Source organism: Streptomyces sp. NPDC044002 (assembly GCF_056434525.1).
This window is the reverse complement of record NZ_JBWKEZ010000015.1, coordinates 1-56,029: the sequence shown is the minus strand read 5'-3', so window position 1 is coordinate 56,029 and position 56,029 is coordinate 1. Positions and strand designations below refer to the sequence as shown.

At 71.4% G+C, this 56,029-nt stretch carries 52 protein-coding genes and 7 pseudogenes (1 of these 59 cut by a window edge); 30 read left to right on the top strand and 29 right to left on the bottom strand.

All coding sequences use genetic code 11. The annotated features are described in order from the left end of the window. Positions 1-1,033: the 5' portion of a sensor histidine kinase gene (locus tag AC07A6_RS14155; protein WP_478777264.1), read on the bottom strand. 95 nt of this gene lie to the left of the window's left edge; 1,033 of the gene's 1,128 nt are visible here — the first part of the coding sequence; it begins with the start codon at positions 1,031-1,033; the stop codon falls past the left edge of the window. A gap of 197 nt (positions 1,034-1,230) precedes the next feature. Here AC07A6_RS14155 and AC07A6_RS14150 point away from each other — a divergent pair, with 197 nt between their 5' ends. Next, positions 1,231-1,671 (top strand): DUF6223 family protein, encoded by a 441-nt coding sequence (locus tag AC07A6_RS14150; protein ID WP_362459788.1) that lies wholly within the window; start codon positions 1,231-1,233, stop codon positions 1,669-1,671. 32 nt (positions 1,672-1,703) lie between these two features. On the opposite strand, the gene AC07A6_RS14145 is transcribed toward AC07A6_RS14150, so the two are convergent. Continuing rightward, complete coding sequence (locus AC07A6_RS14145; protein ID WP_478777263.1) at positions 1,704-2,456, bottom strand: hypothetical protein; 753 nt, start codon at positions 2,454-2,456, stop codon at positions 1,704-1,706. Between the two features lie 123 nt (positions 2,457-2,579). Next, complete coding sequence (locus AC07A6_RS14140; RefSeq protein WP_478777262.1) at positions 2,580-3,221, bottom strand: carbonic anhydrase; 642 nt, start codon at positions 3,219-3,221, stop codon at positions 2,580-2,582. Positions 3,222-3,545: 324 nt separating this feature from the next. Between AC07A6_RS14140 and AC07A6_RS14135 the strand changes: the two genes are divergently transcribed. Continuing rightward, a complete protein-coding gene (locus tag AC07A6_RS14135; RefSeq protein WP_478777261.1) occupies positions 3,546-4,193 on the top strand; it encodes a GNAT family N-acetyltransferase in 648 nt (215 codons plus the stop codon). Between the two features lie 947 nt (positions 4,194-5,140). Here AC07A6_RS14135 and AC07A6_RS14130 read toward each other — a convergent pair. Next, entirely contained in the window at positions 5,141-5,665 is a 525-nt protein-coding gene (locus AC07A6_RS14130) for an AAA family ATPase (RefSeq protein WP_478777260.1), read from the bottom strand. 354 nt (positions 5,666-6,019) lie between these two features. On the opposite strand from AC07A6_RS14130, the gene AC07A6_RS14125 reads away from it, so the two are divergent. Further along, positions 6,020-6,886, top strand: a complete 867-nt coding sequence (locus AC07A6_RS14125) for a 2OG-Fe(II) oxygenase (RefSeq protein WP_478777259.1) — start codon at positions 6,020-6,022, stop codon at positions 6,884-6,886. Positions 6,887-6,936: 50 nt separating this feature from the next. Here the strand turns inward: AC07A6_RS14125 and AC07A6_RS14120 are convergent. Further along, positions 6,937-7,158: pseudogene (locus tag AC07A6_RS14120) on the bottom strand (transposase); the annotation flags it as partial. A 154-nt stretch (positions 7,159-7,312) separates the two neighbouring features. Here AC07A6_RS14120 and AC07A6_RS14115 point away from each other — a divergent pair. Continuing rightward, positions 7,313-7,915, top strand: coding sequence for a hypothetical protein (locus AC07A6_RS14115; RefSeq protein WP_478777258.1), 603 nt, complete (start codon positions 7,313-7,315; stop codon positions 7,913-7,915). Between the two features lie 60 nt (positions 7,916-7,975). Here the strand turns inward: AC07A6_RS14115 and AC07A6_RS14110 are convergent. The 4 genes and pseudogenes from AC07A6_RS14110 to AC07A6_RS14095 all read right to left on the bottom strand — a co-directional run. Continuing rightward, a pseudogene (locus AC07A6_RS14110) lies at positions 7,976-8,177 on the bottom strand (transposase); the annotation flags it as partial. A gap of 290 nt (positions 8,178-8,467) precedes the next feature. Next, positions 8,468-9,565: a SagB/ThcOx family dehydrogenase gene (locus AC07A6_RS14105; RefSeq protein WP_478777257.1), complete on the bottom strand. Its 1,098-nt coding sequence runs from the start codon at positions 9,563-9,565 to the stop codon at positions 8,468-8,470. A 79-nt stretch (positions 9,566-9,644) separates the two neighbouring features. Next, on the bottom strand, positions 9,645-10,274 hold the full coding sequence (locus AC07A6_RS14100; RefSeq protein WP_478777256.1) for a hypothetical protein: 630 nt from the start codon (positions 10,272-10,274) through the stop codon (positions 9,645-9,647). A 120-nt stretch (positions 10,275-10,394) separates the two neighbouring features. Beyond that, the gene (locus AC07A6_RS14095) at positions 10,395-10,763 is read right to left on the bottom strand and encodes a hypothetical protein (RefSeq protein WP_478777255.1); all 369 of its coding nucleotides are present in this window, start codon (positions 10,761-10,763) and stop codon (positions 10,395-10,397) included. A 421-nt stretch (positions 10,764-11,184) separates the two neighbouring features. Between AC07A6_RS14095 and AC07A6_RS14090 the strand changes: the two are divergent. Then, positions 11,185-11,874 (top strand): annotated as a pseudogene (locus tag AC07A6_RS14090) (ATP-binding cassette domain-containing protein); the annotation flags it as partial. A gap of 638 nt (positions 11,875-12,512) precedes the next feature. Here the strand turns inward: AC07A6_RS14090 and AC07A6_RS14085 are convergent. From AC07A6_RS14085 to AC07A6_RS14075, 3 genes are all read right to left on the bottom strand, one after another. Beyond that, positions 12,513-13,253, bottom strand: a complete 741-nt coding sequence (locus AC07A6_RS14085; protein WP_478777254.1) for a dienelactone hydrolase family protein — start codon at positions 13,251-13,253, stop codon at positions 12,513-12,515. A gap of 1,362 nt (positions 13,254-14,615) precedes the next feature. Further along, positions 14,616-14,867, bottom strand: coding sequence for a hypothetical protein (locus AC07A6_RS14080; RefSeq protein WP_478777253.1), 252 nt, complete (start codon positions 14,865-14,867; stop codon positions 14,616-14,618). Positions 14,868-15,137: 270 nt separating this feature from the next. After that, a complete protein-coding gene (locus tag AC07A6_RS14075; protein WP_478777252.1) occupies positions 15,138-15,716 on the bottom strand; it encodes a TetR/AcrR family transcriptional regulator in 579 nt (192 codons plus the stop codon). 118 nt (positions 15,717-15,834) lie between these two features. Here AC07A6_RS14075 and AC07A6_RS14070 point away from each other — a divergent pair, with 118 nt between their 5' ends. Further along, positions 15,835-16,761, top strand: a complete 927-nt coding sequence (locus AC07A6_RS14070; protein ID WP_478777251.1) for an NmrA/HSCARG family protein — start codon at positions 15,835-15,837, stop codon at positions 16,759-16,761. A gap of 494 nt (positions 16,762-17,255) precedes the next feature. On the opposite strand, the gene AC07A6_RS14065 is transcribed toward AC07A6_RS14070, so the two are convergent. From AC07A6_RS14065 to AC07A6_RS14055, 3 genes are all read right to left on the bottom strand, one after another. Continuing rightward, a complete protein-coding gene (locus AC07A6_RS14065) occupies positions 17,256-18,578 on the bottom strand; it encodes a hypothetical protein (RefSeq protein ID WP_478777250.1) in 1,323 nt (440 codons plus the stop codon). 233 nt (positions 18,579-18,811) lie between these two features. Further along, positions 18,812-20,482, bottom strand: coding sequence for a serine/threonine-protein kinase (locus tag AC07A6_RS14060; protein WP_478777249.1), 1,671 nt, complete (start codon positions 20,480-20,482; stop codon positions 18,812-18,814). Between the two features lie 60 nt (positions 20,483-20,542). Beyond that, positions 20,543-20,833, bottom strand: a complete 291-nt coding sequence (locus AC07A6_RS14055; RefSeq protein WP_478777248.1) for an EthD family reductase — start codon at positions 20,831-20,833, stop codon at positions 20,543-20,545. A 251-nt stretch (positions 20,834-21,084) separates the two neighbouring features. Here AC07A6_RS14055 and AC07A6_RS14050 point away from each other — a divergent pair, with 251 nt between their 5' ends. Then, a complete protein-coding gene (locus tag AC07A6_RS14050; protein WP_478777247.1) occupies positions 21,085-21,378 on the top strand; it encodes a winged helix-turn-helix transcriptional regulator in 294 nt (97 codons plus the stop codon). Positions 21,379-21,421: 43 nt separating this feature from the next. Here the strand turns inward: AC07A6_RS14050 and AC07A6_RS14045 are convergent, their stop codons facing one another. Continuing rightward, positions 21,422-22,027: a caspase family protein gene (locus tag AC07A6_RS14045; RefSeq protein ID WP_478777246.1), complete on the bottom strand. Its 606-nt coding sequence runs from the start codon at positions 22,025-22,027 to the stop codon at positions 21,422-21,424. A gap of 64 nt (positions 22,028-22,091) precedes the next feature. On the opposite strand from AC07A6_RS14045, the gene AC07A6_RS14040 reads away from it, so the two are divergent. After that, complete coding sequence (locus AC07A6_RS14040) at positions 22,092-22,328, top strand: hypothetical protein (protein ID WP_478777245.1); 237 nt, start codon at positions 22,092-22,094, stop codon at positions 22,326-22,328. 511 nt (positions 22,329-22,839) lie between these two features. Here the strand turns inward: AC07A6_RS14040 and AC07A6_RS14035 are convergent. Both AC07A6_RS14035 and AC07A6_RS14030 read right to left on the bottom strand, forming a co-directional pair. Continuing rightward, complete coding sequence (locus AC07A6_RS14035) at positions 22,840-23,442, bottom strand: HD domain-containing protein (RefSeq protein WP_478777244.1); 603 nt, start codon at positions 23,440-23,442, stop codon at positions 22,840-22,842. Positions 23,443-23,603: 161 nt separating this feature from the next. After that, positions 23,604-23,783 carry a hypothetical protein gene (locus tag AC07A6_RS14030; protein ID WP_478777243.1) on the bottom strand — a complete coding sequence of 60 codons (180 nt, stop codon included), beginning with the start codon at positions 23,781-23,783 and terminating at the stop codon, positions 23,604-23,606. 135 nt (positions 23,784-23,918) lie between these two features. On the opposite strand from AC07A6_RS14030, the gene AC07A6_RS14025 reads away from it, so the two are divergent. Together AC07A6_RS14025 and AC07A6_RS14020 are read left to right on the top strand one after the other, a co-directional pair. Beyond that, positions 23,919-24,464 carry an LOG family protein gene (locus AC07A6_RS14025; protein WP_478777242.1) on the top strand — a complete coding sequence of 182 codons (546 nt, stop codon included), beginning with the start codon at positions 23,919-23,921 and terminating at the stop codon, positions 24,462-24,464. 4 nt (positions 24,465-24,468) lie between these two features. Then, positions 24,469-26,241 (top strand): hydroxysqualene dehydroxylase, encoded by a 1,773-nt coding sequence (locus AC07A6_RS14020; RefSeq protein WP_478777241.1) that lies wholly within the window; start codon positions 24,469-24,471, stop codon positions 26,239-26,241. On the opposite strand, the gene AC07A6_RS14015 is transcribed toward AC07A6_RS14020, so the two are convergent. After that, positions 26,242-27,342 carry a polyprenyl synthetase family protein gene (locus AC07A6_RS14015; protein WP_478777240.1) on the bottom strand — a complete coding sequence of 367 codons (1,101 nt, stop codon included), beginning with the start codon at positions 27,340-27,342 and terminating at the stop codon, positions 26,242-26,244. A gap of 408 nt (positions 27,343-27,750) precedes the next feature. Then, positions 27,751-27,933 carry a heavy-metal-associated domain-containing protein gene (locus tag AC07A6_RS14010; protein ID WP_478777239.1) on the bottom strand — a complete coding sequence of 61 codons (183 nt, stop codon included), beginning with the start codon at positions 27,931-27,933 and terminating at the stop codon, positions 27,751-27,753. 720 nt (positions 27,934-28,653) lie between these two features. Here AC07A6_RS14010 and AC07A6_RS14005 point away from each other — a divergent pair. Beyond that, a pseudogene (locus tag AC07A6_RS14005) lies at positions 28,654-28,848 on the top strand (hypothetical protein); the annotation flags it as partial. Positions 28,849-28,979: 131 nt separating this feature from the next. Continuing rightward, entirely contained in the window at positions 28,980-29,291 is a 312-nt protein-coding gene (locus tag AC07A6_RS14000) for a hypothetical protein (RefSeq protein ID WP_478777238.1), read from the top strand. Between the two features lie 156 nt (positions 29,292-29,447). On the opposite strand, the gene yczR is transcribed toward AC07A6_RS14000, so the two are convergent. Next, positions 29,448-30,866: a MocR-like transcription factor YczR gene (yczR, locus tag AC07A6_RS13995; protein ID WP_478777237.1), complete on the bottom strand. Its 1,419-nt coding sequence runs from the start codon at positions 30,864-30,866 to the stop codon at positions 29,448-29,450. Between the two features lie 113 nt (positions 30,867-30,979). Between yczR and yczE the strand changes: the two genes are divergently transcribed. The 6 genes from yczE to AC07A6_RS13965 all read left to right on the top strand — a co-directional run bounded on the left by yczE (position 30,980) and on the right by AC07A6_RS13965 (position 37,276). Beyond that, positions 30,980-31,813 carry a membrane protein YczE gene (yczE, locus tag AC07A6_RS13990; RefSeq protein WP_478777236.1) on the top strand — a complete coding sequence of 278 codons (834 nt, stop codon included), beginning with the start codon at positions 30,980-30,982 and terminating at the stop codon, positions 31,811-31,813. Between the two features lie 696 nt (positions 31,814-32,509). Beyond that, entirely contained in the window at positions 32,510-32,812 is a 303-nt protein-coding gene (locus AC07A6_RS13985) for a hypothetical protein (protein ID WP_362459720.1), read from the top strand. 625 nt (positions 32,813-33,437) lie between these two features. Continuing rightward, complete coding sequence (locus tag AC07A6_RS13980; protein WP_478777235.1) at positions 33,438-34,961, top strand: hypothetical protein; 1,524 nt, start codon at positions 33,438-33,440, stop codon at positions 34,959-34,961. Between the two features lie 423 nt (positions 34,962-35,384). Next, positions 35,385-35,924, top strand: coding sequence for a hypothetical protein (locus tag AC07A6_RS13975; RefSeq protein WP_362459714.1), 540 nt, complete (start codon positions 35,385-35,387; stop codon positions 35,922-35,924). Between the two features lie 256 nt (positions 35,925-36,180). Then, positions 36,181-36,468 carry a hypothetical protein gene (locus tag AC07A6_RS13970; RefSeq protein ID WP_386271108.1) on the top strand — a complete coding sequence of 96 codons (288 nt, stop codon included), beginning with the start codon at positions 36,181-36,183 and terminating at the stop codon, positions 36,466-36,468. Between the two features lie 175 nt (positions 36,469-36,643). After that, positions 36,644-37,276 carry a response regulator transcription factor gene (locus tag AC07A6_RS13965; RefSeq protein WP_478777234.1) on the top strand — a complete coding sequence of 211 codons (633 nt, stop codon included), beginning with the start codon at positions 36,644-36,646 and terminating at the stop codon, positions 37,274-37,276. A 952-nt stretch (positions 37,277-38,228) separates the two neighbouring features. Here the strand turns inward: AC07A6_RS13965 and AC07A6_RS13960 are convergent. Continuing rightward, positions 38,229-42,026 carry an NACHT and WD repeat domain-containing protein gene (locus AC07A6_RS13960; RefSeq protein WP_478777233.1) on the bottom strand — a complete coding sequence of 1,266 codons (3,798 nt, stop codon included), beginning with the start codon at positions 42,024-42,026 and terminating at the stop codon, positions 38,229-38,231. 216 nt (positions 42,027-42,242) lie between these two features. On the opposite strand from AC07A6_RS13960, the gene AC07A6_RS13955 reads away from it, so the two are divergent. Continuing rightward, positions 42,243-42,782, top strand: coding sequence for a hypothetical protein (locus AC07A6_RS13955; protein ID WP_478777232.1), 540 nt, complete (start codon positions 42,243-42,245; stop codon positions 42,780-42,782). On the opposite strand, the gene AC07A6_RS13950 is transcribed toward AC07A6_RS13955, so the two are convergent. Together AC07A6_RS13950 and AC07A6_RS13945 are read right to left on the bottom strand one after the other, a co-directional pair. Further along, positions 42,757-43,092, bottom strand: coding sequence for a hypothetical protein (locus AC07A6_RS13950; protein WP_478777231.1), 336 nt, complete (start codon positions 43,090-43,092; stop codon positions 42,757-42,759). The genes AC07A6_RS13955 and AC07A6_RS13950 overlap by 26 nt on opposite strands. A 1,082-nt stretch (positions 43,093-44,174) precedes the next feature. Then, positions 44,175-44,501, bottom strand: coding sequence for a hypothetical protein (locus AC07A6_RS13945; protein WP_478777230.1), 327 nt, complete (start codon positions 44,499-44,501; stop codon positions 44,175-44,177). Positions 44,502-44,663: 162 nt separating this feature from the next. Here AC07A6_RS13945 and AC07A6_RS13940 point away from each other — a divergent pair, with 162 nt between their 5' ends. Then, on the top strand, positions 44,664-44,870 hold the full coding sequence (locus AC07A6_RS13940) for a hypothetical protein (RefSeq protein WP_478777229.1): 207 nt from the start codon (positions 44,664-44,666) through the stop codon (positions 44,868-44,870). 73 nt (positions 44,871-44,943) lie between these two features. On the opposite strand, the gene AC07A6_RS13935 is transcribed toward AC07A6_RS13940, so the two are convergent. Then, the gene (locus AC07A6_RS13935) at positions 44,944-45,273 is read right to left on the bottom strand and encodes a hypothetical protein (RefSeq protein ID WP_478777228.1); all 330 of its coding nucleotides are present in this window, start codon (positions 45,271-45,273) and stop codon (positions 44,944-44,946) included. A 624-nt stretch (positions 45,274-45,897) separates the two neighbouring features. On the opposite strand from AC07A6_RS13935, the gene AC07A6_RS13930 reads away from it, so the two are divergent. Next, complete coding sequence (locus AC07A6_RS13930; protein WP_478777227.1) at positions 45,898-46,731, top strand: hypothetical protein; 834 nt, start codon at positions 45,898-45,900, stop codon at positions 46,729-46,731. A gap of 580 nt (positions 46,732-47,311) precedes the next feature. Here AC07A6_RS13930 and AC07A6_RS13925 read toward each other — a convergent pair. Further along, the gene (locus tag AC07A6_RS13925; protein ID WP_478777226.1) at positions 47,312-47,446 is read right to left on the bottom strand and encodes a hypothetical protein; all 135 of its coding nucleotides are present in this window, start codon (positions 47,444-47,446) and stop codon (positions 47,312-47,314) included. 269 nt (positions 47,447-47,715) lie between these two features. Here AC07A6_RS13925 and AC07A6_RS13920 point away from each other — a divergent pair, with 269 nt between their 5' ends. The 7 genes from AC07A6_RS13920 to AC07A6_RS13890 all read left to right on the top strand — a co-directional run bounded on the left by AC07A6_RS13920 (position 47,716) and on the right by AC07A6_RS13890 (position 53,508). Further along, positions 47,716-48,582 carry a hypothetical protein gene (locus AC07A6_RS13920; protein ID WP_478777225.1) on the top strand — a complete coding sequence of 289 codons (867 nt, stop codon included), beginning with the start codon at positions 47,716-47,718 and terminating at the stop codon, positions 48,580-48,582. Positions 48,583-48,834: 252 nt separating this feature from the next. Continuing rightward, positions 48,835-49,185 (top strand): hypothetical protein, encoded by a 351-nt coding sequence (locus AC07A6_RS13915; protein WP_478777224.1) that lies wholly within the window; start codon positions 48,835-48,837, stop codon positions 49,183-49,185. A 155-nt stretch (positions 49,186-49,340) separates the two neighbouring features. After that, complete coding sequence (locus tag AC07A6_RS13910) at positions 49,341-49,874, top strand: GNAT family N-acetyltransferase (protein ID WP_478777223.1); 534 nt, start codon at positions 49,341-49,343, stop codon at positions 49,872-49,874. 435 nt (positions 49,875-50,309) lie between these two features. Next, entirely contained in the window at positions 50,310-50,600 is a 291-nt protein-coding gene (locus tag AC07A6_RS13905; RefSeq protein WP_478777222.1) for a hypothetical protein, read from the top strand. Positions 50,601-50,784: 184 nt separating this feature from the next. Then, positions 50,785-51,855, top strand: coding sequence for a hypothetical protein (locus AC07A6_RS13900; protein WP_478777221.1), 1,071 nt, complete (start codon positions 50,785-50,787; stop codon positions 51,853-51,855). 777 nt (positions 51,856-52,632) lie between these two features. Next, positions 52,633-52,812, top strand: a complete 180-nt coding sequence (locus AC07A6_RS13895; protein ID WP_478777220.1) for a hypothetical protein — start codon at positions 52,633-52,635, stop codon at positions 52,810-52,812. A gap of 255 nt (positions 52,813-53,067) precedes the next feature. Then, complete coding sequence (locus AC07A6_RS13890; RefSeq protein ID WP_478777219.1) at positions 53,068-53,508, top strand: hypothetical protein; 441 nt, start codon at positions 53,068-53,070, stop codon at positions 53,506-53,508. A 449-nt stretch (positions 53,509-53,957) separates the two neighbouring features. Here the strand turns inward: AC07A6_RS13890 and AC07A6_RS13885 are convergent, their stop codons facing one another. Then, positions 53,958-54,341 carry an Imm51 family immunity protein gene (locus AC07A6_RS13885; protein ID WP_478777218.1) on the bottom strand — a complete coding sequence of 128 codons (384 nt, stop codon included), beginning with the start codon at positions 54,339-54,341 and terminating at the stop codon, positions 53,958-53,960. Between the two features lie 46 nt (positions 54,342-54,387). Further along, positions 54,388-54,657, bottom strand: a pseudogene (locus AC07A6_RS13880) (ATP-binding protein); the annotation flags it as partial. Between the two features lie 20 nt (positions 54,658-54,677). Between AC07A6_RS13880 and AC07A6_RS13875 the strand changes: the two are divergent. Further along, a pseudogene (locus AC07A6_RS13875) lies at positions 54,678-54,944 on the top strand (ATP-binding protein); the annotation flags it as partial. Between the two features lie 72 nt (positions 54,945-55,016). Here AC07A6_RS13875 and AC07A6_RS13870 read toward each other — a convergent pair. Then, positions 55,017-55,367, bottom strand: coding sequence for a hypothetical protein (locus tag AC07A6_RS13870; protein ID WP_478777217.1), 351 nt, complete (start codon positions 55,365-55,367; stop codon positions 55,017-55,019). A 178-nt stretch (positions 55,368-55,545) separates the two neighbouring features. Between AC07A6_RS13870 and AC07A6_RS13865 the strand changes: the two are divergent. After that, positions 55,546-55,854, top strand: a pseudogene (locus AC07A6_RS13865) (transposase); the annotation flags it as partial. Positions 55,855-56,029 lie beyond the last annotated feature (175 nt).

The following is a 56,029-nucleotide window of genomic DNA, read 5'->3' as shown; positions in this document are numbered from 1 at the left end:
GTTCCCTCATCCCGAGCAGTCCCATGCCGGGGACCAGGTCGGTGCCGGGCACGGCCTTGCCGTCGTCATCGACCCGGAGGGCGACGGCGTCCGGGCGGTAGTCGATGCGGACCGACGCCCTGGTCGCGTCCGCGTGGCGGGCGATGTTGGTGAGCGACTCCTGGACGATCCGGTAGACGGTACGGCCCACCGCGGCCGGGACGTCGTGCCGTCGCCCCTCGATCGTCAGCGTGGCCCGCAAACCCGTCCCGCCGGCCCGCTCCACCAGTTCCGGCAGGTGGTCGAGACCGTGCGGCGGAGTCGTGCCGTCGTCGCGCAGGGCCTCCAGGGTCGCGCGCAGCTCCCGGGCCGCCTCCCGGCCGGCCTCCCGGATCGCCAGCAGGGCCTCGGGCACGTCTTCGCCGCGCTTGCGGGCGACGTGGACGGCCACCTCGGACTGCACCTTGATGACCGAGATCTGGTGGGTGAGGGAATCGTGCAGCTCCCGCGCGATGTGCAGCCGCTCCTCGTCGGCCCGGCGCCGCGCGGTCTCCTCCCGGGTGCGCTCGGCCTCGTCCGCGCGCCGTTCGGCCTGCCGCAGGGCCTCACCGGCCGCCCCGGCCGCGACCAGCCAGGCGATCTCCAGGGCCCCCCGGGCCCGCGCGAACGCCTCGCCCGTGTCTTGCAGGCCCGAGGCCAGGGCCGCGAGCGGCAGCGCGGCGAGCACGGCCACGCTCACGACCACGGTGACGACGCGGTGTCCGGCCCGCACGGCCGCGTACACCGCGAACAGGAACGCGACGGCGGCCACGTCGAACCCCGCCGCCTGGTACCCCACCGCGCACAGCCCGGTGACCGCCAGCACGGCGACCGGAGCCCGGCGGCCGGCCGCCAGCACCAGGCCGCCGACCCCCAGCAGCGCGTAGCCGAGCAGGTCCAGGCCCGTGGCGGAGTGCTGCCCGGACACCCCGGTGACCAGGAGCGCCCCCGCCACACCCCCGGCGACCAGCCAGTCCCTGACACCGGCCCGGACACGGAACCATCGATTGCCCATGCGCGCACCGTATCCGGGGGCCGCCGCGTGCGGATCCCGCTCAGGGACGAGCGGCCGGCTACCACGGACGCAGTAGCCCCGCGGCGCCTGCCGCGTCCGCGGTAGCGCGAAGTGCCTGCGATTGCCGGACGACCTGCGGCAGTCCCCGCCGACATGCTCAGGGCACACCCAGTCGTGGAACCACAAGGAGCACCCGGATGCCCACTCGCCGCCTGATCGCCACAGCCACAACCACAGCCACGGCCGCAGCCGCCGTCATCGCGGGCATCGGGCTCGCCGCACCGGCGGCCGCGCACACCGCAGCCCAGTCGGCCGCCGAAACCGTCTACGGCCCGACCTTCGACCGCATCTGGGCCAGCGCGGCCGCGCTGCTCGCACTGGCCGCCGTGGTCGTCGGCAGGCTGGCCCTGACCCGTTCCGCCCGCCGCAGCGGCACCGGCGACGGGCGAAGGGAGGCCATCACGGCCCTGGCGGCCGGGCCGATCACCCTCGTCAACGGCGGCCTGGTCCTGGCCACCGCCGACGGCGGCCCCGGCACCGGCAACGGGGTGGTCGCCGGCGCCGCGGCCCTGGTACTGGGTCTGGCCGCCACGATCCTCGGCGGCCTGGCCCGGGCCCGCTCCCGCCGCACCGGCTGACCGCATCGGCTCGTCCCAGTACCGGCCGGCCGTCAGGGGAGGCTGCGCAGCCGCTGAATCTGACGGGCCATGAGCTCGGCCGGAAACTCCATGGTTTCCGCCGAGGGGGACGGCTCCAGCTGGAACTGGGCGATCACGGAGCCGATCCGCACCACCGCGACCCTGCGGATGGTGCGGATCTCCGGTACTTCGGGGTTGATGTCGCTGACGTCCGTCAAGAGCGTCAGGGTGTACGCCAAGGCCTCGTCCCCCTGGGCGGGAGCCTGCACCGCGGTGAGGGTGGCGCGGGTACCGGTGCCGTTGCCGCTGTAGACGTCGCGCCAGTGGAATTCGCGGCAGCCCTGCACGGCCTTGCGCAGCCGGTCGAACTCGCCGGCAGCCGCCGTCGGGCCGGGGTGGGCCGTGAGCGTGGTGGCTCCGGTCCAGTCCAGGTTCTCCTTGCTGTGGAAGGTCTGGACCACTGTCGCGGGCTGTGGCCCGTCCCGGTACGGGTCGGTGAGCGTGACGCAGTGGGGATCGCCGGCGGACGCGAGGGCGTGCCCCGGGTCGGGTTCGTACACCTTCTTCTCGGCGGAGCCGGCGGGCCCGATCTCCTCGTCCGGCAGGGCGGCCGCGAGCAGCTCCCGGGCGTCGACCGGGCGGGCCGCGGGCGAGCCCGGACGCGCTTCCGCTGCCGCGCGACCGTCCGGCCCCGTCGGCCCGGCGGCAGCGCAGCCCGAGGCCAGGGCCGCCACCAGCAGCAGCCCCCCGACCGCCGCGCCCCGTCTGCCGTCTGCGCTGTTCATGGTTCCCCCAGGTGGATCAGTTGCGCCCCGGATGCTACTCGGGCCCGCCGCACGCAGATCGCCAGGCCCTCCCGGGCGGCGACCTGAGCAGCCTGACCGCGAGCCGCGAGCCGCGAGCCGGCGTCACACGACGGCGTCCTCGGGCACCTCCAGCCCGCGGGCGGTGACCACGCGGGCCGTTCCGTCGGCCAGCCGGTACGACAGGCCCACCACGGCGGCCTGACCGTCCTCGACCGCCTGCGCCAGCGCGCGCGAGCGGTCCAGCAGCAGGTCCACGGTGTGCCGTATGTGCTCGGCGATGAAATCGGCGTCCTCGGTGTGCCCGGCCGCGCGGGCGGACAGCACGCTGGGAGTGACCCGCTCGATCACGTCCCGGACGTAGCCGCCCGCCGCGGTGCCGTCCTCGACGGCGGAGCGGGTGGCCGCGACCGCGCCGCACGCGTCGTGGCCGAGGACCACGACCAGCGGGGCGCCGAGCACGCTCACCCCGTACTCGATGCTGCCCAGCACCTCCGGCCCCTGGACGTGTCCGGCGGTACGGACCACGAACAGGTCGCCCAGCCCGCGGTCGAAGATGATCTCGGCGGCCAGGCGGGAGTCGGAGCAGCCGAAGAGCACCGCGAACGGGTTCTGCGCGGGCACGACCTCGGTACGGCGCGCGGCGTCCTGGTTCGGGTGCTCCGTCGAACCGGCGACGAACCGCCGGTTGCCGGCCAGCAGCGTGTCGAAGGCTTCACGAGGGGCAAGGGCCTGGGTGTCGTTCATGCGCACAGACTAGGGCCGTGCCCGGGCCACGGCTCCCTCAGGCCGGACCACGGGCGAGGGCACCGGCTGAGGTCCGCCCCACGGACTCTTCGTCCGCTCCTCACCCCGGCCCTCCGAGGTCCGTCAGACCCCACTGCTCGCGGAGCCGGCGGCGCTCACCGGGCTCCGGCAGCCCCGCCGGGCGTCGCGGGGCGGATGTCTTGACCGGCGTACGGGAGGTGACATACAGATCCGACAATCGGCCCCCCGCTGCAGTGACGTGCCCGTCGGCCAGTTCATCCGAACGGCGGCACCGCCCCGGGCGGCCGTTGCGATCATGTGGGCATGCCTGAAGCCATTCCCCTGTCCGGTCGTCTGGTGCGCCTGGAACCCATGTCACCGGCCCACACCGAGGGTCTGCTGACCGCAGCCACCGAGAACCGTGCCACGTACGGGTACACCTATGTCCCGGCCGACCGCGCGGCCGTCGACCGCTACATCGAACGCGCCCGTCTGGACGGCGAGTCCGGCCTCGCGGTCACCTATGTCCTCGTACGCGCGGACGACGGCCGGGTGGCGGGCACGAGCCGGCTCCGGGACCTGGAGTACTGGCACGCCGGGGTGTGGCCGCCGCGTCCGGGCCACGTCAACCCGGGCGGGATCCCGGACGCCGGGCAGATCGGCTCGACTTGGCTCGCGCCGTGGGCGCAGCGCACTGGCATCAACCTGGAGGCGAAGTCCCTCCTGCTGTCGCTGGCGTTCGAGGAGTGGGGCGTGCACCGGATATCGCTGCACGCCGACGCCCGCAACGAACGCTCCCGCGACGCGATCGCGGCCCTGGGCGCGGCGTTCGAAGGCGTGCGCCGGGCCCACTTCCTGGCCGCCGACGGCGGAATACGCGACTCCGCGCTGTACTCGATCGTGCGCGCGGACTGGCCCCGGGTGAAGGAAGGCCTGGCCGGCCGCCTCGCCCGGCACGCACCCGTGGACTGACCGGGTGTCCGGCAGCGGTCGCGGGTGGCGGCGCCGTCCGCAGCACCACGATCCGCGGCGGCATTCCGATCCTCAACGCGGTCGGCTCCCGGCACCCGGCACCCGGCGGGCGTGGCGGACGGGGCAGGAAGCCGCTCGTGCGCGCCTGGGAGTCGGCGTATCCGGGGCGGCCGGCCATATGGGCCTCCAGCAGGCGTCTGCCGCTGCCCTTGACGAGCAGGGACAGCGACGGCACGCTCTCCGAACGCGCGAACCCGGCCGGGATCCATGGCGCCCCTGCCCCACGATCGGCCGGGTTGCACCCTTGCCCGACCCCACTCGCCCCATATCTTCAACAGATTGTTGAAGAGAGAGGGCGCGGCATTGGGCGTCACCACCAGCACGGCAGCGCGGCTGGCGGGCGGCGGCCCGGCGCTGCAACGCCGCGAACGCCAAAGGGTCCGCCTCCACATCCCAGACGACCAGCTCGCCGTCCGCGTGCTTCAGTGTGCGGCGTGGATGGTCAGGCCCGCAGTGTCCGGGTAGTCCGCACGGTGATCCTCGGCAACGGCACCGTGGTCATCGCGGAGCGCACGGTCCGGGCCTACCGCCGCCGCACGGGTTGACACCTGCCGCCGGACCTTGCCGCCGAGGACCGGACGGGCTGTCAGCGGACCAGCTTCCGGCACTGGAGCGCGGGCGTGAATCCGTCGGGCGCCTGCAGCACCCGTATGGAGGTGCTGATCGCCGAGGCGGTCCAGGCACCGGAGGCCGGTCCGGGCTGCACGCTGAGGGGCGGCCTGTGGCCGATCAGGATCCGTCACAGTGGCCGTAGAACGTGATGACGTACTGGAGGCCGAGCGCCCCTTCAGCACTCCCGCTGAAGGGGTGAGCCGAAGAAGCGCGGCAGTTGTCACACAGGCAGTCTTGTTGTCACCCGCGAGGTGCGGCGCCGGAAGGTCGTCCTCTCAACCATTGATGGCCTCTGCGATCTGTTGGGCGGCCTGCGCGGGGGTGAGGTGCGTGGTGTCGACGACCTCGGCCTCGGCGTGCAGCCACGTGCGGGCCGCCTCGGCGTAGGGCTCAAGGTACTGGAGCCGGAACGGCGAGTCGGGGCCGAGCACGGTGTCGCCCGCGATGCGCGCGCGGAGGGTGTCCAGGTCGGCATGTAGAACGAAGTGCCGGACCGGAATACCGTGCTCGGCAAGTCCCGAGCTGATCTCGCGCCAGTACCGCTCCACGAGGATGGTCATGGGCATCACCAGGGTTCCGCCGGTGTAGTCGAGGACGCGTCGGGCGGTCTCGACCACGAGCGGTCGCCATGGCGGCCAGTGCTGGAAGTTGTCCGTCGCGGGCAATCCCGGCCTGATGTCCATGAGTGTCTCGCCGACCTTCTCGGCGTCGAACACCCGTGAGTCCGGGATCAGCTGCTGGACGAGCGCGCTGGTCGTCGTCTTGCCCACGCCGTGCGTGCCGTTGAGCCATACGATCATGGACTTGGACGCTAGCCCCTTGCGGGCCGCGGGGACAGGCAGAGTGGAAGCCCCGGGGCGTTCGCCGCGGAGGCGGTCCGCGCCGTTGTGTGGTTGGGGTGTGCTTCGTGACGGCTGTGGTGCGGCGTGAGGTTTACGAAGAGCGGACGGTGGCGGCGTGGCGGTGGACGGCGGTGGCCAGGCTGCCCCCACCCTCCGGCCCCTTCCGCCGCGTTGGGTGCGTCCGGCTTGCTTTGCGGGTTCACCCCGGCCTAATATCGTCATTGTGACGATAACCGCTCAGCGGTCCCGCTCCCTGCGGGCGTTGACTCCGGGTGCCTCGAGTCCCTCCACGGATTCAACGCGCGCAGGTACGTGGCCGGCAGTCCCGCCATTCGCCTCAATGTGCTGCCTGCGGGCGTTCCAGGCGGCTGGCGCCACGGCCATGGTCACGGCCACGGCGGCATCGACGATGACCTCAAGACGGAGAAAGTGAGCATGTTCGAAATGCCGGTAAATCCCTTCGAGCTCTCCGAAGAAGCGGTGAGCCGAATATCTGCCGATGACTCATGGGCCCCGACCGAGTCGGAGATCCCTCACGTCGATGCCAGAGTGATTCGCCAATTCCTCACCCCGGCTGAAGTGGAGGTATTCGCGGCCGAACTGGCTGCCCAGCGCTTCGTGCCGGTGGGTCTAGACGGCGTTGCCGCCAACTACGCGGAGGGAGATCCGGTCGGCCATCTCCGTGCCACGGCTGAATCCAAAACCTTGGCTGCGGAGTTCTACCGCAGGCTGCGGACATTTCTGTCGTTTGAAGTGGGACCGGACGATCCGACGGATTCAGACGGAAGGCCCTGGAAGCCGACGGCCGTCAATCCGCGTATGCGCTTCATCACGTACGAACGCGACGGACTTCTTGTCCCGCACTACGATTCGCCCTACTTCGCCCCCGACGGACGGCGAACTCTCCTGACGGTGGTCGTCTACCTGTCGTATGAGGCAGTGGGCGGAGAAACGCGGTTCATCGCCGACAAGCAGAACGATCTTCCCTTTGTGCAACGCGACTTCTCGGACTGGCCCCGGCTCGCGAAGCCTGAGGAAATATTGAGCTCTCATCGCCCCGAACCGGGCGATGCGCTCCTCTTCTGGCATCGGACGCTTCACGACTCGGCGCCGCTTCTTGAGGGCACGAAAACAATCCTCAGAACCGACGTGCTCTACGAGCCCATAGATGTCCCGTGAGCCACAGCAAGAGGTCTGTCAATCGAACGGCGTAACGGGGGGCCTTGGGGTTACTGACGGGCTGCGGAGAGGCGGCCGTCGAAGGTGACGTCGAACGATTTCAGGGTGGCGGTCTCGTTCGGGAAGCGGCCGCGGGCCTCGACCGCCCGCCGGATCCTCGCGTTCACCGATTCGATCGCGTTAGTAGTGCAGACGATGCGGCGGATTTCGGTGTCGAGCCGCAGGAATGCGGTGAACTCCTCCCAGGTGCTCTCCCACAACTTCGGCGCCGCGTCCTCGGTCGGGGCTCGTGGAGATCGTCTGGCGGGAGACTTCGGCGCCATGGACCTCGGCGCCCGAGGACGTCTCCTGTGGATCACGCTGTTGGGTGGATCAGCGCAGCGCGCGGACCGCGGGGCTGTCGGAGCTGTGTGGCAGTCTGCGTCCGTGGAAGAGCTCATAGGAACGCAGAAGCCGGTGCGCAGGATCCTCGAGCCGGCGGAGGCAATAGCCGTGCTCGAAGGCGCTGTTCCCGGGCTGGCGGCACTACGCCGGCAGGAGCCTGCCGCCTTCGACTGGCGGGCGGTCGAGGAAGAGGCCGGAAGAACTCTGCCGTCCGACTTCAAGGCGCTCGCCGAGTGGTACCCCGCCTTCGACCTGGACGACTTCCTGGGCGTCATGCTTCCTTGGCCCGGAGAGGAAGCCGAGGAAGCCGACCGCGCCGAGGCCAAGGGCACGCCCTCGCAGAGGTGGAACTTCGACTACCCGGCCGACCTGCGTCCCCCGGAGCTCGTCTCGACGAGCCTGATGCAGTGGGGCGACTCGCAGGAGGGCGACCACTTCTTCTGGAGCGTGCTCGGCGACGATCCGGAGAACTGGCCGGTCACCGTCTGCTCTCGCAACGGCCCCTGGTGGCACTACCAGGGCGGCATGGTCCAGTTTCTGGCGGAGTTCTGTGACGGAACCCTGGAGCCGTGGGCGCTCCCTCGGGTCAAGCCCGAGATCACAGGCTGGGCCGTCGCGGGAGGAGGGTGGCGGCAGACGACCTGAGCCCGACTCTTTCCGAATGCGCTGGGCGGTACCAACCAGACAAGATCCGGAAGAGCCGGAGGAGACAGCCCAGACCTCGGCCAGGTGGGTCTGGACCTCGCCGGTGGTCAGGCCTTTCGCGGACAGGGAGATGACCATCTCGTCGACACCGGTCAGGCGCCTCTGCCGCTTCTTGACGATCTTCGGCTCGAAGGAGCCTTCCCGGTCCGCGGGGCACGGATAGCTCCACCGGGCCGACGTCCGTGAGCACGGCCTTCGCGCGGGAGACCAGCTCGTCGATCAGCCGGTCGTCCACCGCCTTCGACGGCTGCGGCTCGGCGCCGGACCGGGGCCGTGGGGTGGAGCGAGGTGCACTCGGCGGCCGTGGCGGGAACGCCGGCCGCGGCGGCGGATATGACACCGGAGCAGCGAAGACCCCGCCCACCGCCGGCGGAACCGAAGGCGTCACCGTCACCTGGGCGGCCGACGACCCCAGGGGCCACCGCGAGCCAGCCAGCGCCCGGTGCCCCGGCCCCCCGGCCACCCCCGCCGCGGTCGGCCGGTGTTGTGCGCTCAGGTGCCGGAGAGGCGGAAGGGCTTGAGCCCGGCGGGCCGGGCATCCTCGCCGCGGGGGTGGCCGGCGGCCAGGGCGTAGAGGGCGGAGCAGGCGGCCGGATCGAGTGCGAGGCGGGTTTCGACGGCGGTGTCGTCGAACGCGGCGGTCTGGAAGGGGCCCAGGCCCAGCGCGGTGGCGGCGAGGGCGAAGGTCTGGCCGAGGTGGCCTGCGTTGAGGAGGCTGACCCGGTAGGCCCGGGGGTGGCGGTACTTGACCCGCATGCGTTCCCACACTGCCACGAGGAAGATCAGGAAGGCGGCTTCCGCCGTGCCCTCCTGGTCCGCGCACAGCTGTGCCGCTTCCGCATGGGTGAAGCCCTCGGCGATCAGCTCGAGGCTGTGTTCGCGGGCGTTGTAGTGGTACAGGCCGGGAGCGACGTGTTCCACGTTGGGCACGGCGAGGTAGGCCTCGATCTCCTGGCGGGAGCCCCCGGCCGGGCTGGTGCGCCGCATCAGCGCACCGTACTCGTGCCCGTCGATGAAGTCGGCGGGCCCGAAGGTGACCGCGAGCAGCGCCGCCAGGTCCGTCAGGGACACGGCCCGGTCGGTGAAGGAACGGTGGGTGCGCCGCTGGTAGAGGGCCGTCTCCAGCGGGACGCGCAACGCGGGGGCCGGCCCCCGGGGCAGCAGGATCCGCTCCGCCCGGGGGTACTCGGTGAACAGCGCGGGCCGGCCTGCTCCGGTCAGGTGTTGGCGCAGCTCCGGGGTCGCCGGTTCGAAAGGGGCGTCGCGGGTGCCGTAGTGGAAGAACGCCGCCTCCGGCGCCCACGCACTCCAGCTCTCGGCGACGTGCTCGTCCTGACGGGCGTCGTCGCTGCCCTCGGCCACCAGCAGCCCCACGTCGCAAAGGGTGTGGACCGCCTTCTCCACTGTGCCCGAGGTGAGGTGGTCGAGGGTGTCGGCGGCTTCCTGCGGGCTCGTCCAGGTCTCGAACGCGCTCAGGATTTCCGCCGACCCCGGGTGCAGGGAGACGGGCGCGCCGCGTACGTAGGCGTGGACGACGAACGATCCCTGGTGCCAGTAGCACGTCATGGCCCGCAGCCGCCGCAGCCGCATCTCATCCCCTTCACACCCTGCACGCCCATACGGGTCCGTCGGTTGGTGGGGCCGGCTCGGCGCCGGCCCCTTGAGCTCGCTACTTGCGGCCGTAGCCGCTGGTTCGGCGTTCGTCCCTCTTGACGGGGACCGGCTTGAGGTCGATCTCTCGCATGCTCTCTCCTTGCGCCGGGTGAGTGCGGACACCTCGATTCCTTCCCGTCAGCCGCCCCCGTAGGCTCCGCCCGCACACGATGACCGGATACCGCATCCTCCTGCGCGGCGGGAGCCGGGGCCGGCCGAGCGGGACGCCGGCACCTGGCAGGCCCCGGACCGGGGAGTCCGGGGCGTCGGCTGACAACTCTCCGGGCGCGCCCGACGCGTCCGTGCCGGGCGAGGCGTGGGTGGCCGACCGGTACCGCACGGGCCCGCGCCAACGGCGGGGGTCCCGGTGGCACGGCCTGCCCTCGGTCCGGACCCGTACGTGGCGCCCGCCGCCGTACCGGAGGCTGCCCGGCCGGGTCCAGTGGAAGCCGAGCATGCCGGGCAGGTAGCGGTGTTCGTCGTCGGTCAGCAGGATCGGCATGCCGCCGGTGCCTGTGCGGCACAGCGCGGTGCAGAGCACGTGGCAGGTGTCCGTCCCGCCGTACCCGTCGCGGGACATCGTGCCGACGGCCGGTGCGTCGCGCTGCCCCAGGGGTTCGACGTCCGCGCACTGGTAGCCGAGCACGGCGCGCGGGGCGCCGGCCTGGCCGGCGGGCCGTCGGTCACTTCCCCAGCCTCAAGGGCAGTCGGCTGTCGGCTCATCAGAGCGAAACGTGACCCGCCACTCGTCTACCCGTCTACCCGTCTACTCGTCGGAAGTCGCAGGCTCTGGGTCAGGCACGGTCTGGCCAACGTCAGACGGCCAACTGGGACGGAGGTGTTCGACACAGGCTGCGAAGTCGTTGCGCCGATACCGAGAGTCGCACGGCATCAGCCGGATCTGTTGGCGACTGTCAGCCCACCAGATCTCGAAATCGGCAACCGTGCCTTCTGATGGCCAGTCCTCGATCTCGCCCGGCAGCCACAGTACGTCGACAAACCCTCCGACGCTCAGGCCGATGTCAACGAAGATTCCGATCGCCCCGGGCCGGGGAACGTGCACCACAGTGCCCTCGAAGACCTGTCCGAAGCGCAGGGCCCGCCGGATCCGAGCCCACTCGGCATCTGTCACCACGGACGGATCATCGCACCGCCGTCCGAATGCTGAGTAGCCGGGGGACTCAATGGCAACTGCCCGCTGCTGCGCTCGCCTTCGCGCGGGCGACCGACCCGGCCGAAAAACGGGGTGGCACCGTCGCGCGGTCGATGCGTACCGTGATGAACGGCCCTGTTGTCGCCGATTGAGGTGGATCTTGCGCATCTGAGGTACGTGCCCCCGCTGACAGCACCGTGTCACCGCCTGTGCTGTCCTGCCACGCTCGGCTCTGCCGACGGTGGTGGTGCGGACGTGTCCTCTGCGCCTTCCCGGCCCCCTCGGCGGCCGGTCCGACCTCGTAGACATCGCGCCCCACTCCCGCCTCCCGTCGCGCACCGAGCACACACCCCCCTCACGCCGTGTCACCACAGGTGACCGATCGCTCTCGGTAGGCGACCACATGACCGCAACCCTCACCGTCAAGAACCTCGCCGCAGGCCACGGCGACCTCCCCCTGTTCACCGGCCTCGACCTCGTCGTGGCCCCGGGAGAGGTGATCGGGCTCGTCGGCGCCAACGGGGCGGGGAAGTCCACCCTGCTCCGCGTCCTCGCCGGACTCGACCAGCCGGAAGAAGGCCACACCCGTACGGCCCCGGCCGGCGCGACCATCGGATACCTGCCCCAGGAACCGGACCGGCGCGCAGGCGAGAGCCTCTCCGGCTTCCTCGCGCGCCGTACCGGTGTCACCGCGGCCCAGCACGCCCTGGACACCGCCTCCCACGCCCTGGCCGACGGCGCCGCCGGAGCGGAAGAGGCCTACGCCACGAGCCTGGAGCGCTGGCTCGTCCTGGGCGGGGCGGACCTGGACGAACGCGCCGAACACGTCGCCGGCACGCTCGGCCTCGGCATCCGCCTGGACCAGCCCATGACGTCGCTGTCCGGCGGCCAGTCCGCCCGCGCCCAGCTCGCCTCGCTGCTGCTGTCGCGCTACGACGTCTTCCTCCTGGACGAGCCCACCAACCACCTCGACCTCCCGGCCATCGAACAACTCGAGTCCGCCCTCGACTCCTACGACGGCACCCTGCTGCTCGTCTCCCACGACCGCCGGCTCCTCACGGCCGTACGCGTCACCCGCCGCCTACACCTGGAGGACGGCCGGATCACCGACGCCCTGGAGTAGCGCGAAGCCTCCGCCGAGCTGATCCGCTCCAGCCCGAGCCGGTGTGTGGCGGCCGTCGGCCCGGCTATCGGCCTCACACCGATGGCCACGGTGGCGCGGACCGAGAAGTCTGAGCTGTCACTGGTCAGCTGGGCGGGGATGGCGACCTCCCGGCCGTCGTCGGCCACCGTCACCCCGTCGTCCTTCAAAATCTGCTCGAACCCGGGCCCTCCATCGCGTGCCCTCTTTGCACGACCTCGGTGAGCGCGCGCAGCTTGTCCTCACAGGTAGCGGGCTGAGGCTCGGACGAGCCGGGTGTCGCTGGTCAGTGAAACTGGGCAGTTTTACCGATTGCCGACACCGCCCCCGCCCCGCCACCGCAGCAAGTGACGATTCACCAGACGCGGCAGGACCCAACCCAACTGTCCTGTCCCAGCGAAGGTTGAGCGGTTCTCATCGAAAATTGAGCGGGCCGGCAAGGGCGGGGCGGACAGGTCGACCCGCAGGGGGCGCCCACTGGGCGTCCCGGCATGCGACAGGCCCCGCCATGAGGCGGGGCCTGTTGCCTCGATGAGCAAGCATCCTGGCCGACAGCACCTACCGTCTGCGGCGGGCCTGACGGCCCGGTTTCAGTTCAGATGCCGGGTGAAGAACTGGGCCGCGGCGTCCCCGGCGTGCTGAGGGACGCCGGTGTGCCCGCCCATGTTTGCGTGCAGGGTCTTCTCCTTGGTGCCGAAGGCGTCGAACAGGTCCAGGGCCGCCTGCCGGTCGTTGCCTTCGTCGTCCCACTGCAGCAGGACGTGCAGCGGAATGGTGACCTGGCGGGCCTCCTCGAACGTGGCGCGCGGTACGAAGCTCCCGGCGAACAGAACGGCGGCCGAGATGCGCGGCTCGACCACCGCAAGGCGGACACCGATGGAGATCACGCCCCCGGAGTACCCGACCGGGCCGCCGATCCCGGGCAGTGCGAGGAGGGCGTCCAGGGCGGCCTGCCATTCCGGGACCGCCTTGTCGACCAGCGGGAGGATGAGGGCGTCGATGATCTCGTTGCCGACCGGCTTGCCGGCCTCCATCGCCCGGTGGAGGTCGGCGAGGGCTTGCTCGGCGGCGGGCAGGCGGGGCCGGTCGCCGCTTCCGGGGAGCTCGATGGTGGCCGTGGCGAAGCCGTCCGCCGCGGAGTGCCGGGCCCGGGCCGCCAGTCGGGGGTACGTCTTGCGCAGCCCGATGGGAGGGGGGCTGAGCAGGATCAGTGGCGCCGGAGCGGATGGGGATGCCGATGCGGGCGTCCACAGGATGCCGGGGATCTCACCGAGGGTGAATTCGCGTTCGAGGACGCCGTCGTCGAGGCGTTGCTCAGAAGTGAAGTGCATGGTCGTGCCTTTCGGGAGGCTCAGAGACGGCGCTCCCGGGCGACGACCTATCGCCCGACCGTGACCCCGGAGGGGAGCACCCATGTCGATACTGCGTTCACGGGTACCACCTCCTCGTTCTCTCGCACGGCCTCCGGAAAGGTAGCAGCGGTCGCCGTGGTCCGCCAACGGGTTTTCGCGCAGGCCCCTTGGCCGTCCCCGCGACCTGTCCGCCCCGCCCTGGTCAGCCCGCTCAACCTTCGATGAGAACCCCTCAGAGTGATTTGCAGCAGTGTTGGGTTGGCGGGGTTCGGGCACCATGGGTCGACAGTTTGTGCTGGGCCGTGTGAGCATGTGGGCATGACGATCACTGCCCGAAAGGGTTATGCCGCGTAGGCGGCCGGGCGCGTTGCGCGCCCCTCACCCGCGGCTCTTTGCTTTGGGCCGCCCTTACCGGATCGACCGCTTGTCAGTGCGGACGTCCGCTGCCGTTCACAGGCTTGAGAGACGGGCCGATGCCGAAGGTGTGTGGCCAGGGTGCGTCGAAGTGGCCCTGCACTGGTATCGACGGTTCTTGGCCCAGCCCGGCCGGTATCTAGATGTCTCGTACGCGGTGTGTCCGTGTCCTTCAGACAGGCTCGAGGACGTCACTGAGGCGAGAGACCTGCTTGAGAAGGTCCTGCCCCTCCTTCCCGCGCCTGCACGTCAGGAACTTGGGGACACGATCACGCGCCTGGACGCGGACCTGTGGCGAAGGACCCTGCCTGACCCCTTCGCCTATCGCGATTTCCGTAGGAGGGGCGGCTGGTGGCACTACAGGCTGCGAGGAGATCGCGGGTTCGGTTGAGGTGCATCATTCAGGAGTCCGTGACCAGCCTCCGGCGACAGCCTCTCGGGCGACCTCCCGGCAGCTGCTGGTTGGAATCGGCCGGTCCCCCGGTCGTTCGTCGGTTCGTTGTGCACTGCGGGCAACCGCACAAGGGGGAGGACGTGATGGAAGGTACGTTCGGTGTGCCTTCAGGGCAGGGGCAGAGCATGCGCTGGTAGCTCGGGGGGTCGGGGTGGGCGAGCTGGTTGTGGTCGGTGGGGGACCTGGAACTTCGGGTTGATGCCTCGCATGTGGGTCCTGAGGTGGTGGCCGACTTCATGGATGGTGTTCATGGCCTCCTGGGCCGGACGGGCCAAGAGCTCCTCGAATCGTGGCGCGTTCCGTCGACCCGGGCAGTGTGGGGGTCCGTACCACGATGGAGTCATGGACTCGACAACGATCACGACGGCGCAGCGGTCCGCCGCGCTCACGGCGAGGCGGGCAATACCGGGCTGAGTCTCAGGAGCGGGGCGGGGCGGGGCGGGGCTGGGCGGGGTGGGCGTTGAGGCGGGGCGTCAGGCTTGTTCGCTGTCTCCGTAGTCGCCGTTCCATCCCTGACCGTTGGTGAGGATTACGCATGCGCTGCATCCGCCGGAGATGATGCGGGGCGGTGGGGTGAGCTCTGCGGGGGTGGGTGCGGCGGCTGTGAGGGCGTCTCCGGCGCACACGACGGGGCAGCCGTGTGCGGGAGTCTTGGGGGGCAGGCCCGCCAGGGCGGCGGTCAGGAGCAGCGTGGCCGCGGCAGCGGCGCGTCCGATCAGGTTCATGCCACTGATCGTCGCAGCAGCTGCCGGCGGACGGACATGCTTCCCGGGAAGTGGCCGGACCGCCCGGGGTGAAGGCGTCCTCGGAATCCGGGAGCGGACCCTGGCGTGCAGCGGGTGAAGTGGCGTTTTCGCCGTCAACGCGGGCCGCGTGCCGGTGAAGTGCCCGCCGGGGGTTGTCGATTGGGCGGCGGAGGCGGCAGGGGCGGCCTGCTCTCCGTGCATCGAATGATCTTGCTCGGGCGGCAGGGGAACGTCTGTGGGAGCCCCGGCTCAGCGCGCGCGTACGCCGTCGATGGCGATCGCGAGCAGCAGGTCGGCCTCGGCCGGGCCGTCGATGTCCTGCTCGGTGGCCAGCGCGATGGCGCCGACGAGTTTCAGCAGCTGGGTGATGGTGATCCCGGGGCGTACGGCGTCTGCCTCCCGGGCGCGTGCCAGGAGGGTGTCTCCTGCGTTGGTGATCATGTCGTGGCAGGTCTCACCCAGTGCCGGGTCCGCGTCGCGCATCAGGGACGCCCCCAGTCCGCGGTTGGCCACGGCATGTGCGGCGACGGCGCGAAGCCAGGTGGACAGGGCGTTGCCCGGGTCGGGTTCGGCGAGCAGATCGCCGGCCTTCGCGCACAGGACCTCCACCCGGCCCTTGAAGACCGCCTCCAGGAGCGCCTGCCGGGAGGGGAAGTGGCGGTGCAGGGTGGCCGAGCCGACCCCGGCGCGGCGGGCGACCTCTTCCAGGGAGGCATCGGCGCCGTGCTCGGAGATCAGGGCTCCGGCGGCGGCCACGATCTTCTCGACGTTGCGGCGGGCGTCGGCGCGCATCGGCCGGCGCGGCGGGGTGGCGGCGTCGGTGGGCACGGGCACTCCTGACGGCTTGATAAGTGGGGTGGTCCTCCATATCGTAGCGAACAAGAAACGGGGGCCCACCCCACTTATGCGGCGGGCCCCCTTCCGCACGGACACGATGAGGAAGCACGTGGAACTGACGCAGAAGACCGTCGTGGTGGCGGGAGCGACCGGCATGCAGGGCAGGGCAGTGACGCATCACCTGCTCCGCGACGGCTGGCAGGTGCGCGCACTGACGCGCGACCCGCACGGAGCTCAGGCCATGGCGCTGGCGCAGGCGGGAGCGCAGGTGGTGCGGGCGCGGATGGAGGACGTCGACTCCCTGACCGCCGCGGCCGAGGGCGCCTGGGGCCTGTTCAGTGTCCAGCCCACCGTCGGCTCGCCCGGTACCGCGCCGGACTTCGCCGCCGAGGACGAGGTCCGCTGGGGCGTGAACGTCGCCGAGGCCGCACACGCCGCCGGCATCGGACACTTCGTCTTCACCTCGGTCGCCGAAGCGGACCGGCACCTCGAGGAGAAGCTGCCGGTGAACCTGGTCAGCAAGTGGCACATCGAGCAGCACATCGCCGCCCTCGGCCTGCCCGCGACGATCCTGAGGCCGGTTTCGTTCATGGAGAACTTCACCGGCGCATACGCGCTGCGGAACGGAAACCTGTCCACGGGCCTCGCGCCGGAAGTCCCGCAGCAGATCATGGCCGTCGACGATGTGGGCGCCGTCGCCGCGCTGGCGTTCTCCCGGCCGACGGAGTGGATCGGCCGGGAGGTCACGCTGGCGGGCGACGAACTCACGCCGGTCCAGATCGCCGAGGCCATCGGCAGGGCGCTCGGCAGACCGCTGCCCTACGTGCAGATCCCGATCGAGGCGATCCGGTCCCTGAGCGAAGACTTCGCCTACGCCAACGAGTGGCTCAACACCCTCGGCTACCGCGCGGACATCCCCGCCACCCGCACCATCCACCCCGCCGCCATGGACTTCGGCACCTGGCTGGAGCGCACCGGCGCGTCCCGGATCGCCGCCTTCCTCGACTCCGTGCGCACCGCAGGGCAGGACGCGTGAGCGCCCGCCCCCACGGCCCCGGACGCATCGGGGTCTGGGCCGGGGGGACTCGCTCAGGGCCTTGGTGAAGGAGCCGAGCATCGGGCGCAGGCGGTCTTTGCCGAGCGGGACAAGGCCGTCGGTGTGGGCACCGCCCCGTCACGGTGATGCAGCGGTGCAGGTCGGCCCGTCTGGCGTCGGTGACCATGCGGTGGCAGGCGTCGCCGAAGGCGGCTTGTCGTAGTGCCGGCCCCACTGGGGGTTCGGAGCTCTTGGGGCAGCCGGCGACGACGAGTCCGCCGTTCCAGTGGTCGGGCAGTCGGACGACGAACTGGCCGTCGTGCTTCCAGCCGTGGTCGACGTTCGTGTTGGTGGTGGGGACGTCGGGGAAGCTGCGGGGACCGTGCGTGTGCACGGACATCCGAGGAGGCCCCATGCCCTGGCTGCGGGGTGCAGGCGGGAGACCCCGCCCTCACCCTTGAAGGCAGGCCGTCGCGCGAGCTGTGCGTCAGGGATCAGAAGCGGTGGACCGGGGCGGTGCCGTCCGTCCAGTGCCAGTTGACGGGCGCGTGCTGCCGCTTCAGCGCGTTGCGCCCGGGGCCGTAGCCCTTCAGGGCGGCCCGCACCGCGTCCTCCAGACCGCCGAGGTCCTCCGGCACCGGCACCCGGAGCAGCAGGTGCTGCTTCTGGTGCACGAGGAGCAGCTCGCCGGCGGGGGAGCAGCCCATCAGGAGGAAGTGGGTGAGCGCCTTGAACGGCGCGTCCGCGGTGGGGATCCGAGAACGCATCTGCCCCTCGGCGTTCCACGCGTACAGGCCGTAACGGTTCAGATGGAAGGCCCGCGCTCGGTACGGATCGCCGACGACCCTCCAGTAGAACCCGGTGAACGGGCTGTCCTCGTACGGGTGCATTCCGTCAAGCTTCCCGCGTCGCGTGCCCTGCCCGTCGAGCAGCAGGAACGAGAACACCTGGCCGCGGCTGCCCGACCGGTAGGTCTTCCCGAAGACGGGGACGACGAACAGGTCGTCGCCCATCGCCGCAGGGCGGCCCATGCTGCAGCCCGTGTAGTCGTAGCGGGTCCGGTCGTCCGTGGACACCATCTCGGTGAGTGAAGGGGAGGGCCGGTTCGTCCCGACGACGGGGGCGCCGTCGTAGACGACGTGCGGGTACCGGTCGGCCTCCGTCTGGCGGTCGGATCGCGCGTCGTGCGTCGCGATGGCCCGCAGGGTGGCCTTCGATCCGGGGCCGAGCGTGCTGCCCGGCTCGGAGAGCGCGACGAGGTTGGGCACCTGCCCGGCCCAGTTGCTCACCCCGTACTCGGCCACCGCGCACAGCAGCCGGCCGGACGGCGTGACGTCGACCGACATGGCGTACGGATCGCCCGCCCGTTCCTTCTCATCCTCCCAGCCCCAGGGCGACTGCCAGGACTCCACGAGCCGGCTCAGGTCGGCGGAGAACAGGTGGGTGTTCCCCGGCTTGGAACTGACCGCCACCATCCCGTCCGGGAGGACGGCCAGGTTGAATTCCGATCCCCGAGCGAGCCCGTTCGGGACGTTGCCCCGTGTGCTCCCGCCGTACAGGGCCGTGGCGGTGGGGGTCCCGTCCGGGCCGTACCGGGTGATCACGTGGTACGTGAAGTCCATCTGGAGAGGGTCGCCGGACGCGGTGCCCCGAGCCCGGTAGCGAACCGCCCCGGACAGCGCGTACGTCTCTCCGGCCGCGTTCGCGGCGACGTCGTACGTCGTGAACGCCCACCCCTCGGAGTGCTTGGCGGTCAGGTCGACGCGGTGCTCGCCCACGACGGCGGCGGGCAGGGTCAGGGGAAGGAGCGCATTCATGATCACCATCCTCCTCCGGGCCACTGACAGCGGTACGGAGGGGTGCGACGCCGGCGTCGGGACGGTACTGATCTCCCGGGCGCACTGATGACGACGGGTGGCCTTGCCGCATGCCGCCGGCGGTTCTGCCAGGCGGTTCGCGGTTTTCAGGGCCGGGTGGAGCACCGGTCCCGGCCCTGCGGCGAGTACGGCGCATGTGCTCATGGCCCTCCTCGCCCGTACCCCGAGTACGGCTAGCGTCGGCGGTGGCGGCTGATCTCCCCCGCGTCGTGGCGACGGCCGGCCGCCCGGAGCCGGTCCGCCAGGCCGTCCAGGGTGCCGGGGAACCGGTGCCGTGCAGCCGCCCGGACGATCTCCTCGCGCAGCGGGCCCCGTCCGAGGCCGTCCAGGTCCCCGAGGACCTGGACGAAGTCGTCGGTCATCCGCTTGGCGCAGAACTGGATGACAGCGGCCGCATCGGCGTCGGGGGAGACGTACGGAACGTCGCGCGCTGCCCGCAGGGTGTCGACCAGGGAGGCCACGTCCGCAGCGGGGCGGCGCTGGCCGCCGGCGACGAGCAGGGTACGGGCCTCGTCAGTCTGTCCGAGGGCGCGCAGCCGCGACAGCATCCCCGGCACGTCGCGTATTTGGAGCCGGGCTCCCGCGCCGAGCAGGAGCTCCCGGACGTCACCGCCCGCGTCCCTGGTGGCCTGGAGCTGGTCGAGGAAGGCCGTTCCTCCGGGACTCAGGCGGCTCCCGGGTCCCGACAGTACTGCCCCGTCCAGGGCCGCCGCCGCGGCCGCGGCGAGGTCCGGGACCGGGTTCAGGACCGGGACGGCACCCGGACCCATGGGCGGTGCGTCCGCGGTGGGGGTGTTGCCCAGGGTGTCCCTGCCCGGTGGCGGGGACGGGGGCCCCGGCGGCGTCCGGGCCGGATCCGCACCCGCATCCCGTGTCGCCGCGGTGTCCTCGGCGGGGCTCTGGGCCGGCGGCGACGGGTGGACCGGCTCCGTCACCGCTGTCGGGAGGGCCACCGACACCGCCGGGGGGAGCCAGTCGAGTTCCGTCAGGATCCGGGTGGCCGCGACCCCGTCCCCCGGGGGAGCGGTGGCGGAGTCCGTGTCTCCCAGGGCTGCGGCCAGCTCCGCCATCACCTCCGGCACCCCGGGGCGCTCTCGGGGGTCCTTGGCGAGGCAGCGCCGGATCACCTCCAGGTCCGGCGGCAGTCCCGTGAGGTCGGGCTCCTCGTGCACCGTGCGGTAGTGGACGGCGACGGGCGTTCCCGTGCCGAACGGAGCCGACCCGGTGGCCGCGTACGCCAGAACCGCCCCGAGGGCGAAGACGTCGGACGCGGGCTGGGCCCGCAGGCCCTTGATCTGCTCGGGCGACATGTAGCCGGCCGTCCCGATCCGCGTCCCTTCCTGCGTCACGGTGCTCAGGTCGGCGGCGATGGAGATGCCGAAGTCGATGACCCGCGGCCCGTCGGCCGCGAGAAGGATGTTGGAGGGCTTCAGGTCGCGGTGGACGAGGCCGGCGCGGTGGATCGCCTCCAGGGCCTCCGTCAGGCCCACCCCCAGTGCGAGCACCGACCGCTGCGGCCACGCCCCGTGCGTGTGCACGGCCTCTTGGAGGGAGGTTCCGTCGACGTAGGCCGTGGCCAGCCACGCGGGTGTGCCGTCCGGATCGGCGTCCACCACCGCCGCCGTGAAGAAGCCCGTCACGCGGCGGGCCGCGTCGACTTCCCGGGCGAACCGCAGCCGGAACTGCGGACTTTCGGCCAGCTCCGCCCGCACCACCTTGATCGCCAGTGCCCGGCCGCTCGTCGACCGGCCCAGGTAGACCCGCCCCATGCCTCCCGACCCGAGCCGGGCGACGACGCGGTACCTGCCCAGCTGCTTCGGATCCCCGGGTTCCAGCTCCTGCACGGCAGCCTCCTCGGTCCGCGAAGACTCCCCCCGGAGCCTCCCCCTGTCATTGATTAAACGTCAGAACCGGCCGAACCGGGAGGAGTCGTGCGGTGACCAGTTGGCGAGGCCCCGGCGGATCGCGGCCGGAGGCGACGCCAGCGCCGCGTCCATGGCGGCGGCGTCGGCGAAGTCGGCTTCGAAGACCGCGAAGTACGGCGCTTCTCCCTCGGTCGCCGCGACGTCGAAGCTGTAGCGCCACGCAAGAGGGCCGGGCCACTCCTTGACCAGCGCAAGGTGGTTGGCCACGTAGTAGTCGCGGAAGTGGTCGGGGTCGGCGGGCTCGGAATACAGGACGACGAGCTTATGCACGACGAACTCCGTCCGTGGGCGTCAGCCGGCCGGCCGACTCGTGGCGGCCCCGCCCGTACATGGCGTCGGCCTGGTCGGTGCACGGCGGTTCCGGCAGGGCTGTCCGCGACATCGGCTCTCCTGTCGAGTTCGTTTCGAAAACAGAAACGCTGACTGGATGTCAGTGTTTCGAATAACGAAACACAAGGAGGGTCATGCCGACACCGCGCCCAGGAGGACCGGTTCGCGGATCGACGACCGGCCGTCCGGTCATGGCCGCGATGGACCTGTTCGGCCGTCGGTGGGCGCTGCGGATCCTCTGGGAACCGCGTGCGGGTCCGCTCGGCGCCCGCGCGCTGCTGGCACGGTGCGAAGGGCTGTCATCCAGCGTCCTCTACCAGCGGCTCCGCGAACTCGCATCGAGCGGGATCATCGCCCCCTCGGCCGATGGCTACGCGCTGACTCCGCTGGGGACGGCACTGCGTGACGCCCTCCGTCCGCTCGACGAATGGGCGATCACCTGGGCGCGGGAGCAAGAACACGATCAGGGGCCCACGGAGACGTGAAGGCCACGCCCGACCAGGTGAAGCGGGGACCGGCGCGGCCGACTCACCGGCGGCCGGCCGAGTCGTCCGGGGGCCGCTGTCCGCCGTAGTGGACGAACACCGGGGTCTGGCGGGTCCGGCCGTCCCCGCGTTGCCGCGCGATGCGCTCACGCACCATCTCGTACAGAGCTGACGGCGCGTCCGCGTCCCAGGGCCTGACCTCGCGCAGTGCCTCGATCAGCTGGAGGGAGAACAGGCCGCCCCTGCCCGGCTCCTCGACCGCGTGGTCCTCCGGCCCGCTGGCCATGTAGACGTACTGACGGCGGCGCGGGTACCGGAGTCCGGGGAGGACGTCCCCGGGGGCGGGGGGTTCAGGGCGGACCTCCTCCTGGCCCGGGGCCCGCGCGGTGGCGCAGGCGTCGATGAACCAGAACTGCTCCTCGCACGTGCCGACCTGCGGGGAGCGGAAGCGGCGGAGCAGGTCGTCGAGAGAGACGCCCGGCCAGGCGGTTTCATCAGCGGTCAGCAGGTACTGCGATCCGTTCGCGTCCGTCGTGCCGTGTCCGCTCCAGAAGACCAGGAGGAGGTCCGCGTCGGTGAGTGCGGCCGTCTCGTGCAGCAGGGCCCTCATGACGTTGGCGGTTGTGGCTTCGCGCGTCGGAACACCCATCCCCTCCGTCACCTCGCGGTTGTCCTCCAGGGGCGAGACGAGCGCCGTGATGTGGTCCGGCGGTATGCCCTCGGCCCGGGATGGCGACGGGCAGCCCGATGAGGCCCGAGGCGACGATGCCGTCGTCGTGCTCGGGGTCGTCCAGGAGGCGGGGATCGCCGGCCAGTTCCTCCAGGGCCCGCCCGGACCGGCGCAGTGCGCCGCCCAGGGCCAGCGGCGGCTTCCACACGGCGACGTCTCCGCGGTGGAGCGTGCTGCCGCCGATCCCGGGCAGCACCACGATGAGGTCGTCGAAACGTAAGCGGCCGTGCACGGTTCCCCCTGGTACTCCCGCGGGCCCCCATCATGCCGCGCCCGCTGACGCCCGGGGAGGCCCTTGACGAATCCGGCCGCCCCTACGCCCCAGCCCCGAGCGGCCCCTCAGCTCATGATCCTCACGAACCCGTCGAAGCCGATGTCACCACTGCCGTCCACGTCGGCCGCCTTCGCCGATTCGTGCCCGAGGTTCTTCAGGACATCGGCGAACTCCACGACGCCGATCCTCCCGCTCGCGTCCTTGCCGAAGGCGTTGAAGCAGTAGTTTCCTTCGGATCACCTCGCCGCCCCTGAAGAAGCGGCCGGTGCGGGTCGGCTGCAGCCGTTCGTCGGATTCCCAAGATCAGCGGGAACCTTCACCGGCCGAAGCGCTACCACCAAGGCGAGGCCTGCAACGCGTCTTCCACGCGCCGGCGCTGCTCACCATCCGCGCGACCCCAACTCGCCGGCCTTCTACGACCGCAAGCGCACCGAGGGCGAACGACAGTCCAGGCGGGTCACCGGCCGATGGGGAAGGCCGCCTGGAAGGCCAGCCGATGGGCGGCGTCCGCACCGAGACGGGTGAGGAGATCGTCGAGGGCGAGGTACTCCTCCCAGGGCTCGCGCCCCGTCGCGGCGGCCAGCGCCTGCACCAGCCTGTCCTCCAGGTCGGGGACGCGTTTGTCCTTCCAGACCTTGTCGGCGGTGCTGACGAGGAGGTCCTCGATCGTCACATCGGGGCCGTCCCAGCTCGCATGGGTGGCGGCGAACCTGGCCAGCCCGGGCGCGAAACCGTGCTCCAGAAGCAGATCCCGGCCGACTGCCTCATGAGCTGAACCCGGCCCGGAGAGCTCGGCGGGGTGCAGGGTCTTGCCCACGTCATGGGTTGCCGCACCGAAGAGAACGGCGTCGCGGTCCACTGCCAGGCCCGGGTACTGCTCTGCCACCCAGTCGGCCAGTTCGACCGCGACGTCGTGGACCGCACGCAGGTGCGCCGCCAACCGGGGCGGGGCTTCAAGCGAGCGCAGCAGTTCCGCCGCTATGGGCGGCAGCGGCCTCAGGGACGGCTCCGCCGGGGTGTCAAGGGCTCGGGACAGGGCGTCGGAACGTATCGCGGTCATCCTGGTGACAGTACTGGTCTCCGGTGTGCAGGTCAGGCAAGCTCCGAAGACGCGCCCTCCACCGCGGCCGCTCGACTGCTGCATTGGGAAGCAGTACCACCGGCCCGCCTCCACCTCGCCCACACGGTCCAAGGCGGCGCGGACGACGTCCCCCGTTGTCGTCACCTGCCCAGCGTCCGACCGGCGGCCGCAGGTACGTGGGACGTGTGGCTGAGCACACCGTTCCGCAGGCCCTGGGCGATCCGCCACCCGTCGTCGAGGCTCCAGCGGGCGGTGACCGTCTTGTCTTCCCGAGCCGTGTCCCCCTCCACCATCAGGGCGGCCCGATCGGAGGTGGGCACCCACGGAACCCCTCCCACCGGACCTCGACTGCGCGACCTCGGACGCGCTGCCGCCCGGAGCCGCCCCGGAGCCGCCCCGGTGCGCAGCTCCGTGGAGGCTGTTCCCCACGCGAGGGCACCCACTACCGTGGCCCCGTGAACGTTTGTGTCTTCCTCTCCGCCGCCGACCTCGACGTGCGCTACACCGAGCCCGCCCGCCGGTTCGCCGAGCTGCTCGGCAAGGCCGGCCACACCCTCGTCTGGGGCGGCTCCGACACCGGCCTGATGAAGGTCGTGGCGGACGGCGTCAGCGAAGCGGGCGGAAGGCTCTCGGGGGTCTCGGTCGACTTCCTGGCGGCCAAGGCGCGACCGGTGTCCGCCCCCGACGAGATGACCTTCACCCGCAGCCTCGGCGAGCGCAAGGCAACGCTCGTGGAACGGGCCGACGCGTTCGTGATCATGGTGGGCGGAATGGGAACGCTCGACGAGGCCACCGAGATCCTGGAACTGAAGAAGCACGGCAGGACCGCCAAACCGGTCGTCCTGCTGAACACGGCCGGCTTCTACGACGGCCTCCGCGAGCAACTGCGCCGCATGGAGGACGAGGGCTTCCTCCCGCTCCCCTTGGCCGAGTTGGTGTTCATCGCCGACGAACCCGCCGAAGCGCTCGCCTTCCTGGAAGACACCCTCCCCGACGCCTGATCCGATGACCGGAACGCAACGGGTGCGGACCACCCCTGCCGTGCAGGCGACGAGGACCGGCCGCCGCGTGCTCGTGATAGGCGGCGGCCCCGCAGGGCTCACAGCCGCGATGGAGCTGGCCGAGCGCGGTTTCACCGTGACGGTGGCCGAGGCCCGCGCCCTCGGCGGCAAGGCCAGGAGCATTCCCGTCCTGGGCACCGGCCGGGACGGGCGCCGGGACCTCCCCGGGGAGCACGGCTTCCGCTTCTTCCCCGGGTTCTACCGGAACGTCACCGAGACCATGGCACGGATCCCGTCGCCCGGCGGGGGCACGCCCGGCCGCACCGTGGCGGACCGGCTGGTGGCCACGTCGGAGGTGCTGTACGCGCGCGACGGGGGCCGTGACGGCGTGCTCGTCGACATCTCCGGCACCCCCGGAACCCGCACCGTCGAGGCGACGCTGCGGGCGACGGGCCGTCTGCTGGCCCGGACCCCGGGCCTCTCGGCGGAGGAGAGCGCCCACTTCGCCAACCGGCTGCTCGTCTTCGCCACGAGCGGCCCCGCGCGGCACGACGGCGAGTTCGAGAACACCTCCTGGTGGGACTTCACGGCCGGTGCCACCGCCTCCGAGGAGTACCGGCGGCTCTGCGTGATCGGCCCCACCCGCAGCCTCGTCGCGGCCAAGGCTGAGGTGGCCAGCGTGGCGTCCATCGGCCGCACCCAGGTGGAGTTCTGGTCCGGGCTGCTCGGCGGCTCGGGCCACGCGGAAGCGGACCGGGTGCTGGACGCGCCGACCACGGAAGCGTGGATCGGCCCCTGGGCGGACCACCTCCTCGGACTCGGGGTCCGCTTCCTGGTGGGGCACCGGGTCACCAGACTGCTGACCGCACGCGGCGCGGTCCGGGCCGCCGCCGTGCGCACCCCGTCCGGGACCCTGCGCGAGCTCGAGGCCGACTGGTTCGTCTGCGCCGTCCCGGCCGAAGCAGCGGTCCGGACCCTCGGGCCGGAGGTGTGCGAACTGGACGAGTCGCTGGCCGGCATGGACCGGCTGGAGACGGACTGGATGACCGGTGTGCAGTTCTTCCTCCGCGAGCCCACGCCGCTCGTCCGGGGCCACGTCATCCACGTGGACTCGCCGTGGGCCCTCACCTCCATCGCCCAGGCCCAGTTCTGGTCCGGCATCGACTTCCCGGAGCGGTACGGCGACGGGACGGTCCGCGACTGCCTCTCGGTGGACGTCTCCGCGTGGGACGTGCCCGGCCCGCTGACCGGGAAGCCGGCCCGCGCCTGCACCCGAGAGGAAGTGCTGCGCGAGGTGTGGCACCAACTGGCGGACTCACTGCGGCTCGACGGACGGGACCTGCTGTCCCCGGACCCGGACCTCGTGCACTCCTGCTTCACGGACCCGGCCATCGACTGGCCGACGGAGCCGGGCGCCCTCGCCCGCAACCGGGAACCGCTGCTGATCAGCACCGCCGGCTCCCGGCGATGGCGCCCGCAGCCCGCGGGCAGGGTCCCCAACCTCTTCCAGGCGGGCGACCACGTCGACGTCGACCTCAACCTCGCGACCATGGAAGCCGCAGATCAGAGCGCCAAGGCGGCCGTCAACGCGCTCCTCGCGACGGCCGGCGTACGGGCCCCGGAGTGCGTCGTGCACGGCCGGCCCCGCCCCGCGGAACTCGCCCGGCTGCACCGTCTGGACGACGAGCTGTACGCGGCGGGCCTCCCCAACGCCTTCGACCGCCAGGCCCCCTGGGCACGCGACGGGGCCGCGCTGCGAGCCCCGACGCCCCGGTGATCAACAGGAGCGGCCGACGACGAACGCGGCGAGCGCCCTCAGGTCCGCACCGGCCTCCCCGGACGGCGGGCAGACCCGCGCCAGAGCGGCCAGCGCCGACCGCTCGTACTCCCGCGCGGCCGCGCCCGAGACGCTCCGGGCACCGCTGCGGTCGAGCAGCCCCCGCACCTCGCCCCTCTGCGCCGGGGTCCACGGTCCGCACAGCGCGTACAGCTCGCGCAGCCGGCGGGGCACGGCTGCATCGGCCCGCGCCGGGGCCAGGGCGACGGCCACCGGATGGGACTTCTTGCGAGCCGTCAGATCGGCCCCGGCCGGCTTGCCGGTGACGGCGGGATCCCCCCAGATGCCGAGGACGTCGTCGACGATCTGGAAGGCCATGCCGAGGTGTTCCCCGAAGGCGGCCAGATCATCAGCCGTTTCGGGGGTGGCCCCCAAGGCGCAGGCGCAGGCGAACAGCGAACCGGTCTTGTCGGCGTGCACGCGCAGAGTAGCGGCGACTTCGGGGCACGGCTCGTCCTCCAGGGCGAGGTCGAGCGCCTGCCCCTGACCCAGTCGGACGAGCGCGTGCCCGAGCAGCCCGGCGGCCCGCACCGAAGCACGCAGCCCTTCCGCACGTCCGGGCCGCGCCTCCTGCCCGGGCGCCTCGGCACTATCAGCGAACACCAGGTCCAGGGCGTACGGGGTGAGTGTACGGACGGCCGTCTCCACGGCGTCGGACCCGAAGACGCGCCAGGCCGCCGGCCGGCCCCGGCGCACCTCGTCCTTGTCCATGACGTCGTCGTGGAGGAGGGACAACGCGTGGAGCATCTCCACGGCAGCCGCCCCGGCGGGCAACAGCCCGTCCCCGCCGGCGTCGGCCCGGCCGCAGGCGCGGGCGGCGGCGAAGACGAGCGCCGCCCGCACCGCCTTTCCCCTTCCCCGCCCGCCCTCGGGCACCCGCTTCCCCTCGGCGTCCACCCAGCCCCACTGGTAGGCGAGCACCTCCGCCGCGCGCGGCTCCACCCGTTCCAGCAAGGGGGCTATCACCGCACCCGTACGGCGCCGGGCCTCGGCGAGGAGCCCGTCGACCCCGAGGAAGGGACGGGCGGGAGTGCTGGACAAGTATTCCTCCGCAAGATCGGCCGGAAGGTGCCCGCGCACCGTCCGGCAACCGGGCCGGAACCGGACCGCCCGATGACGCACGGGATGCCGTCACCCGTCACGAGTCTGTCAGCCGATGCCGCGCCACAACGCCGAGCCGATGCCCCGGAGGGACCGGTCCACCAGCATCAGCACGTCCGCGCACTCGGCCACCGACTGTTCCAGGATGCGGTTCACCCGCTGGTAGTCCCGGTGGTACCGGCGCAACGCCCGCCCCGGCCCCGCAGAACCCGGTTGGCCGAACCCTTGACCACATGGAGTGAGTGCCGCATGCCGGACTCCACGGCCCGGCGGGACAGCCCAGCCGAAGGACTGACGGTGCTGTAAGGGTCGCCGCCCGGGCGTCCCAATGCGGGCGGCGACCGACTCTCAGCCCAGGTGGCGGCCCTGGTATCCAGCCTCCGCGATGGCGTTGACGATCAGTTCCGGGTCCACCGGCCGCGCGCATTCGACGACGGTGCGCTTGCTGCGGATGTCGGTGGTGCTCGTGTTGACGCCGGGGACTTCTTCGACTTCGTCGTCGATGAGGAGGCCGCAGCTGTTGCAGTGCATGCCGGTAATGGAACGTGGCGACGGGCGTGAACAGCCCGCTGCGCTCCCACGCTTCGGCCGGCCACGCGGTCGCGCGACGGCCGACGGCGCCCGCGAGCAGGCCGCCCTGGACGGCGGCACATGAGGCACCGCCCGCGAAGAGGCCGGTGGTGACACCGGTGAGGAAGAGAGTGCTGGTGGAAGCCATGGAGGAAGGGCTCTCCTCTGAGAAGGGTCCGGAGTGAGGGCATGACGAGGAACCCGCCGGCCCAATCCGGTGAGGGGCTGGGGGGGGGAGCCTGGGCTGCTCAGGTCCGGCTGACGCAGAGGAACGAGACGGAATCAGGGGCACGCGGCCAGGCGCAGGAGACACCCAGAGGCCGTGCCGATCGCGCGGTTCCTGCCGAGGCCTCCGGCGCGACGGCGGGGCCCGGGGCGGTGAACAGCACGGGAGCCGGCGACTGGGCGGAGGCCAGCGGGCACTCCATCGCCATGCCGGGCAGCCGTCACCGCCCGAATCCGATGCGGCCGGTCCGTCCCGAAGGTCCAAGCCATGCGCCCTCGCGGTCATGTCCGAACCGCCTGCCGCGCTGTCCATTGCGGCAGGCATGCGCATGGTGTCCGCGTGGCCGGGCCCGGACATCAGATACGCGCACAGCAGCAGCACACCGGCCAGCAGGGCGGTGAATGCCGGCTGTAGGGGCCGGGCCGAACGGATGGGCATGATCGTGCTGCTAGCGAGGCGCCCGGGCCGCGGACACACCGCGCCCGCACTTCCTCGGCTACGGCGACTGGACCGGCCCAGCCTGCGCCACCCTCATCGGCGTCGGCCGCCCCGCTCGGGGCGCGCTTCACCCGCCACAACGACTCTGCCAAGGGGCCGAACGCTGCCCGGTCTGCCACCCCAACTCGTGCCCGCCCCCGAACTCACCCTGACCGAACCCTCTATCGAGTGACCTTGACGGGCTCAAGGACTGGCTGGTCACCCGCAGCGGGGACTACCAGTTCTGGTTGATCCCGGCGCCGCAGGCTTCGCGTCGCCACCCCCACGACGACAAAGGCGGAGCATGAGCGGCGGCAGCACGGTCAAAACTGCAGAAGGCGGCTTGAGCGTCAGCCTTCCCGCCATCTCGGACAGGGTGAGCATCTTCCGCACGTATTACGTCGCCGCGTATGTCGACCGAAGCGGAGTCACCACCTCAGGAGAGAGGCAGGTCAGCGGAACCATACTCAAAAACGGTACGAGCGTGCTGGTCCCCGGATCTTTCAAGACAGGCGATGCCGTCTACCTGCAAGTCCATGTCAGCGAGAGCGACTCCGGGGAGGTTCTCTTCCACGAGCGCAGGCGTGAATGCCAGGTCGGCCCGGCGTCGACTTGAGCCGCACGGCCCCGCGACGCTCCGGACGAGGCGGACCGAGCGCTGCCCGATGCGCCGGCACCGAACCTCGCCCGCCGGCCACTTCACGAGCGGGACGGTCCCCCGGAGGCCGTGGCACACCGCCATGCGAGCTCACCCGCGGTGGAGGGAGCGCTCCTAGGCGATCGGCGCCGGTGTGTGGGTCCCCGTATTGCCGTGCCCGAGGGCTTGTGCGGCCCGCGCGAGCCGGCGTACCCCCTCGGCCAGCTGGTCGGCGGGGAGTGTGTAGGGCAGCCGGATGTTGCGTTCGAACGCGCCGCCCACCCCGAACCGCGGCCCGGCCGCGATCACTACTCCGTGGTCGGGCGCGACGGCCGCGAGCCGGGAGCTGAGGGGCTCGGGGAAGGTGGCCCAGAGTGTCACGCCGCCGGCGGGCCGGGGTGCGTGGACCTCGGGCAGGTGCTCGCCGAGCGCCTCGCGCAGGGCCTCCCGCTGGGCGGCGAGCCGGGCGAGCCCGCCGGAACGCCGGGTCTGGCCCCCGTTGAGCAGCACTGCTGTGGCGAGTTGCTCCACCACAGGCGTGCCGAGGTCCGTCGCGGGCCGGATCTGCTCGATGCGCTTCAGGAGGGACGGGACGGCACGGATCCAGCCGATGCGCAGGCCGCCCCAGATGCTCTTCGACACGGAGCCGACGCAGATGACCGTGGGCCCGGGCATGGGAGTGTGCACCGCGAACGGCTCCGGGCCCGGTCCTCCGTCCAGGGCGAGGTCGGTCAGGGTCTCGTCGACAACGGCGGGACAGTCCAGCCTGAGACCGCAGCGCACCGCCGTGGGCATGCACGACCCCGTGGGGTTGTGGAAGTCGGGAATCAGATAGGCGAGACGCGCGGCGCGGCCCGCCGCCAGGAACTGCTCGACGTCCCAGCCGGACGGTACGACGGACACGGGAAGCAGGCGGGCGCGCGCCTCGGTGAACGCCTTGATCGCGTGCGGGTAGGTCGGGTGCTCGATCAGCACCCTGTCGCGGGGCGAGAGAAGGGCACGGGCCAGCAGGGCGACCGCGTGCTGCGCCCCGTTGGTGATCAGGACGTGGTCGGGCGCCGTGGGCAGGCCGCGCCGTTCGTACCAGCGGGCGACGGCTTCACGCAGCTCCGCGGTTCCGTACCGGTCGTATCCGTGCTTCTCCAGGTGCCTGGGCAGCTGTTCGAGCGCGGTCGCGAAGGCGGCGTGGAGGATCTCGACGGGTGCGGGCGGGGCTGCGATCGACAGGTCGATGACCGCCGGGTCCGTGTCGGCGCCGGCACGTGTGACCTCCTCGGGCGGTGCGTCGTCGGGCAGCCGTACGGTCGCCCTGGCGCGAGCCCGCGTGGCGAGGTAACCGTCCTCGACCAGCGTCCGGTACGCGGCGCCCACCGTGGTCCTGCTGATGCCGAGCACGGCAGCGAGGTCGCGCTCGCTCGGCAGGGCGGTGCCCAGGGAGAGCCGCCCGTCCAGCACGAGCAGCCGCAGCCGGTCGGAGAGGCGCTGGTGCGCGGGCCCGGCCCCCTCCTGCCAGGTCCCCAGCATGCGGGCGGTCGCGTACGAACTGGTCTTCACCCGGGCCAGCCTAGCCAATCTGGCTATGGAATCCAGGTCCAGATACCGCGGAAGGTTGCCGCATGGCACCTTCAGCTCCTCTCCTCGCCTCCCCGGGACCAGCCTCCCCCCGGATGGGCTTCGTGGCTCGGATCCGCGCGGGACGCAAAGCCCGTCGCATCCCGCAACTCCTGGTCGGTCTCGCCGGATACGGGGCCTCCGTCATGCTGCTCGTCCACTCCGGACTCGGCGCGGCCAGCTGGAACGTCCTCACGGAGGGCACCGCACGGACACTCGGCATCTCCTTCGGCTGGGCGACCAACCTCATCTCGCTCCTCGTGCTCCTTGCCTGGATACCCATCCGGGAGAGGCTCGGCCCCGGCACCCTCCTCAACATCGCCATCGTCGGCTTCGCGGCAGACGCCACCGCCGCCGTGCTGCCCAGCCCGCACGGACTGCTCTCCCAGGCCGCCTACCTCGCCCTCGGCCTCGTCGCCCTCGCCTTCTTCGACGCCCTCTACCTCGGCGCGCAGTTCGGCTCGGGGCCGCGGGACGGCATAATGACCGGCCTCGTACGCCTCACCGGCCGGCCGATCGCCGCGGTGCGCACCGGCATAGAGGTCTTTGTCGCGGCCGCGGGCTGGCTCCTGGGCGGCACGGTCGGCGTCGGCACCGTCCTCATCGCCCTGCTCCTGGGCCCCCTGATCGGCTACTTCCTCCCCCGCGTGACCGTCACCCTCCCCACGGCATCGACGCCGCAGAGAGGGCGATCGACCTCCAGACAGCCCTCACAGCCCTCACAGCCCTCACAGCCCTCGCGCCCTCCCCTCGCGAACGGCCGTCACGCCAGGACTCACGATCAGGTGAAGGTGACAAGCACCCCGTTGCCCCTCACCTGTTCGGCCCCGGAGGGGAACCCGGTGGAGCTCCGGCCGCGGTCGAAGGCCAGGTCAGGCGGATCAAGCTGATCGAGCGGCGGTCATACGGCCGAGCTTCTCTCGCTCTCCTGCGTACCCTCAGAACCGACGCGTCCGATCGTGAACTCCACGGCAGTCGTCGCAGGGCCGCACTCGCAGCAGCACTCACTGCGACGTGACGCCCCCACACCTTGGCGGTGATCCTTTGGCTGCCCCTGACCGACGGTCGGCGCGACCAGCCCGAGCACACCGCGTCCCATGCCGCGTCCCGCCGAGCGGCACCGCCTCGGCCGCGTCGACAGTGCCCCGAGCACCCGGAGCACCCCGCCGGTATCGTCCGGCCCCGAACAGCCCCCGCGGCAGCCCTCGCCACCGCCCTGATGGTGAAGAGAGCAGGACCGGCAGGGACCGCCACGCGGCGTGTCCGGGGCCTCGGTGCTGCTGCCTGCGGATCCGACCCGCGAGGTGTCGACATCGCGGGCTTCTGACCGCCGCGCACGACCAGAGCGTCGGCGCCTGCCGCTCGCGGCCGGGGACGCAGACGGCTGCCCGGAGCACGCACCACCTCGGCCTGGTGCAGGCGGACTTCGTCCTGAGCACATGACACCGCGGCGGTGCGGGCCCAGTGACCCCACCCACCACGTGAGAGCGACGCACGTGGCTGGAGAGCAAGCCGATGGCCTTCCGCGCGATCGACGGCTCGAAACGTCCCCCGGCGTCCTGGACGCACGGGTACCGTTGCCGGGTGTGACGAACATAGATGAGCACGGGGACGACCCCGAGCAGAACCAGACGCCCAGCGACGAGATCCGCCCCCTCGACAACCACGCCTCGTCAGGGGACATCGTCGCCGCCATCACGACCCTTGCGACGCCGACCGCCATCGCTGCGGGCATCAAGTACGGGCTTCAGTCGTGGGACAACCATGTGACCCAACAGGCGGAGACCCGCCGCGAGCAGATCCGCCAAGACGGCGAGACCGCCCGCGCCGCCATCGCCGCCGCGCAGACATCAGCGCCGCCGGACGAGCCTGCCCGACCAGCACAGTGATTCCGTTCGACCTGGATGAGAACAGGTGGAGCGGAGGCGGCGGTCGATGCCGAAGGGAAGGGCATCACCATGGCGGGGTGTGGGGCGAACACCCTGTCTCGGCTCCAGTGCGGCGAGCCCTGGTACGAGGCAGGCGCCGAGGCCCCGTACCGGCGCCGCGCCCTCCCAGTACGAGGAGAACGTGCGCGACTTCCCCGGACTCCCCGAAGAGGTCGGACGACGCGCCGTCATGATGAGCCAGGCCACCCGTCCGACGGCGGCCCGCTCCAGGCCGAAGTAGACGCCCAGCACCACGCACTGACGGAACTGCCTGTCGCCTCCGCCGAGGACCACCAGGCCATCCGACGATCCATCGTCGACCACCAGACGTTGCGCGCCGCACACGAGGCCGTCGTTTCCGGGCTGGCCGCGTGCCAGCGCGACGCCATCGAGGCGCACGCGGCCACCCCCGGCCTGGCTTTGTCGGCCAGTAGCGAGAGCGTCTGTTGCCCAACAGCGAGAACACCCAGTGAACAGCGAAATCAATGTTGGCGAGTTTCAGCAACACTCAGTTGCTTGACCTGGCATGGACTACGTGGTTGCCAGGTAGTCCGTGCCGGGCGCGACAAGATGGAAGGATGACGCGGTGTCCGATTCTCTCCATGAACTGTGGCTGCGCGGCATCGCCTTCAATCCGGCGGCGCCCTCCGACGTACTGATACGCCTGATGGATCAAGCGGCCGGTGAGGCCGGCCCGCTGATGTGCGAGGGTCGCGACCTGCCCGACGACGTCATCGACGCCGCCCTCCGCCACCCGGACCGGGGGATCCGCCGCGCGCTCGCCTGCAACCGGCATGTCGACCCCTCACGGCTCGCCCCCTTGGCAACGGACCCGTCGGGGATCGTCCGCGGGCGGCTGGCCGGCGGGCCCCGCCCCCGCTTCCGCTCCCGATGGGTGAGACCGCTGCCGGACGACATTCTCGTCACCCTCCTGACTGCCCAGGACGGGGGCGAGGACGGCATGCTCACCGAACACGAGATCGTCGCGGAGCTCAGTTCCTCCCGGCAGATCCCTCTGTCCTTCTACCGCTCTATGGCCGGGCACGAGCACCCCAGAATCCGTGTACAGGCCGCCTGGAGGTGGCAGTCGCTCAGTCCCGCGCAGCGCGAGGCCCTGCTCGACGACCCCGACCCCGAGGTACGGGAAGCGGCGTGGAAGAGCAGCTGGGAGCTGGACCCGGAAGCGGTGGAGGCCAAGCTGCCGTCCATCGGCTCGCTCAGCAAGCCGCACGTGCTCGGCACGTGCGCCCTGTCCCTCGCGCTTGTCGAGCAGTGCTTCGCGGACGACACGGTGCACCCGCTGACCTGGAACCGTCACACCCCGGCCGACGCCGTCGCCCGGCTCGCCCGCCACCCCGAGGCGAAGGTCCGCGAGATGGTCGCCGCCCGGCCCGACCTGGGACCGGACCTGGTCACCGAGTTGAGGGAGGACCCGGACCAGCATGTACGGATGCGCGCACGCCTCCACCCCTTCCCCCGCACCTGGGCCGAGTACTGGGCGATCCAGCGGGTCATCGGGCACGGTCCGGACTGCATCTGCCCGATCACCGAGCCGGCCACCGAGCCGTCGCCCGACTGGTTCGCCGCTTGCGCGGCGTCGGAAGAGCCGGTGCTCCGCCGGGTTGCGGCGAGCTGGGCCGGCCTGCCCGCAGAACTCGTCGAGACACTCGCGCAGGACGACGACGAGGAGGTACGGATCCGGCTGGCCTGCCACCAGCCCCTGGCTCCGCCGGACCTCCTCCTGGACGTCTTCGTCAGCCGCCCGGCCCACCGGCCGCACCTGCTGACCCTGCCCGCGTTCCCCCGCATCGGCAGAGCCCACCTCATCGATCACCCGGATCCCGAGGTACGCGCCCTGGCCGCAGCCGATCCGGCCCTGCCCGAACCTCCGGTGGAAGACTCCGACGAGTCGGTGTGCCGGGCAGCCGCCGCCAACCCGAGCCTGACACCGGAAGCCCTGGAAACCCTCCTCGCCGACCTCCGCACAGCGGAAGGCGCCGCGGCCAACCCGTCCCTCCCCGTCCCCCGCATGCACACACTCCTCAACCGCTGCCTGAACGCCGCCACCCCGCCGACGTCGTCCCGACGCCGCGAGACGACGTCCACGTAGCGATCACAGGTATCCCAACCTCTGTCGGCCATCGGCTGACGCCGACACGCCAGACAGGCGTTTCCAAGTCTCATCAACATTCAGGGCACCAGCGACAAGCAACTGCTCCTGCGACTCGTCTACAAGCGTTCTCCGTTCTGACCTACGCAGCCACCGGCCTGTAGCCCCGGCTCGAAGAGCCATCGCGAGGCCGGCGACCAAGTGCTCGTGCGAGACGTGGCGGGCCAGCAGCAACACCTCGATCAAGGCCCGGGTTCCGGCGGTGTCTCCGTGGGCCTTGACCGCCGCGGCCCACCAGGCGTCGTGGACCGGGGTGAACTTGTCAGCCGGGCGGGCCTGTTCGAGCGCCGTAGGGCGGCATCACCCGGTCGGATCGGCATGGCGGCATGCTGGGCGCGTACCCGAATTGGTTCCTTGATGGACATGAAGCTCACCCCGCGCGCCCGCCTGCTGATCCCCGCACTCGTGGCCGGCCTCACGTTGCCGTTGACCACGGCCACCCCCGCTTCCGCGCAGTCCGCGTTCGCCACTCGCATCGGCGGCCAGGTGGCGGTCAGTGGCCTCCCTGGCGAGGCCAACACGATCGTTCTGTTCGGCCTCGGTCCCCTGAACGCGATCGACCTGGCGATCGCCGACACCAACGAGGGTGTCGTCGCCGGTCCTGGCTGCACCCAGTTCTCACCTGCCGTGGCGCGCTGCGGCCGTTGGTCCACCGTCTCCCGGATCACGGTCCGGCTGGGGGACCAGGACGACACGTACTTCCACGACATCGGCGCCGTGTTCCCTGCCACTGTGGACCCGGGGCCCGGCAACGACGACATCTTCGCCGGCCCCCGCGGTGACACGATCAGCGCCCGCGACGGCGCCGTCGACGAGATCGACTGCGGCGGCGGCTTCGACGTGGTCACCGCGGACCCGGCCGATGTCGTCGCTGCCAACTGCGAACTCGTCCGCCGCGCCTGAGTTCCCTCCGGGGCTTCTCTCGGGCTTCTGGGGGTCCGTCGGGGCGGTGGCCCGAAGCCCCAGTGCCCGCCGCGAGTACCCGGTGGGCAGCCGTTCGACACGAGGGCCGGGCCGCCCGCGGCAGCGGGGTGGAGGCCCCCGCCGTCCGGCGGGGGACAGCTCTGGCCGGGTGGCGGAGGGTGTCGACGGTCCACGGCCGCAAGACTGGGGCCGCGGCCGCACCCACGGAAGATTCCCGTCAGCGAAAGGCACCCCCATGTCCCGTCTCACCCGCACGCTCGGCCTCGGCGCCGGCGCCCTCGTGGCCGCCCAGGCCGCCTTCTTCGTCACCGCCACCAGCGCCTCGGCCGGCCAGGCCGACTTCGGCGGAGGTGCGGGCGACCGCGCGTCCTCCACCTTCAGCCCCACGGCCGGAAACTGCGAGGGTCTGCAGGGCTACCTCCGCTCGCACGGCGGCAACGTCACGAAGATGAGCAACGAGTTCCAGAACGAATGGCGTCAGTGCGCGGCGGGCGCCATAGCCGGCGGCTTCGGCAAGGGGTGATCCCCCGTGGAACGGCCGCCGGGAGGGGAGTGGGGCACCGAGCCCCACGGCAGCCGTTCCACGCACGCCTCTCCAGAGGCCGAAGGGACCGGGCACACAGGGTGGCCGGTTTGGCTCCCTCCCCCCTCGGGGTAACACCACCCCGAGGGGGGACCCCGAGCACGGGTGGCCCATCGTGATCCGAGTCGTCATCGTCGACAACGAACCCCTTCTGCGCGCGGGACTCACCCACGTCCTGCAGGCCGAGGACGACCTGGTCGTCACCGGTGCGGTCCCGGTCACGCAGGCGGTGGCCACCGTCCGCGCCCAGGAGCCCCGTGTGGTCCTGCTGGACGCCTGCACCGTGGACGCCGGACCCCTCGCGGACGGCTTCGCGGCGGTGGCCGCCCCCCCTGCCGTGTGCGTGGTCTCCCGCTCCATGGACCAGGCGCACATCGCCACCGCTCTCGCTGCGGGAGCCAGTGCCTACCTGCCCAAATCGGTACCACCCACCACCCTGGCCCCCGTGGTACGACTCCTCGCCGACGGCTTCACCGTGGTGTCCGGCGACGCCGTGCACGCGGTACGGGGACGCTTCGCCGATGACCGCCGTCTCCCACTCGACCGCACGCCGCCACCCGCACTCACACCCCGCGAGCGCGAGGTCCTGGGCCTCCTCGCCCGTGGCCTGACCAACCAGGAGATCGCCGTGTGCCTGCACCTGGCCCACGGCACCGTCAAGGACCACGTCGCCGCGCTCCTGGCCAGACTCGGTGCCACCAACCGGGCCCACGCCGCCCACATCGCCCACCGGACGGGCCTGCTCTGACCGCTCCGCGGCGGAACCACGGCCACGCGGCTTCCCCTCAGCCGCACGAGCCGAGTGAGTACAGCCTGTGACCGCACCACAAGAAGTGGACCAGAGCAGGTTCTCGTGAACAAAGCCGCATCGCCGCGGTCGCGGGGATCGCCGCCCTCGGCTGCAACGTGGTCGACGTGGCGATCAAGGGCGACTGGGACGCCGGTACGTTCCTCTCACTGGGCGCCGACGCCCTGGGCGCCCTGCCCGGAATCGGCTCGGTCGCCAAGGGCCTGAAGGCCTGGCGAGCGGCCGCCCACCTACGCGAACTCCTCATGGCCTGCGGCATCCTCCCGTCCTCCCCCTCATCGACAAGCAGATGTGCCTCGTCGAAAGCTGGCTCGTCGGCCACCTCGCAGCCATCGACGACTCCGAACGCATCCAGATCGTCCGCCGTTTCGCGACCTGGGACGTCCTGCCCAAACTCCGAGCCCGCGCTGGCCACAGGCCCCTCACACCCGGCAGCCGGAAATGCGCCGCGGACCAGATCAGGCACGCGACGGCCTTCCTGAGCTGGCTCGACGACCACGACCGGGACCTCGCCACCTGCCGCCGGGCCGACCTGATCAACGACCTCGGCGTCCCCACGACTGCCGGGCAGGCTGCGGCGATCCGCCGGCACGTCCTGGAGATGCCGGCCCCCGTCGTCGCCGACGCCCTCGGCTATCACCACGTCACCACGACCAAGCTCGTCGGCGAACCCGGAAGAACCCGGAGGAACCCGGAGGAACCTGGAGCCGATACGCCCCCGGCGACCACACACGGTCACCCAGGGGCTGGGTTCCTCGGGGCACTGGCGACAGTTGAATACGAGAGCTCACCAGTAGGGGACGTCGCGTGCAAGCCGGGCCGCTGGCCGGCCCGACCTCACTCAGGCGTGGACAAGCGGAATCGTTCTCCCGACCCGCAGAACCTTCTGCCCTCAGCAGGTGGCCCGGTACGCGACGTTCGGCAGGTACGTGCCCCAGGCGGAGCGGTCCAGTCCCCCGCCCGCCCGGCGGCAGACGTCCGCCGCGGCGGACGCCGGGGTGACGTCGATCCGCTGCAGCGGCGCGTGCGCGCCGGCCACGTAGAGGGTGGCCCCGTCGGGAGAGAAGGCGAGGTCGTACACGCTGTCGCCCGCGGTGGGCAGTGGCGATCCGACGGGCAGGTGGGACGCGAGGTCCCACAGCTGGACGACGTTGTCATGGTAGGCGACGGCGAGCGTGCGGCCGTCGGGCGAGAAGGCGAGGGCTCCTGCCGAGGCCGCACCGAGGTCGGCGCGGGTCAGCACGCCGAGGCGGCGGCTCAGGGAACCGTCCCACAACGTGACCCGGCCCGCCCGCTCCCCGGCCGCGTAGTACCGCCCGTCGGCGCTGAACTCCAGCGATTCGACGGCCGTACCCGGGTTCTGCGGTTTCGGCGTCGTCGTCATGCCGGGCAGGTCGACGACTTCGCCCGAGGCGGCGACGAGCAGCCGGCCGTCCGGTCGGATGGCGAAGTCGTTACCTCTGGGGCCGGGGACGCTCCCGGTGACCCGGTTGCGGAACGGGTCCCAGAAGTCGATCCCCGCCGACTTGCCGCCCGGCAGGACCACCCGGCCGTCCGGAGCGAGAGCGATCTCCCCGTAGCGGTCCGGCGGGTCACCTGCCGGAGGGAGTACAGCGCGCCGTACGACGTCCCAGAGCGCGATGCTCCGCGCGTAGCCCGTCCCCTTCGTGCTGTAGGCCAGCTGAACGCCGTCCGGGCGGAACGCCAACGACACCTCGCAAGGCGGTGCCGCCCCCTTCGGCTCGCCCGGCACCGGCATCCTCCGGCACGGCAGCCCGGGCAGTTCGGCGACCGGCGTGCCGCTGCGTCCGTCCACGATCCCGAAGCGGGCCGCCCCGTCCGCGCCGGGGCGCCCCGCGGTGACGAGCATGCTCCCGTCCGGGCTGAACCTCGCCGCCAGCGGGCCTTCCGGCTGCCAGTCGGCCCGAACCGTCCGGCTCACGTCGAGTGTGCGGACCACCGGCTCCGTACCGCCGTCCGCCCCAGCGAGGTAACGGAGCCGTCCGCTCCGCGGATCGACTCGCGGCTCGGCGGGGATCTCGCCATTGGCCGGGTAGAGCAGGACCGGCCAGTCCGGGCTGTCCAAGCGCCAGAGGACCACCTCGTCACCGGTCAGCGCGACCAGGTAGCCGTCGTCCGTGCTCAACCCGATCCGCTGTAACCGGCGGAACTCCAACGACGGCCTTTCGCTGCCGTTGGCCGTGTCCCAGATCCGGATGCTGCCGTCGACGATGTGGGCCAGTAGCCGACCACCTGCGACGAACTGGTACTTCTCCTCGTAGCAGTCCCGGTCGGCAGTCCAGGCCATGGTCAGCTGCCTTCGCTCGGCGACGTCCCAGAGCTGGAGTGGACGCCCCGGGACGCAGAGGGCGAGCAGCCGGCCGTCCGGGCTGACGGTGACGTCCGGGGCATCCGGGGCGACCGGGCGGCGCTCCCTGGCATGCCTGGACATCGTCGCCCCGGACACGCGGGTACCCCGTGGGTCCGCCCCCGGATCCCGCCGCTCGCGGAACTCGAGCAGCGCCCGGCTGCTCTCCGCGTCCCAGAGCGTGATCACGTACTCGGTGGGCGTGCGGTCGTAGCCGATCACCTGCCGGCCGCTCGGGCTCATCTCCGCGCCGCCCGCCGCCGGGCCGAGCACCCGGTCCGGTCGGGCGCCGCTCAGATCACGGATGGCGACCCGGCCGGCGTTCTCCTCGGATTCCTCATCCGGGAAGAAGGTCACCAGGTCTCCGTCCCCGCGCTTCCACCCCGCCCGTCCGACGGCCTCGCCCAGGCCCGGGAAGGTACGGACGACCGTGCCGGTCTCCAGGTTCCGGACGGTGACTCGGTCGGCCCCGATGCTGGTGAGGGTACGGCCGTCGGGGCTGAGGTAGCGGGCGGTGCGGGGGTCGCCGTCGGGGTCGGTGAAGGCGTCGAGTTCGCGCTGGGCCGTGGCGGCCAGCACGGAGGACCGGGTCTCAGGCAGGTCGGCCAGTCTCCAGGCGGCGAGGCCGAGGCGCAGCGCGGTGCGCGGGTCGGAGAGCCGCAGGCTGGCGGCGACGCCGGCGATCCGGCGCGCCTCGGCCTCGACGCGCCGCCGCTCGCCGAGCCGGTTCTGCTGCCAGGCGATCAGGCCGGCCGTGAGGGCGAGCGCCAGTACGGTGCACAGCACGCCGGTGAGTACCCGGCGGCGGCGGTGATCGCGGCCCCTGGCTGCGGTGCTGGCGGTGAGGAACTCCCGTTCCAGCGGCGTGAGGTCGTCGTCCCGTCCGCCGCCGCCCGCGCGGAACCGTTCGACGGCGACGGACAGCTGCAGGCCCCGGTACAGTGCGCCGGCGTCCCGGCCCAGGCCCGCCCAGGTGTGGGCGGCCCTGGTGAGGCGGCGCTGGACGTGCAGGCGTTCGCGGTCCTCGTCGATCCAGCCGCGCAGCCGGGGCCAGGCGGTGAGCAGCGCCTCGTGGGCGAGGTCCACGGTGGACTCGGTGAGGGTGATCAGCCGGGCGAGTGCCAGCTGTTCGAGGACGAGCGCCGTGTCGGGGCCGGCCAGGTCGAACTCGGCGCGGTCGGCGGGCCGCCTGGTGTCCTGGGTGCCCTGCCCCGGCGCGACCAGCCGCAACAGCACCCGGCGGGCGGCGGCGGCCTGCCCGGGGGTGAGGCCGGCGTGGAATTCCTCGGCGGTGCGGGCGATCGCGCCGTGCAGGCCGCCGGCCGCCTCGTACGCGCTCTCGGCGAGAGTACGGCCGTGGCGGCGGCGCCAGGTCTCCAGCAAGGCGTGCGAGAGCAGCGGCAGGCCGCCAGGTTCGTCGGCGAGGTCGCGGACGATCCGGGCGGTGAGCGCCCGTTCGACGACCAGGCCGCGGGCCATGGCGGGCCGGACGACGACGTCGCGCAGCTCGTCCGGGGTCATCGGGGTGACCAGCCGGGTGGTGTCGCGGACGGCCTCGGCGAGCGGACGGTGTGCGGCGCAGTGGCCGAAGAAGTCGGCCCGTACGGCGATCAGCACGCGGGCGCCGCGTTCCGGCTCCGCTGCGGCGAGCAGCAGGTCGAAGAAGCGGGCGCGTTCGGCGGTGTCGGCGCAGAGGGTGAACGCCTCCTCGAACTGGTCGACGAGGAGCACCACGCCCGGGCCGGTGTTCTCCGGCGCGAGCAGCTCCGCATGGCTGCGGGCGGGATCCGGGCCGGGGGTGAGGATGCGGATCACGGTGGGCCGGTGCGGGCCGGCGGCCTCCCGCAGGACGGGCACCAGGCCGGCCCGCAGCAGTGAGGACTTGCCGCTGCCGGACGGTCCGACCAGCGAGACGACCCGCCGTTCGCGGATCAGCGCGGCGAGCCCGGCGACCAGGCGCTCCCGCCCGAAGAACAGCTCCCGGTCGTCGGGCTCGAACCGGGCCAGGCCGAGGTAGGGAGCGTCGGCCGGATCACCGGCGGCCGCCGCCCGCTCGGCCAGCTCCCGGCTCGCCCGCTGCCAGCGTTCGGTCCACTCGTCGGCGTCGCCGTCGCACGCGCCGACGTAGGCGAGGGCGACGGACAGGGTCGGCATCCGGTCGCCGGAGGCAGCCTGGGCGAGCGCGGCCGACGAGTAGTGCGCGCGGGCGGCCATGGCCCGGTAGGTGAGGCCGCCGGCCTGCTGCCGGAGCTCGCGCAGCTCATACGCGAAGCGTTCGGCCGGCCCGTCCGCCGGATCCAGTAATCGTTCGCGACGCCCCATCCCGTCCCCCGGTCCCCCGACCCCACGACGCCGTACGGCAGCCGCCCACGGTAGGCGCCTGGATCCCTTGCCAGCAACCTTCCTGACGCGGCGTCGGGACTTTGTCCACGGTGGTGCGAGGGGTCTGCTGGACAACGCTCCGACGGCGAAAGCTGAGGTCAGGGCGGCAGTCGCCGACCCGATCGGCTCACTCTCGAACTGAGGGAGACAATGAACATGAACATGAACATGCGGAAGAGGGCCGCGGTCCTGCTCGCGTCGGCGGCCACGGTGGCCGGCTCGCTCCTCGCCACGGCCGCGCCGGCCCAGGCGTACGGGACGCTGGACGTCCGCTACGCCGAGGTGGACACGGACAACTGCGCACGGCTCCGGGGCACCCTGGCGGTCACGCATTCCGCCAACGGGTGCTACCTGTACGACTCCGTGGACAACACCTACTTCGAGAAGGACGCCGACGCCGTGGCCGCCAAGGCCGAACTGCGCGACGGCGGCAAGCTCGTCTCCAAGGTCGAGTTCCACCCCAACGGCGAGAAGCTCTGGATCTACGACACCGCCAACGACGGCGACACCGTCTACGTCCGCGTGTGGACGGCGCGCACGGGCTGGTCGCCGGTCTACTACGCGATCGGCACCGACAAGGTGGTCGACATCCACACGGTCGACTTCGACTTCAACGAGGGCGAGCAGGTCCGCATCGACATCTACGACAACTCCGACGCGACCGACTGGATCACCTCCCTCTGGGCCGTAGCCTGACGGCACCGCCCCGGGCTTTCCCGCGCACGGGGGCGGGGAAGCCCGGGGCGGGCGCGGCGGCCGTGGTCGACAGGCCGTCGGCGTCATCACCAGTGCCGACGCGCGGTGGGGGCTGGTGAACAGAGCCGGCCACGGCCTGTGCCACCTGGGCGAGGAACGGAGCAGGCAGCTCCTTCGAGGACCACGGGGACCAGCCGTCCAGGCCGTCCCAGAACCGCTCGGCGATCCGCTCTGCCCGCTCGGAGGCCTCGGACGGGCTGAGACCGGGAAGCCGCAGGGGCCCCGCCGTCCAGCCGACCAGTTCGTACACCTCGATGTACTGGTACCACTCGGCGTCGTCCCAACCGCGTCTGTCGACCGGGCCCAGGCCTTCGCTGTCGCCCGGGTGGCGCGCTCGGCGTGCCCGAGCATGTCCAGTGTGAGCTGGAATCGGAATCTGGCGAAGATGTCGAGGTGCTCGCCGACCGTGCTACGGAAGGCCCTGCCCCGCCGACGGCCGCAGTGAAGGCGGCCATCCCATGCGGGGATCGGCATGGGATGTCCCGGGGCCGATCACGGCATCGAAACAGCCCTGGTGGTACGCATCGCAGGCAGCGACGATCGCCTGCACGTCGGCGTCCGTCGCCTGCCTTTCCGGGTCCATCCGGCCCCACAGCCCGCTGAGCGAGCGTTCGACGGCGGTCCTTATTGCCCGGTGAGGACCGCAGTCCTGGAGACGCGCGGTCCACGGCAGCAAGGCTTGACGGCAGGCGATCCAAGGCCATTCGGATGGGCGGGGGTTCGGGCGGGGCGGTTCCCGCTCGGGGGTCGTCCTGGGGTTCGTGTCGGTGCGGTCGGTGCCCGCGGGCTTGGTGTGCGGGCGTGTCTGGTTCCGGCGGTCGCGGTCCGGGCGGCGGGGGCCGGGTGGCTGGCCGGGCTGGACCAGCGCGCTGATTCACCGAGCCTGGCCGGCGAGCAGGACGAGCGGGCCGACCATCTGGTGACGCCGGTGCGGGGGACGTTGAAGAAGCCCAAGCAGCGGCGTGTGCTGTCCGCGCTACGGGCCACCAGGAAGATGCGGATGACCGGGGCGCACTGGCTGGTGCTGATGACGGCCGAGCGGGAGGGCCGCGAGCAGATCCTCGCCCAGTACCCGGTGCTCACCTTGGACCAGCCGGCCCCCGCCGGGAGCCTGCGGGTAGCTGACTGCACCGCCTGCCCGGCGCCGCGGGCGTACCGCGACCGAGGCACAGAAGTGCTGGCTCCGCCGCGAGCAGTTGACGGGGAAGACGCGATATTGCCGAAGGGTCACCGTGACCGTTCGGTGAACGGAATTGCTGGGGTGTGTGGGACGTGCGGGGCCGTCTTCGGGGAGACCGGCCCCGCAAGGGCCGAGGGCTCGGAGACAGGCGCTCAGCAGTACGTCCGGGCCTTCTTGACTTCGGGTTCGGCCTGCTGGGGGTCGGAGGTCACGTTGAGGAGGTCATGCGCCTTCCTCAGGGTGTCGGCGAGCGGCTGGGACTTGGCGTCCGTCAGGGCGGCCGCCCTGGCCAGTTCCTCGGCGCCGGCGAGGCGCACCACCGCGATCTCGAAGGCCTTCCCGTCATCGGTGCCCGGCAGCGGTTCCGGCAGTCGGCTCAGGGCCGCACAGGCCAACTCGGCGTCGGTGCCCTGGACCTTGCCGGACGCGACCCCTGACTGGCAGGCCGTCAGCGCCAGCAACAGACCGACCGCGGCCACAGCAGTTGTCGGACGCCCCATTGGTTCCCCCGCTCGAAGACTTCCGGCCATCCTCGGGGGCTCCGCTGAGGGGGCATAGTCCAATCCCGGCCAGCTTGCGCGGCTACCGACCCCGCAGAGTCCGAGAGTTCAGAAACAGGCACCAAGCATCCGTGGACCGGGGTGCGGTTCGCGTCCGCGTGGGGGTCCCGCGACGTCCTGGACGCGCTCCGGGCCCGACCGGAGATGGCCGCGGAGATCAGCGCCGACCGCGCGATCGACCGCGGCGGCGTCTACCGGCACCCGGTCCGCTTCCAGCGGCTGCGCCTGGACGTGGGTGTGGAAGACGTTCCGCTCTTCGGTCAGGGCGGGGCCGCGGCCGCCGGCTGACGGCGGCGCCAGCCGTGAGGTGGGGGCGTGGGTCCGGGCGCCCCCGTGGCGGCCGGGCCCCGAGCGCTGGGGGCTATCGGCGGCGGCGCAGGAGCGGTACCAGCACGGCGAGGGCGCCGACGTAGACGCCGAGGGTGCCGAGGGCTACCTGCGCAGGGTTCACCCAGGACGGCGCCAGCCGTATGACGATCCCCGCGCCGATCCCGAGGACGGCGCCGATACCCGTGAGCAGCAGTGCGAACAGGACGTCGCGCTGGAGCCGCAGCCGCAGCCGCAGCCGCAGCCACAGCCGCAGCTGCGCGGCCTCGGCCCGCTCCTGGGCCGCCGCGAGGGCGTCGGCGATGGCGAGGGCTTCGGAGGCCTGCGGAGCCGTGGGGGTGCTGCCGGTGGTGATCGTGGTCATGGGTGGTTCCCCTTCTGAAGTCCGGCACCGGGGCCGGGGAGTGGGTGAGCGAGAGCAACAGTGCGGCCGCAGACCGCGGTCGCCCAGTTCTCGCGAAAATCCGCTCCGGGCCCTCCCGGCGGGCTGGGAACCGTGGATTCGCGGGGACTTGACGCAGTCGTCTGCCGTCGCCGGATGAGGCTGCACCACGCGGGGGTCAGCTCCGCAAGCCCGGCCGGACGGTCCTCGCCCGCCGAGCCGCTGCCCGGGGTACTTCCCGGGGGTGAATCTGTGCCTCGTGTACGCGTACGGGACTTGTGCGGTGCGCCCCCAACCCGCCCTGAAACCAGGATCATTAACACCAAACGGGATCTTTCGGCATGTTTCCGGCGCGGCCCGGTTGGCGGGCCGCGCCATTGTGCGTTTGGGGTGTGGTTGGTGATGGCTGTGGTGCGGCGTGAGGTCTACGACGAGTACGAGGCGGCGGGCCGGCTGAAGGTGTCGGTGGCGGCCTGACGGTGGGCGACGGGGTCGCGCCTGGTCCCTCCTGCGGACGCGGGGCCGGTCCGGTGGTCGCGGGCGGTGGTGGAGGCCTGCGACCCCGGGGCCGTTCGTGCGGCGCTGCGGGGCCCGAGCGGGGCCGGGGTGGCGGCTGACCGGCTGACGGAGGCCCTGGGGGTGCCGCTGCCGATCCTGCGGCCGCGGGTGACCGCCTCGGCGGTCGGTCACCTGGTGAAGGCCGGTCTGCTGGTCTACCTCGGGGGCGAGGCCGAGTTCCCCGACGTGCACCCGGACCAGGTGGCCGGGCTCGGCCGCCGCCGGGACCTGCCCGCCCTCCTCGACGGGTATGTGGCCCTCGGACCCGACCAGGCCGCGCGCCGGCTCGGGGTGTGCCGCGTGGACTTCGACCAGGTGGTGCGGCTCGGGTGGTTGTCGCCGGTGAGCGCGGTGGACATCGACTACAAGCGGCAGGGCGGGGTGACGGCGGTTCCCCTGTACTCCGCCGAGGACGTCGCCCTCCTGGAGGTGGTCCGTCCCTGCGCGGACTGGCGGGCGGTGCGCATGGTCGCGGCGGGCCGCCGCTCCCCGCTCGCCGCCCTCGAACCGGTCGCGCCGGGCGGCGATCGGGTGTTGTTGGCGGGGGTGGCCCGTATCGCGGGGGTGGGCAGGGCCGCGGTCGTGAACTGGCGCCGCCGCCATGGCGACTTCCCCGCCCCGGTGGCGGGTACGAATGCGCACCCTCAGTTCGACAGCCGCGCGGGGTGGTCGCCTGGCTGTTGGCCCACGACAAGATCGCCCTGCCCATGGGGCCTACGGTCGCTTCGCTGGTGCTGGCCGGGGCCCATGGCGCCCAGCACCGGTTCCGCCTCGATGACCCCTGGCTCACCCTGGCCGACGATCAGGCCGGCGAGGACCAGCTGTCGGGCTGGTCCACCGACGAGGACGCCGACGCGCTGGCCGCTCTCGTGGCGGGGGTGATGGGGGCGTCGGTACGTCGGCTGACCGCGCCCGGAGCGGTGCCGTTGGCGGTGGTGGGCGAGGTGCGGGTGATCGACCGATTCCGTACGGGGTCGGGCGGCCTGCGGGTGACTCTCGCGTGGCCGGCCCGCCTGCGGGGCGCCGCCGCGGAGGGGGCGGCGGGCGGGGTGGTCCGCCACGGGGTGGCGTACGGGATGGCGGGCGGGAAGTGCGCGTGCCGCCGGTTCGACTGCGGCGGTGTGGCCCCGGTGGGCTGGTGCGAGGAGCACGGGAACGACGCCAGCCCGGTGGTGGAGTGTCACCCCGGCGGGGGCCTGCGCTGCGCCGAGCTGGCCGGGCGGCGGGTGCGGGCGTCGGTACGCGGCTTACGGGCCGTCTGTGTTCGGTGTCCCGGCGGGCGTGGGTCTGGCGGGACACCCTGGTGTGTCATGGCAGTGCGCCGGCCCCTTGAGGCCCTGCAACCGAAGGCCGGTGCCTGCTGTCCCGGACATGGCCCAGCTTTGCGGTGCCGACCACGACGGCGACGGGCCTCAGATTCCTCCACCGGCCTGGTGGGGGAATCTGAGGCGTGGAGCGGGGATCACTTGTCCCGCGGTGCTGCGCCCCATTTGCGTACTGCCCACACGGCGAGTGCGGTGCAGGCCGCCGTGATCAGGCTGGCGGGGAGCTCGGTGAGCAGGCCCTGGACAACAAGGGTCAGTGCCGTGTCGATCATGGTGTCTCCCGGTGCGATTCCGATGGGTCTCACCCAGGTTCGATCCGGCGACAGGCGTCCTGACGTGGTCGGACGTCGGCAGACAACTCAACGCGGGGATTTACGAGTTCGGACGCGGTACGTTGGCGTCGGACGTAGTTGGACGCTTCTGGACACTCTGCGGGGGATCGCGCATGGCCCGGCTTACGGCTCCCACGTTTCCGCCTGGGCCTCGCAAGAGGCTGAGCGATGAGCTGCACCTGGCTCACCGCCGGGCGGGATGGCCTTCGGTGCGGGAGCTGGCTCGCGCGCTGGGGACCGGAGTGGTCAGCTCGAGCCGGATCCACGACGCCTTCTTCAAGCCCCGGCTGCCGACCTGGGGGCTTGTCCAGATGCTGGTGGTCGAACTCGCCGGCCGGACTCCGGGAGCCGATGCGGCGGCCGAGGTGAAGCGGTTCCACGTGCTGTGGGACGAGGCGGCGGAAGCGGATTCCTTGCCGCAGGCCCTGGCTGCGCCGGGGCAGGCCCAGACGGTGGCCTTGTCGGTGCCCCAGGCCGTGACGGTCACTCATGTTCCGCCGGTCGGGAGGCCTACACCGCGGAGCCTGCTGCTGGCCGACCTTTGGCGGTTCAGCAATCGAGACGACGTTCAGCAGGGATACATGCGCCGGATGCTCTACAACCTCCTTGACCGCACTGCGGAGGCTGCCGGCGTTGACGCGGCGGCGCGGCGGCAGGCGGACCGGGGTGACGGCATCATCGAGTTGATCGATGCTGCTGTCCCCATGGCCGATCTCCTGCGCGCCGTGCTTGCAGTCCTTCCTGCCGAACTGCGTGCGGTCAACCGGCTTGCCGCGTCCTCGGTCCGGCTTCGTCCGCGGCTGGTCTTGGCCACGGGCAGCGTGAGCGTCGATGAGCGGGACGGCTGGGCGGGCGCTGCGCTTAACGATGCCTGTCGGCTGCTCGACGCAGAGGCAATGCGGGCGGCGCTGCGCGAAGGCAACGACGATTACGCGCTGTGCGTATCGGACCCCGTCTACTGGGCGACTGTGCGCCAGAATCACCCCGGCATCCCTGCGGAGGCCTTCCGAGAGATCGCCGTCCCGGCGAAGAACGGCATGCTTCAGGCCTGGCTGCACCAACCCCTGCCGGACTAGCACCCCAACAGCGGCGGGAGCACGCCAGCCCCGGCTCGCCCGCACGCGGCCGGCCGGAAGTGCCCCTGAGGGCTGTCATCGCCGTCATACGCAGGACGCCGTTCGCGGGCGCACCCCCGAGCCCCTCGTTCCTGGGCCGCTACCGGTCTCGGGTCCGGGCGTTGTGCCGGTGTGGGACGGATGAAGCCGGGGCGTTCGCGCCGGACACGGCTGGAGAGCGGGCGCTGCGGTACGCGGGCGCCGAGGGACTGGATGTCTGCGGCTGCGGAGGACTGGAGCGGCTTCTACGAGGGCGGCCGCCTTGCGCTCATCGTCTGCCCGCCGTGCCACAGCCCCTTGGAGTCGGCGGAGGCGGAGCTGAACGCGGCCGCCGTGACGGTCGGGAAGGAAGCGGGCGGGCGCTTCGCCGCGGATCCGGTGGTCTGCCTGACCGGCACGCGGGCCGACCCGGGCACCGTCCTGTACGGGCGGGACCACCTCCAGCGCATCGTCCTCGACGGACCCGTCGACGGCCTCGACGTCATCGAGGACCTGCCGCCGGAGACGCGGTGCGTGCCCACGGCCGGCGGCGTGATGATCTACCCGCCCACGGCCTGCGCTTAGTCCAACGAGGGTTGGTGTCGGCGGGCACCGGCGTGCCGGTATCGCGTACGCGTGGCTACGTAGGTCAGAAGCGAGAAGTCGTCATAGCCAGGTGGGGTTGCTGCGCGGCCGTAGGGTGATAGTCGGTCGGAGCTTCGAATCCCGGGGAGGGTGCCATGGCCGAGGTGAGCGACATGACGGTCGCCGAGGGCGGTCCCGATGACGTGCTGGATTTCCTGGCGATGTTCTACGACCACAGTTCGTGGCTGGTCCCGGTGCAGTACGTCGACCTGCTCGAAGCGCGGGAGTGGGAGGAGCCTCCGCCGATCGTCAAGCAGGTGCTGCGCCACTTCCGGGACGGGCAGGCACGGATCTGCCGGGACCTGCTGACCCGCATCACCGGCGGCTCCGTGCTGACCGACGAGGCCCCGGAGTTCGCTCCGCAGGTCGAGGAGCCGGAGCTCTACCTGCACTTCCTGGTGACCAGGGTGAGGTTCCGGCAGTTCAGCATGGCAGCACTGGTCGCTGATGCTCGGGCCGAGGCCGCCCGCCGTGGCGCGCGGGTACTCCGCACGCACTGCTGGGCCGGCGAGGAGGGTCGCATGGTGCGGGAGTACGAGGAGTTGGGCTTCACCGCGACCCTGGAGTTCGAGGAGCTGCGGTCGGACGGGTCGCTCTGGCCGGGCCCGATGCTTCACACCCTGGTGTGAGCGGGCGGTCAAACTCACCTGCCAATCGGTCAAGATCGGTTGCCAGAGGACAGTGGGCGGCCGGTGCCGGCCTGCCGCTGGCTTGCCGGTGACCTGGCGCCGGCCTGGCGGTGGCCTGCCTGGGGGTTGGGGGTGGCCTGTCGGTCTGCCGTTCGCCAGGCCTGGCCTGCGGTGACAGGTTGGGCAAGCCAGTTTCGCCCCTGGTGGTCCGGCAGGGCCAGGCTGCGGGTGTCGGTGGCGGCCTGGCGGTGGGCGATGGTTTCGGGCCTGGTCCCGCGGGCGGAGGCTGGCCGGAGGTTGTGGTCGCGGGTGGTGGTGGAGGCCTCCGGCCCCGGGGCCGTGCGCGCGGCGCTGTGGGGCCCGATCGGCGCCGGAGTGGCGGCGGACCGGCTGACGCATGCCCTGGGGGAGCCGCTCCCGAGGTGTTGGCCGTGGGTGACCGCGTCCGCGGTCGGGCACCTGGCGCGAGCCGGCCCCTGGTGGGACGCCGAGTTCCCGAAGGTCTACCCGGACCAGGTGGCCGCCCTGGCCCGCCGCCGGGATCTGCCCACCCTCCTCGACCGGCACGTGCCCCTCGGACCGGACCAGGCCGCGCGCCGGCTCGGGGTCCGCCGAACGGACTTCGACTTGATCACTGGCCGGCTCGGGTGGTTGTCCCCGGTCGGCTCCGTGGACGTCGACTACAAGCACCACGGCGGGGTGACCCGGGTCCCCCTGTACGACTGAGCCGAAGCACGATGGTTGTCACCAAGGCAGTGTGTTGTCACTGGCACCGCCGGACGAGGCCCGCTGCGTGATCGGGCCTTTAGCGTTGTGGTTGGTCTCGGTCGTGTCGTTCGTATGGTTGGGCTGTCCGGGGGTGCCGGGTGGGCCTGCCTCGCTGTCGGTGGCTGGTGACAAGATCACCAGCATGAGTTTCGTACGCACTACTCCGCCGCGGCCTGTCGAGGTGACAGCGGTCTTCCCTGAGCTGGCGCCGCTGGCACGCCCCGCGATACGGCTGCATCCGCGTCAGGGCTCGCCGTCGGTCAGGGACAGCTCGGTCGGGGGGCCGTTGCTGTGGCCGGCAGGAGAGCCGTGGCCGCACTGCGAAGACGCACACCTGCACATGGACAGCGGCTTTCGTCAGTCGCCGACCGAAGTGCGACTTGCGAGGCTCTTGCAGTACCGGCGGCGCCCTGACCTGGAGTCCACGCTCACGCCCGAGGAGGAAACGCTCAAGGAGCGTAATGCTGCGTGGCTCGCCAAACGGCGTGACGCCGGTCCTCCCGGACCCGCCGAATGCCCGGTCCCGATGCTGCCTGTGGCTCAGCTGTTCCTGCGGGACGTACCCCTGTTGCGGCCGCCCGGGCAGGCTGATCTGCTTCAAATTCTCTGGTGCCCGTACGAGCACGATCCGGATTACAAGCCGGCGACCGCACTGTTCTGGCGGTCCGCCGAGGACGTCGGCGACGTCCTCGTCACACCACCGGAACCGTACGAGGCGGACTATCCGGGTTACGTGCCCGAGCCGTGCTTGCTGGCGCCAGAAGCTATCACCGAGTACCCCAACAGCCTGGACCTGAGCCCGGAGCTGCAGGAGATGCTGGAGGACTGGAATAGGTGGCAGGCAGGCGGCGCCAACGTGGCCAGCGCCTACGCGGCCTATCCGCGCGACTTCTACTCCATCCATCTGGGCAACGCACCCGGCTGGAAGGTCGGCGGCTGGCCCCCGTGGGGACGCACCGACCCGTACCCCCAGTACTGCGCCGTGTGCGATGCAGAGATGCTTCCCCTGCTGACGATCGCCTCCTGGGAGTGGGACGGCGGTGAAGGACGCAGCTGGGCGCCGCAGGAAGACCAGGCCAACGCCGCCGGGTCCCACTACGCGGGCCAGGACCCCTCGCAGCCAACCGCCGTTGAGGTAGGCAGCACGGACAACATGCAGATCTACGTCTGCCCGACCTCCCCCGAGCATCCGCACACCGACCTGATCCAATGAGCTGTCCCAGCGCGCCGTGACACCCAACCTGCTTCGAGCGCTGCTGGTGACAAGTAGCGTGCTGACACGGTGACAACCACGGTGCTTCGCTCGCTGGATGCCGCAGGCCAGTGGAGGCTGACGGTGACAGGTACCGTGCTTAGGCTCAACGCCGCCGAGGACATCGCGTTTTGGAGGTCGTCCTTCCTTCGGTGGACTGGCGGGCCGTGCGCGTGGTCGCTGCGGGCCGCCGCTCCCCGCTCGCCGCCCTCGAACCGGTCGCCCCGGGCGGGAACCGGGTGTTGCTGGCAGGGGAGGCGCGCATCGCCAGGGTGGGGAGGGCTGCGGTGGTGAACTGGCGCCGCCGCCATGACGACTTCCCCGCCCCGGTGGCGGGCACGGAGGTGCACCCGCAGTTCGACTGCGGGGCTGTCGTGGCCTGGCTCCTGACCCACGACAAGATCGGCGTACCGGTGGGGCCGAGGGTCGCCTCGGTGGTGGTGCCCGCGGCCAACGGCATCGCCAGCAGGTTCCGCCTCGATGACCCGCACCTCGTCCTGGCCGAGAACACGGCCGACGTGGACTGCCTGTCGGGCTGGTACACCGACGAGGATGCCGACGCGCTGGCCGCCTTGACGGCCGGCACATCGGGGGCCACGGTGTTCCGGTTGACCGCGCCCGGTACCGGCCCGCTCGCGGTGCTCGGCGAGGCCCGGCTCACCGAGCGCTTCCGTTCGGGCTCGGGGGGCCTGCGGGTCCGGGTGGAGTGGCCGGCCCGGCGGGGTGGTCCGGCACGGGATGACGTACGCCGCCCCGGGCGAGGCCGTCGTGTGCCGCCGGTTCGACTGCGGCGGAGTGGACCCGGCGGCCTGGTGCCGGGAGCACGGCGACCAGGCCGTCCCGGTGATGGAGTGGCATCCCGGCGGAGGCCTGCGCTGCGCCGAGCTGGCCGGGCGGCGGCGGGCGCTGCGTGGCTGACGGTCCGTCTGCGTCCAAGCTCCGGCGGGCGGCTCGCGGGCCTGACCGGGACGCGGGCCGAGCCGCGTACCGTCCTGTACGGGCGGGACCACCTCGACCGCATCGTGCTCGACGGGCCGGTTGACTGGCTCGGTGTTGTTGAGGAGCTGCCGGCGGGGACGCAGTGTGCCCACAGTCGGCGGCGTGATGATCTACTCGCCCAAGGGCCTGCGCCGCGGCTGAAAACGATCAGCCGTGTCTGGGTGGGGCCGTGGCATGATCAGCATCATGATCAAGGGGTGGGGGGCCGCCGCGAGCATCACGTTCGCCGTCGTGGCCGCGATGACCGTGTCGGGATGTGGGGAAGGGGCGGATGCCGAAACGAAGGCGACGCCCACGCCGAGCGCTGCGAGCGTCATTACGGCCACGACGCGCTTCAAGGACGCTGTTGCTCAGTTCGACCTGACTGATGGCTGCCCCAAGGCCGCCGGGGCATGCTGGGACAAGATGCTCGCTGTCATGAAGCCTGCTCGGGAGCTACGCAAGGCCATGAACGCGAACCAGGCCGGGCCAGCCTTTTGGACGCCGGCGTACGCGCTGATCGACAAGATGGAACGAGGTATCGCGGTAGGCGAGGACAGGGTGAGCAACAGGCCGGACGTGCTGGGCTCTGCCCACGAACTGGGCCGGTGGCTTGACGCCCACCCTGCTCAGTAAGTGCCGAATCTGATCCGCTCATGACATAGCTCTCGGGACGACTGCGGTGGCGTCACCCGCCAGCCCGTGGTGCTCGGACCACGGCACGGCCGCTGGCCGGGCGGCGGAGGACCACATCGAGGGCGGGATCTACTGCTCGCAGCGCGTTGCCCGGCGCGGGACGGCGCCCGCCCGCGGGTGAGCGGCGGGCGGGCGCAGACAGTTTCACCCCCGTGAACCTGACCGTGGGGTGCCGTTGACGGTCGCGAATGTGTCTCAGGGAGGGTTGTTCTTTCCTGGGACGCTCATTGGTCCAGGGTGCTTGTCAGGTAGTAGCCGGTGGTTCGGCGCCTGCCGGCCGTCGTGTGGCTTTAACGCTTCTTTTCTGGCCCCACTTTTCCGGTCTGGAGTGGCCCCATTCGGCGGATTCTGCTTGTGTCGGGTCGGTCTGAGGTGGCCCCGGGTTCCGGTCAGTCCTGGCCCCACTCACTGGCCTGTCGGGGCAGGAAGCGTGGGTCGGCCGTCAGGACGTACTGGCTGAGGAGTTCGCGGTTGTGGAAGGCGGAGTGCAAGAGGACGGCCAGGTCCGTGAGGGCTTTGCGGTCGCTGCTTGAGACGACGAACGTGCCAGCTTCTGATCCGAAGTGGAGCGTGTCCGCGCTGTCGGGCATGTGGGAACGGACCAGTGACTCGGCCAGCCCCTCCCAGCCGTGTCCATTGCTCTCGGCGTTGTGCTCCTCGAAGACGTCGGCGACCTGTTCCATGTCGCCGTCGAAGAGATAGAGGCAGTGGGAGGGGTCAGGTTCGCCGGTTTCGTCCAGGTGGAACGGTGCCAGGGCTGATGGGTCGATCATGCGGTGATGGTAGGTGCCCTGGTCCTGGTCTGGACGGGGCGGTTCGTCAGGCTGAGCGGGTGTTCGCCTTTGCCGTCCTGGCTTTCGTCTGGGCGAGTCGGTAGGACTCGGTGCCGGTCTCGATGATGGTGCCGTTGAAGGTGAGCCGGTCGCCGATGGCCGCGCAGAGCCGGGGGTCGGTGAACGTCTTGGTCCAGCCTCCGAACGATTCGTTCGAGGCGATGGCCACGCTGTTCTTCTCCTCCCTCTCGGTCAGAACCTGGAACAGCATCTCGCCGCCCCGCCGGTCGAGCTCGAGATAGCCCCGCTCATCCACCTATGCCGATATCCGCATAGATCGATGAACTCGGCTATATGGAACTCGACCGCCGCGGCGCCGAACTCCTCTTCCAGGTTCTGACCGAGCGGGAGGAGAAGAACAGTGTGGCGATCGCCTCGAACGAGTCGTTCTCCGAATGGGGACAGGTGTTCGGCGATGAAGTCCTCGCCACCGCCATCCTCGACCGGCTCCTGCACCACTGCGACGTCGTCTCCATCAACGGCCCCAGCTACCGACTCAAGAACCGACTCGCTGCCATCGAACGTGACAATACGGCCGCTTGATCAACACCGGTCTCACCAGGGGCCAACCTTTATGCCTTGGTCACGGCCGCCGCGAGCTGCTTCGGGTGGCCGTCAGGGCCTGAGGCACTCTCCCTGCGGATCGAAGCAGACGAGACCGTGTTCATGAGCCAGAGCAGCGGCGTAGTCGGACACTTCCTCAGCCTTGCCATAGGACATGACCAGGTACACGATCGGCCCTGACGCTTCGTCGATGACCGGCACGGACGCCCATACGGCACTGCGGTCGACGTCGTCCGGGTATCGTTCAACGAGCGCCGCTACGTAGGCCGCGATGCGGGGTGCAGGAGGGACGGCGACATCGTCCGACTCCAAATAGCGCTCATAGAGCTCGTCATAGGTCGAGCCTGCTTGGTGGTCGTCGAGTGGGCGTTCCCCGTCCCACACAGCAAGGTCATAGCTCACAAGCGCATCGTCGCAGTTGGCAGTTCCCCCAAAGTCAGCGGGCCCCGAGATCTACCCAATCACCAGGTCATTGTGAGAGGGCGGTTCGTGAGTCTTCGGGTGGTTCTGGTGTCGCCTGATGGTGTGGGTGCAGACCGAATCCTCCGGTCCGCGGTCGCCGATGTGCTGGTGTGATGAGGTGAGTGAACGCAAGCCGTACCCGAGTGACTTATCGGACGGGCAGTGGGCGTTGATCGAGCCGGTGATCAGGGCGTGGAAGAGCCGGCACCGCTCAGTGAGCGGCCACCAGGGCGCCTACGCGATGCGGGAGATCGTGAACGCGATCCTCTACCAGGGCCGGACCGGCTGCCAGTGGGCCTACCTCCCGCACGACCTGCCTCAGAAGAGCGCGACGTACTACTACTTCGCCGCCTGGCGGGACGACGGAACGGACCAGGTGATCCACGAGCTCCTGCGCTGCCAGGTCCGTGAGAAGGCCCGCCGATTAGGTTCTGTCCGGCGGATCATTCGCGGAGCCAGAGCCTGATGGCTGCGGTGGTGATGGTGCCGTGGAAGACGTAGGCGCGTTTGTCGTAGCGGGTGGGTGCGCCACGAGGCGCCATGGAATCGAGTGAGGTGAGAGACCTTCACCGCCGGGTTGTCGCGGCAACCCGGTTGAAGCT

Excerpts from the sequence above, each read along its gene's own strand:
- AC07A6_RS14085 (WP_478777254.1), bottom strand. The coding sequence starts at position 13,253 with ATGCACTTCACTTCTGAGCAACGCCTCGACGACGGCGTCCTCGAACGC.
- AC07A6_RS14065 (WP_478777250.1), bottom strand. The coding sequence starts at position 18,578 with ATGAATGCGCTCCTTCCCCTGACCCTGCCCGCCGCCGTCGTGGGCGAG.
- AC07A6_RS13975 (WP_362459714.1), top strand. The coding sequence starts at position 35,385 with ATGAAGCTCACCCCGCGCGCCCGCCTGCTGATCCCCGCACTCGTGGCC.
- AC07A6_RS13895 (WP_478777220.1), top strand. The coding sequence starts at position 52,633 with ATGACGTACGCCGCCCCGGGCGAGGCCGTCGTGTGCCGCCGGTTCGAC.
- AC07A6_RS14130 (WP_478777260.1), bottom strand. The coding sequence starts at position 5,665 with ATGATCGTATGGCTCAACGGCACGCACGGCGTGGGCAAGACGACGACC.
- AC07A6_RS14020 (WP_478777241.1), top strand. The coding sequence starts at position 24,469 with ATGACCGGAACGCAACGGGTGCGGACCACCCCTGCCGTGCAGGCGACG.
- AC07A6_RS14035 (WP_478777244.1), bottom strand. The coding sequence starts at position 23,442 with ATGACCGCGATACGTTCCGACGCCCTGTCCCGAGCCCTTGACACCCCG.
- AC07A6_RS13960 (WP_478777233.1), bottom strand. The coding sequence starts at position 42,026 with ATGGGGCGTCGCGAACGATTACTGGATCCGGCGGACGGGCCGGCCGAA.
- AC07A6_RS13910 (WP_478777223.1), top strand. The coding sequence starts at position 49,341 with ATGGCCGAGGTGAGCGACATGACGGTCGCCGAGGGCGGTCCCGATGAC.
- AC07A6_RS14000 (WP_478777238.1), top strand. The coding sequence starts at position 28,980 with ATGAGCGGCGGCAGCACGGTCAAAACTGCAGAAGGCGGCTTGAGCGTC.
- AC07A6_RS13955 (WP_478777232.1), top strand. The coding sequence starts at position 42,243 with ATGAACATGAACATGCGGAAGAGGGCCGCGGTCCTGCTCGCGTCGGCG.
- AC07A6_RS14135 (WP_478777261.1), top strand. The coding sequence starts at position 3,546 with ATGCCTGAAGCCATTCCCCTGTCCGGTCGTCTGGTGCGCCTGGAACCC.
- AC07A6_RS14040 (WP_478777245.1), top strand. The coding sequence starts at position 22,092 with ATGCCCTCGGCCCGGGATGGCGACGGGCAGCCCGATGAGGCCCGAGGC.
- AC07A6_RS14045 (WP_478777246.1), bottom strand. The coding sequence starts at position 22,027 with ATGGGTGTTCCGACGCGCGAAGCCACAACCGCCAACGTCATGAGGGCC.
- AC07A6_RS14145 (WP_478777263.1), bottom strand. The coding sequence starts at position 2,456 with ATGAACAGCGCAGACGGCAGACGGGGCGCGGCGGTCGGGGGGCTGCTG.
- AC07A6_RS14080 (WP_478777253.1), bottom strand. The coding sequence starts at position 14,867 with ATGAACCTGATCGGACGCGCCGCTGCCGCGGCCACGCTGCTCCTGACC.
- AC07A6_RS14105 (WP_478777257.1), bottom strand. The coding sequence starts at position 9,565 with ATGCGGCTGCGGCGGCTGCGGGCCATGACGTGCTACTGGCACCAGGGA.
- AC07A6_RS13890 (WP_478777219.1), top strand. The coding sequence starts at position 53,068 with ATGATCAGCATCATGATCAAGGGGTGGGGGGCCGCCGCGAGCATCACG.
- AC07A6_RS13900 (WP_478777221.1), top strand. The coding sequence starts at position 50,785 with ATGAGTTTCGTACGCACTACTCCGCCGCGGCCTGTCGAGGTGACAGCG.
- AC07A6_RS14140 (WP_478777262.1), bottom strand. The coding sequence starts at position 3,221 with ATGAACGACACCCAGGCCCTTGCCCCTCGTGAAGCCTTCGACACGCTG.
- AC07A6_RS13885 (WP_478777218.1), bottom strand. The coding sequence starts at position 54,341 with ATGATCGACCCATCAGCCCTGGCACCGTTCCACCTGGACGAAACCGGC.
- AC07A6_RS14050 (WP_478777247.1), top strand. The coding sequence starts at position 21,085 with ATGGCCGCGATGGACCTGTTCGGCCGTCGGTGGGCGCTGCGGATCCTC.
- yczE (WP_478777236.1), top strand. The coding sequence starts at position 30,980 with ATGGGCTTCGTGGCTCGGATCCGCGCGGGACGCAAAGCCCGTCGCATC.
- AC07A6_RS13970 (WP_386271108.1), top strand. The coding sequence starts at position 36,181 with ATGTCCCGTCTCACCCGCACGCTCGGCCTCGGCGCCGGCGCCCTCGTG.
- AC07A6_RS13935 (WP_478777228.1), bottom strand. The coding sequence starts at position 45,273 with ATGACCACGATCACCACCGGCAGCACCCCCACGGCTCCGCAGGCCTCC.
- AC07A6_RS14150 (WP_362459788.1), top strand. The coding sequence starts at position 1,231 with ATGCCCACTCGCCGCCTGATCGCCACAGCCACAACCACAGCCACGGCC.
- AC07A6_RS13925 (WP_478777226.1), bottom strand. The coding sequence starts at position 47,446 with ATGATCGACACGGCACTGACCCTTGTTGTCCAGGGCCTGCTCACCGAG.
- AC07A6_RS14010 (WP_478777239.1), bottom strand. The coding sequence starts at position 27,933 with ATGCACTGCAACAGCTGCGGCCTCCTCATCGACGACGAAGTCGAAGAA.
- AC07A6_RS13915 (WP_478777224.1), top strand. The coding sequence starts at position 48,835 with ATGTCTGCGGCTGCGGAGGACTGGAGCGGCTTCTACGAGGGCGGCCGC.